This is a genomic window from Streptomyces sp. CoH27, from assembly GCF_020181035.1.
GTDB classification, from domain to species: domain Bacteria; phylum Actinomycetota; class Actinomycetes; order Streptomycetales; family Streptomycetaceae; genus Streptomyces; species Streptomyces camelliae.
Map to the genome: position 1 here is coordinate 138,633 of NZ_JAIQYY010000005.1, position 54,879 is coordinate 193,511.

The following is a 54,879-nucleotide window of genomic DNA, read 5'->3' on the forward strand; positions in this document are numbered from 1 at the left end:
CGCCCACGCGCGCAAGGACCATCCCGACGAGGCGTGCGGCGTGGTCGCCGGCCCGGTGGGCGCCGGTCGCCCCGAGCGGTTCATCCCGATGCTCAACGCGGCCCGCTCGCCCACCTTCTACGAGTTCGACTCGCAGGACCTGCTCAAGCTCTACCGCGAGCTGGACGACCGCGACGAGGAGCCGGTGATCATCTACCACTCCCACACCGCGACCGAGGCCCACCCCTCGCGCACGGACATCTCCTACGCCAACGAGCCCGGCGCGCACTACGTCCTCGTCTCCACCGCCGACACCGACGGCCTCGGCGAGTTCCAGTTCCGTTCGTTCCGGATCCTGGACGGAGAGGTCACGGAAGAGGAGGTCAAGGTCGTGGAGGCGTACTGATCTCACTTCGTGGTCGGAATCCATCCGGCATGTGGGATCACATTCCGGTCCCCGGACCGGGAATCGATACGATGAGCCCATGGTTCTGACTGTGGTGCGCGCTGACAGCTGACGTACCGCGCCCGCTGCCCCGACGACACCTTCCGACAGGAGCCCGCAACCATGGCCATCGAGGTCCGCATCCCGACCATCCTCCGCACGTACACCGACGGTGAGAAGGCGGTGGAGGGCAAGGGGAACACCCTCGCCGAGCTGTTCGCCGACCTGGAGACCCGGCATGCGGGCATCCAGGCCCGCATTGTGGACAACGGCCAGCTGCGCCGCTTCGTCAACGTGTACCTGAACGACGAGGACGTCCGCTTCGTCAAGGGCATCGACACCGAGCTGTCCGACGGCGACACCGTGACGATCCTGCCGGCGGTCGCCGGTGGTATGGCCTGACAGGCCGCTGAGCAGTCATGCGCTACGACTCCCCGCTGGCCGCGGTGGGCAACACCCCTCTGGTGCGCCTGCCGCGGCTGTCGCCGTCCGCCGACGTCCGGATCTGGGCCAAGCTGGAGGACCGCAACCCCACCGGCTCGGTCAAGGACCGCCCGGCCCTGCACATGATCGAGCAGGCGGAGAAGGACGGCCGGCTCACCCCGGGCTGCACGATCCTGGAGCCGACCTCCGGCAACACCGGTATCTCCCTCGCCATGGCGGCCAAGCTCAAGGGCTACCGCATGGTCTGCGTGATGCCCGAGAACACCTCGCAGGAGCGCCGGGACCTGCTCGGCATGTGGGGCGCCGAGATCATCTCCTCGCCGGCCGCGGGCGGCTCCAACACCGCCGTACGCGTGGCCAAGGAACTGGCCGCCGAGCACCCCGACTGGGTGATGCTCTATCAGTACGGCAACCCGGACAACGCCGGCGCCCACTACGCCACGACCGGCCCGGAGATCCTCGCCGACCTCCCCTCGATCACCCACTTCGTCGCGGGCCTCGGCACCACCGGCACCCTGATGGGCGTCGGCCGCTACCTGCGCGAGCACAAGCCGGACGTGAAGATCGTCGCCGCCGAACCGCGCTACGACGACCTGGTCTACGGCCTGCGCAACCTCGACGAGGGCTTCGTACCGGAGCTGTACGACGCCTCGGTCCTCACCACCCGCTTCTCGGTCGGCTCGGCCGACGCGGTCACCCGCACCCGGGAGCTCCTGCAGCAGGAGGGCATCTTCGCGGGCGTCTCCACCGGCGCCGCCCTGCACGCGGCGATCGGGGTCGGAAAGAAGGCGGTCACGGCGGGGGAGTCCGCCGACATCGTCTTCATCGTGGCCGACGGCGGCTGGAAGTACCTGTCCACCGGTGTCTACACGGCGGCCACCACCGAGGAGGCCATCGAGACACTCCAGGGCCAGCTCTGGGCGTGACTCAATAGCACGTCACGCGTAACACCGCATTAACGCGCATCAAGCGGTCACCAGCCCCCTCTTATGAGGGGGCTAAGCCATTCCTATGGCGAGGCAAAGAAATTCTTTCACCACTGCCCGTGGTGTCGGGGCCAGAGCTACGGTCCTCCCGCACCCTGTCATGTCACGCTCACCGGGCGTCATGACAGGTGCCTGAGAGTGTCATGCTCATGACTGCGCGGTTCTGCCGCCGCTACGCGCGTCACGGGCCTGCCAATCCAGTGCGAATCCCCACTTCAACCGGAGGCAGCACCCCATGCGTGAGTCACGCCCGAGCAGCCGGAGACGCAGTCTGCGAAGACTCGTCGCCGTCGCCTTCCCCGCCCTCGCCCTCACCGTCGCCGGCTTCAGCGCCGCACCGACGGCCGGGGCGGCCCAGGCGGCCACCGCTCCAGCGCCCCACACCTCCAAGGTGACGCAGAACAGCAAGGCCCTGACCGACCCGAAGCGGCAGACGTTCCACACCACCGGCAAGGCCGGCCAGAAGGTGCCGACCCAGCACCTGTGCGCCACCGCCCAGCCCGGCCACGCGTCCTGCTTCGCCCAGCGCCGCACCGACATCAAGCAGCGCCTGGCCGCGGCCGTCGCCGCCGCCACGCCCTCCGGCCTCTCCCCGGCCAACCTGCACAGCGCCTACAACCTGCCCACGGCGGCCGGTTCCGGCATGACCGTCGCCATCGTCGACGCCTTCAACGACCCCAACGCCGAGTCGGACCTGGCCACTTACCGCTCCACCTACGGCCTCTCCGCCTGCACCAAGGCCAACGGCTGTTTCAAGCAGGTCAGCCAGACCGGCTCCACCACCTCGCTGCCGACCAACGACACCGGCTGGGCCGGTGAAGAGATGCTCGACATCGACATGGTCAGCGCGGTCTGCCCGAACTGCAACATCGACCTGGTCGAGGCCAACTCCGCCACCGACGCCGACCTCGGCACCGCCGAGAACGAGGCCGTGGCACTCGGCGCCAAGTTCATCTCCAACAGCTGGGGCGGCTCCGAGTCCTCCGCCCAGACCAGCGAGGACTCCCAGTACTTCAAGCACCCGGGCGTCGCGATCACCGTCTCCGCGGGCGACTCCGCCTACGGCGCCGAGTACCCGGCGACCTCCCAGTACGTGACCGCCGTCGGCGGCACCGCGCTCACCACCGCCTCCAACTCCCGTGGCTGGAGCGAGTCGGTGTGGAACACCAGCTCCACCGAGGGCACCGGCTCCGGCTGCTCGGCGTACGACCCGAAGCCGAGCTGGCAGACCGACACCGGCTGCTCCAAGCGCATGGAGGCCGACGTCTCCGCGGTCGCCGACCCGGCCACCGGCGTGGCGGTCTACGACACCTTCGGCGGCTCCGGCTGGGCGGTCTACGGCGGCACCAGCGCCTCCTCGCCGATCATCGCGAGCGTCTACGCCCTCGCGGGCACCCCGGGCTCCAGCGACTACCCGGCGAAGTACCCGTACCAGCACACCGGCAACCTGTACGACGTGACCAGCGGCTCCAACGGCTCCTGCTCCCCGTCGTACTTCTGCACCGCGGGCACCGGCTACGACGGCCCGACCGGCTGGGGCACCCCGAACGGCACCGCCGCCTTCACCTCCGGTGGCAGCACCGGTGGCAACACGGTGACCGTCACCAACCCCGGCAGCCAGTCCACCACCACCGGCAGCTCGGCCAGCCTCCAGATCAAGGCCTCGGACAGCGGCAGCGCCTCGCTCACCTACAGCGCCTCCGGCCTGCCCACCGGCCTGTCGATCAACAGCTCCACCGGCCTGATCTCCGGCACCGCGTCCACCGCGGGCACCTACCAGGTCACCGTCACCGCGACCGACTCCACCGGCGCGACCGGCTCGACCTCCTTCACCTGGACCGTCTCCTCCTCCGGCGGCGGCACCTGCACCTCCGCCCAGCTGCTGTCGAACCCGGGCTTCGAGTCCGGCAACACGGCCTGGACCGCGTCCAGCGGGGTCATCACCAACGACACCGGTGAGGCGGCCCACAGCGGCTCGTACTACGCCTGGCTCGACGGCTACGGCTCCAGCCACACCGACACGCTGTCCCAGTCGGTGACCATCCCGGCCGGCTGCAAGGCGAGCTTCACCTTCTACCTGCACATCGACACCGCCGAGACCGGCAGCACCGCCTACGACAAGCTGACGGTGAGCGCGGGCTCCACGACCCTGGCGACGTACTCGAACGTCAACGCGGCCTCGGGCTACGTGCAGAAGACCTTCGACCTGTCCTCGTTCGCGGGCCAGACGGTCACCCTGAAGTTCACCGGGGTGGAGGACTCCTCCCAGCAGACCAGCTTCGTCGTGGACGACACGGCCGTGACGACCAGCTGATCCCTTGCAGTGAACCCTGTGATCCCGCACGCGGAAGGAAACACTCCGCGTGCGGGATCCGTTCGTCGTGCTGGTACGTCTCATCTGCACCAGGCGGCCGACTCCCCACGGCCACGGCAGAAAGGCGAACCCCCATGCGTCGTAGCACGACGTCCCTCGCGGCCCTCGCGGGCGCGGTGCTGCTGCTCGCCGGTTGCGGCTCCAAGAGCGGCTCGGGCACACACCCCGGAAGCGCCGGCCAGGTCTCACCGCCGGCACCCTCGGCCTCGGCCTCGGCCCCGGGAGGCTGTCCCGCCACGGTGGAGCTGAAGGCCGCCGACACCGGCCGCACGGTCTGTGTGGCCAAGGGCGGCGAGGTCCGGCTGACCCTGGACGGCACCAAGTCCCGCCCCTGGAAGCCGGTCATGGCCAGCGGCACCGCTCTGAAGGGCATCAACGCGGGCTTCGTCGTCCAGCCCGGCAACGCGACGGCCGCCTACCAGGCGGTGGCCACCGGCACCGAGAAGCTGACGTCCTCACGCCCCCTGTGCGCGAAGCCGGCGAAACCGGGCGGCGTGTCGTGCATGGGCATCCAGGAGTGGACGGTGACGGTGACCGTGAAGTAGGTGACCGCGAAGTAGGTTTTTCAGCCCGCCAGGTGCCGTACCTGGTCCCACAGAACCGGGTCCACCACACCCACCCGGCGCCGGAAGTCGCCGAACGGCACCTCGCGCAGCTCGTCCGTCTCCAGGAAGCTGGGCCTCCCCCGGGCGTCGCCGACCGCGCCCGGGGGCAGGGGGATCACCCCGGCCCGCTCGTCGTGGTACTTGCTGGTGATCTTCGCGACCGTGGCCCGGTTCCCGCGCACGGCCAGCACCAGACACGGCCGGTCCTTCGCATCGGCGCGGTCCTCGTACGGCACGTCGGCCCACCAGATGTCTCCGGGGGCCGGCCGTTCGGCACGCGCGCGCGTACCCGCCCGGCCCGGCGGCCGCAGACGTCGCCCACCGGGCCGGCGACCGCGCCCCCAGCCGTCGATGAGCGTGGCGACGAGCGCGAGCAGGACCACGGCCGCGAGCGCCAGCCACCATGACGTGTCCATACGACGACGTTACCGGCGCGCGCCGTTCATCGCGCGCCCTCTGCGAAGACTCGTACGCCCCCGGTCCAGCCGAACCGGTGACAGCACAGGTGAGTTCGCCCACAACGGCCCTTTGCAGAGGAGCGACCCGCCCTTTCGCGCCTTACGCTCGACAAACCGCACGACCCCCGTTTCCTGCCCTTTTGATCTTTCCGCTTTGATCTTCACCGCCAACGGAGGTTTCTGCTTCATGAAGCTCACCGTCGTCGGCTGCTCGGGGTCGTTCCCGTCCGCGGAATCGGCCTGTTCGAGCTACCTCGTCGAGGCCGACGGCTTCCGGCTGCTCCTTGACATGGGCAACGGCGCCCTGGGCGAGTTGCAGCGCCACTGCGGTCTCTACGACCTTGACGCGATCTTCCTCAGCCATCTGCACGCCGATCACTGCATCGACATGCTCGCGTACTTCGTCGCGCGTTACTACCGCCACGACGGCGGCCGCTGCGACCCCATCCCGGTCTACGGCCCCGAGGGCACCGAGCAGCGCCTGACCACGGCCTACGACGACGTCCCGTCCGCCTCCTCGATGAGCGAGGTCTTCGACTTCCACACGGTCAAGCCCTCCACGTTCGAGATCGGCCCGTTCACGGTGCACACCGAGCGGGTCCGCCACCCCGTGGAGGCGTACGGCATCCGGATCGAGCACGCCGGGAAGTCCCTGACGTACTCCGGGGACACGGGCGTCACCGAGACCCTGGACGAGCTGGCCCGGGACACCGACCTGTTCCTGTGCGAGGCCGCGTTCACGCACGGCAAGGAGAACATCCCGGACCTGCACCTCAACGGCCGTGAGGCGGGCGAGACGGCGGCCCGGGCCGGGGCCCGGCGCCTGATCCTCACCCACATCCCCCCGTGGACGAACCCCGAGGCCAACCTCCGTGACGCGCGCGAGGTGTTCGCGGGGCCGGTGGACCTGGCCGCACCGCGGGTGACGTACGAGATCTGAGGCCGCCACGCACGCGTTACGTACGGGGAAGGCCCCGGAGCCTCAATGGCTCCGGGGCCTTCCTCATGCCGTCGCGGCCGTCACGCCTTCGTGAGGTCCTCGATCTCCTCCTCGGGCTCGCGGCCCGGGGTGGGGAGGTTGAACCTGGTGATCGCGAAGCGGAAGACCACGTAGTAGACCGCCGCGAACACCAGGCCGATCGGGATGATCAGCCAGGGCTTGGTCGCGAGGTTCCAGTTGAGCGCGTAGTCGATGAAGCCCGCGGAGAAGGTGAAGCCCGCGTGCACCCCGAGCGCCCAGGTGACCGCCATGGACAGGGCCGTCAGCACCGCGTGGATGGCGTACAGCACCGGGGCGATGAACATGAAGGAGAACTCGATGGGCTCGGTGACACCGGTGACGAACGAGGTCAGCGCGAGGGAGATCATCATGCCGAGGACGGCCTTGCGGCGCTCGGGGCGGGCGGAGTGCGCGATGGCGATCGCGGCGGCCGGCAGACCGAACATCATGATCGGGAAGAAGCCGGACATGAACATACCGGCGTGCGGGTCACCGGCGAAGAAGCGGTTGAGGTCACCGTGGACGATCTGGCCGGCGGAGTTCTTGTAGTCGCCGATCTGGAACCAGGAGACGGTGTTCACGAACTGGTGCATGCCGACCGGGATCAGCGCACGGTTGACCAGACCGAACAGACCCGCGCCCACCGCGCCGAGGCCGGTGATCCACTCACCGGCGTGCGAGATGCCCTCACCGATGGGCTTCCAGACCAGACCGAAGAAGACGCCCATGAGGGTGCCGACGAAGGCCATGATGATCGGCACCAGCCGGCGGCCGTTGAAGAAGCCGAGCCAGTCCACCAGCTTCTTGCGGTGGTAGCGCTGCCACAGCACCGCGGCCAGCAGACCCATGAGGATGCCGCCGAGGACACCGGGGTTGTTGTAGGTCGCGGGTATGTCCGCGCCCGTGGTGATCTTGGCCTCGGTGACCGGGAACGCCTTCAGCACGTTGCTGTAGACCAGGAAGCCGACCAGGGCGGCGAGCGCCGTCGAGCCGTCGGCCTTCTTGGCGAAGCCGATCGCGACGCCGATGCAGAACAGCATCGGCAGGTTGTCGAAGATGGCGCCACCAGCCGTGGCGAACACTGCCGTGACCTTGTCGGGCAGGTGCAGCTTGTCGTGGACGTCCTGCTGGCCCAGGCGCAGGAGGATGCCCGCCGCCGGCAGTACGGCGATGGGGAGCTGCAGGCTGCGGCCGACCTTCTGCAGGCCCTGGAACAGGCCGGATCCCCGCTTCTTTGCGGGAGCCGCCGTGGCGGTGGCGGTGCTCATGGTTGGTTCCTCCATCGGTGGTGGTCTACACCACTCAGTGGTGTAGACCTGTTGTAGCACGATGAAGGCGGGATAAGGAACCACGAAATCCGCTACCGAAACGCTACGCGCCGTGCCGGTGTGCTAAGGGGGCCACAGGGCTCACGCCTTGGTGATGTCCTCGACCTCGTCCTCCGGCTCCCGGCCCGGCGTCTTCAGGTCGAACCGCGTGATGGCGAACCGGAAGACGACGTAATAGACCAGTGCGAAGCACAGGCCGATCGGGATGATCGCCCACGGCCGGGTCGCCAGGTCCCAGTTGATCACGTAGTCGATCAGGCCGGCCGAGAAGCTGAACCCGTCGTGCACCCCGAGCGCCCAGGTCACCGCCATCGAGACACCCGTGAGCACGGCGTGCACGGCGTACAGGACCGGTGCGATGAAGAGGAAGGAGTACTCGATCGGCTCGGTGATGCCCGTCACGAACGACGTCAGCGCCACCGAGAGCATCAGACCGCCGACCTCCTTGCGGCGGCCCGGCTTCGCGCAGTGCGTGATGGCCAGCGCGGCGGCCGGCAGCGCGAACATCATGATCGGGAAGAAGCCCGAGGTGAACTGGCCCGCGTGCGGATCGCCGGCCAGGAACATGTTGATGTCGCCGTGCACCACCGTGCCGTCCGGCTTGGTGTAGCTGCCGAACTGGAACCACATGGGCACGTTCAGGAACTGGTGCAGGCCGACCACCAGCAGCGCGCGGTTCGCCACCCCGAAGACACCCGCGCCCCAGGATCCGATGGACCGCAGCCAGTGGCTGAAGCTCTCCAGCGCGTGCCCGACCGGCGGCCAGATCCACAGGCACAGAGCGGCGAAGACGATGGCGACGAACGCCATGATGATCGGCACCAGCCGCCGCCCGTTGAAGAAGCCCAGCCAGTCCACCAGCCTGGTGCGATGGAACCGCGCCCAGAAGAACGCGGCCAGCAGACCCATGACGATGCCGCCGAAGACACCCGGGTTCTGAAAGGTGAACGGTGTCACCGCGCCCACCCCCGCGCCGGTGCTGACCTGGCAGCCGACCTGCGGGATCGCCGTGGAGCCGCCCGGGCAGGTCTCGGGGAACTGGTGGAGTACGCCGTAGTAGACGAGGAAACCGGCCACCGCCGCGAGCGCCGTCGAGCCGTCCGCCTTCTTCGCCATGCCGATCGCCACGCCCACGCAGAACAGCAGCGGCAGGCCGAGGGAGCCGTCGAGCAGGGCGCCGCCCGCGCCCGTCATCACCTTGGAGACGTCGGTCCAGCCCAGCCCGTCCTTGCCGAACACGTCCGGCTGGCCCAGCCGGTTCAGGATGCCCGCCGCCGGCAGCACCGCGATCGGCAGCTGGAGGCTGCGACCCATCTTCTGCAGGCCCTGGAAGGCCGTCTGCCACCGTCGACGTGCGGCAGAGGTCTCGGTGTCGGCACTCATGAGTTGGCGACCGCCTGTCAGGTGGTGTAGACCAGTTACGGACGATTGGGATGCTGTGACGTCATCTTTCGGTACGTACGGCGCCATCGCTCGCGAAACTGGGCCAACTGTGCGTGAGGAGACCGAAATGGCCAGCAAGGCTGAGAAGATCGTCGCCGGCCTCGGCGGTATCGACAACATCGACGAGATCGAGGGCTGCATCACCCGGCTGCGCACCGAGGTGCACGACGCCTCCCTGGTCGACGACGCCGCCCTGAAGGCCGCCGGCGCCCACGGCGTCGTCAAGATGGGCACCGCGATCCAGGTCGTCATCGGCACCGACGCCGACCCGATCGCCGCGGAGATCGAAGACATGATGTGAGCCGCCGTGCCGGTTCACCTATCAGGCGTGCCGGTTCACCTATAAGGGGCTCTTCCCGAGGCGGGAGGAGCCCCTTCCCCACGTGCGGCTAGGCTCGTCGCCATGTCTCGCATCGACGGCCGTACCCCCGAACAGCTCCGCCCGGTCACCATCCAGCGCGGCTGGAGCAAGCACGCCGAGGGCTCCGTCCTCGTCTCCTTCGGCGACACCAAGGTGTTCTGCACCGCCTCCGTGACCGAAGGAGTCCCGCGCTGGCGCAAGGGCAGCGGCGAGGGCTGGGTCACCGCGGAGTACGCCATGCTGCCCCGCGCCACCAACACCCGCGGCGACCGCGAGTCCGTCAAGGGCAAGATCGGCGGCCGTACCCATGAGATCTCCCGCCTCATCGGCCGCTCCCTGCGCGCCGTCATCGACTACAAGGCGCTCGGCGAGAACACCATCGTCCTCGACTGCGACGTCCTCCAGGCCGACGGCGGCACGCGTACAGCCGCCATCACCGGCGCATACGTGGCGCTCGCCGACGCCATCTCCTGGGCCCAGGGCAAGAAGCTGATCAAGCACGGCCGCCAGCCGCTCACCGGCACCGTCAGCGCCGTCTCGGTCGGCATCGTCGGCGGCGTCCCGCTGCTCGACCTCTGCTACGAGGAGGACGTGCGCGCCGAGACCGACATGAACGTCGTCTGCACCGGCGACGGCCGCTTCGTCGAGGTCCAGGGCACCGCCGAGGCCGAGCCCTTCGCCCGCGACGAACTGAACGCCCTGCTCGACCTCGCCGTCACCGGCTGCACCGAGCTGGCCGCGATCCAGCGGGCGGCTCTGGAAGCCACCCTGAGCAAGTAGCGCGGAACGTAAAGGGCAGACCAACAGGGCGGGCGCACGCGGGCAACCCGTGCGCCCGCACCCGCGTCCTAGGGGTACGGCAGCCTAACCAGGCCTTATCAGGGGAGGGACCACCATCATGGCCGTCAGCCGACGCCGCCATCTCATCGCCGTCGCCGCCGTCGTGGCCACCGCCGCGCTCACCTCCGGGTGCGACAGCGTCAGCAAGGCCCTGGACTGCGTACACACCGCCGACGCCATCGCCGACAGCGTCACCGGCCTCCAACAGGCCGTGGAGAACGCCGCGAACGATCCGACGCAGGCCGACGAGTCCCTCGACTCCATCGAGAAGAACCTGGACAAGATCGGCGACAAGACCGGCCACGCGGACGTGAACAAGGCGGTCGACGACGTGAAGAAGGCCGTCGGGAACGTGCGTACGGCGATCAAGAACGGGGACAGGACGCCGGACGTGAGCCCGGTGACGGACGCCGCCGGCGAACTGACCAAGGTCTGCACAAAGTGACCTAGGGGCGCGGGGCTGTATCGATATGCGGCTCCGCCGCGTGGGCGCGACCAGCCACGACGAACCCGCAGCCGCCAACGGTGCTCAGCGCCTCCGGTCCCGGCGTTCTTCCCGCCGAGCCCGATGCAACTCGTGCCGCTCCTCCCGTCGCTGCTCGCGCAGCATCCTGCGCTCCTCCTTGAGCCGCTTCTGCTCGGCCCGGGTGACCTTGCGCTCCACCGCGACCCCGCCCCAGAAGGCGAACCCCCCGATGACCACCCGCGGAGCGCCGGGCTCGGGCGGCTCGTCGTCGTGGGGATGGTCGAAGCCACCCATGACACCGATGCCCCGGACGACGACCTCGACCCCCGGCGGCACGGTCACCTGCACCCCGCCCATGATCGCCACGCAGTTGATCTCGACCTCGTGGTCCGCGAAGTTCGCCTCGCGCAGGTCGATCTCGCCGCCGCCCATGAACGCGAGGCAGGTGAACCGCTTCGGCACCGTCCAGCGGCCCTTGCGCTGGAACCCCGACATGATCGCGACCCCGCCCGTCGACGACCCCTCACCGCCGACGATCCGGGACGCCCAACTCCCCTTCTCCACCGGCTCCTTGGTGAACGAAACCGGCGCAGGGGCGGTGGCCGCCGGCAGATCGCGGGTGATCGGGGTCAACTCGCCGTACGTGCGCGCCTTGTAGGCCGCTTCCAGCCGCTCCTCGAACTCCGCCATGTCGAGCCGGCCCTCGGCCAGCGCGTCCCGCAGCACCTCGGCCACTCGCTCACGGTCGGCGTCGGAGGCGCGGAGGTCCGGGGCGGGAGCGGCGGCCCGGTGGTGGTCCGGGACTGCCGGGACTGCGTCGTCGGTCATGACAGCAGCCTACGAGACGGCCTTCTCCGCGTACATCTTGGCGATGACAGCCTCGATGTCCGGTTCCCGCACCGACAGGTCGACCAGCGGATACTCCGCCGCGAGATGCGCCACGACCGGCGCCGCCGACTGCCCCGCCGGGAACGCCAGCCACTGCCGCGGCCCCTCGACCCTCACCACCCGCGCCGACGGCACCTCGACCGGCGGCAGCTCCCGCTCCAGGTCCACCACCAGCGTCCGCTCGCTCTCCCCGGCCTCGTGCAGCCCCGCGAGCGGACCGTCGTACATCAGCCGGCCATGGTCGATCACCATCACCCGCGAACACAACTGCTCGATGTCCTGCAGATCGTGCGTGGTCAGCAGCACCGTCGTACCGCGCTCGGTGTTCAACTCCCGCAAGAATCCCCGTACCTTGGCCTTCGACACGACATCCAGGCCGATCGTCGGCTCGTCCAGGTACAGCACCTCCGGATCGTGCAGCAGCGCCGCCGCGATGTCCCCGCGCATCCGCTGACCCAGCGACAGCTGCCGCACCGGCACGTCCAACAGGGTGCCCAGTTCCAGGAGTTCGACGCAGCGGTCCAGGTTCTCCCGGTACCGGGCGTCGGGGATGCGGTACATGCGGTGCGCCAGCCGGTACGAGTCGATCAGCGGCAGGTCCCACCACAGCGTCGTACGCTGCCCGAACACCACCCCGATCCGGTGCGCGAGCCGCGTCCGCTCCCGCGAGGGATCGATCCCCGCCACCCGCAGCCGCCCGGCGCTCGGCGTCAGGATGCCGGTCAGCATCTTGATCGTGGTCGACTTCCCCGCGCCGTTCGGCCCGATGTAGCCCACCATCTCCCCACGCGCCACGGTGAACGACAGCGAGTCCACCGCCCGCACCGCACGCCGCTCCCGCTTGAGGAACCCGGTCTTCTTGCGCACCTCGAAGACCTTCTCGACGTTTTCGAGCACGATGAAGTCACTCACCCTGGCTCCCTAACTCCCTGTGCTCCGATACGAACGAAGTCCCGCCCGCCAGGCCAGCCCGGCCAGCGCACAGCAGCCCGCCGCGACCAGCGGAGGCGTGAACGCCACCCACTCCGGCAGGTCCAGCGGATACGGCCGCCCCAGCACGTAGGTCGCGGGCAGCCAGTTGACGAAGGCCAGCGGCAGCACGAAGGTCACCCCGCGCACCAGCTCCTTCGCGAACACCGTCGGCGGATACTGCAACAGCGTCACCCCGCCGTAGGTGAAGGCGTTCTGCACCTCGGAGGCGTCCTGCGCCACGAACTGGAACGCCGCCCCCGCCACGAACACCGCACTGAAGATCGCGAAGCCGCTCAGCACCATCACCGGCATCAGCAGCAGCTTCAGCGGCGTCCAGGCGATGCCGACCCCGGTCAGCGACCAGCCAAGGATCAGCGAGCCCTGCACCACCCGGCCCAGGCGCCGCAGCGCGAACCGGTCGGCCGCCACCTGCGCCAGCACCGGCACCGGCCGCACCAGCAGCGTGTCCAGCGTGCCGTCCCGCACCCGCCGCCCCAGCCGGTCCATCGAGCCGATCGCCAGATCGGCCAGCCCGAAGGCCAGGGCCGACAGCCCGTACAGGAACGCCACCTCCGGCAGCGAGTAACCGCCGAGCGCGCGCACCCGCGAGAACATCAGCATGATCGCCACGAAGTCGAAGGAGGTCGCCGCGAAGTTCCCGAACGTGGTCATGACGAACGACGCCCGGTAGGCCATCGTGGACCGCATCCACATCCCGGCGATCATCCCGTAGGCCCGCACCCCGGTCACCAGGCGAGCCTCCGTGGGAGTCTCTGTGGGGGTCTCCGTGGGGGGCTCCGTGGGGTTGTCACCCACCCTGGACCACCACCCGCCGCGTCGCCGCCGACTGCATCAGCCGGCCCAGACCCAGCAGCACCACCGCCCACGCCCCCTGAAAGAGATACGTCCGCACCGGATCCGCGTGCCCCAGCAGCACATCGGCCGGCCCCTGGAGCAGCGAGGACCACGGCAGCGCCCGTACGACCTCGCCGAGCGCGCCCGGAAAGACGTTCAGCGGCAGCAGCATCCCGCTGCAGAAGAACCCGGCCAACCACATCATCTGGCTCACCCCCGTGCCGTCCAGCAGCCAGAACGCGCTCAGCGCCACCAGATACCGGATCCCGAAGCCGACCACCATCGCCAGCAGCACCGCGACCAGGAAGGCCAGCCAGGTGCCGGCGTCGGTGGGCAGATAGACCGGAAAACACAGCGCACCGAAGACGAACGGCACGACACCCCGCCCGAGCAGCTGGAAACAGGCCCGCCCGAGATCGGCGGCGAGCCACCACAGCTGGAGATCGGCGGGCCGGTACAGATCGATCGCCACGTCCCCCGAACGGATGCGATCCATCAGCTCCTCCTCGACGCCCCCGCCCCCGATCGCGAGCGTCGACAAGAACGCCTGCCCCAGCCACACATAGGTCACGACCTGCGCCTCGTCATACCCCCCGAGGTGCGGCTTCGCGTCCCACAGCGCCCGGTAGGTATAGACGAGGATCAGTCCGAAGACCGTGTTCGTGAACACCCCTGCCGCAGTGGCGGCCCGATACGTCGCGTACCGTCTGAATCCCCCCGCCGCGACGGCCACGTACAACCGTCCCGCGCCCACGTCAGTCCACCTCCAGGGACCGCTCGACACCGAAGCGCAGGAGCCTAGTCCGGAGGCCCGGCGACCGGCCACGCATTTTCGTGCCGAACCGTGCCGGAATCCGGGAACGGAACGCCAGGTGCGAGAGTCTTCAGACTGGGGGCAGAAGGCGTACGAGGCGTACGGCAACGTACGACGCGAAACAGGAGTCCGTGCACGACATGAGCGACGAGCCGCAGCCGCAGCAGCCGAACGACGGCGTGGCGCCGGAAAAGCCGCTGCCGGCTGAAGGGCCCGGCACCCCGGGACCCCGACCGGGCGAGGGAACGAAGGCCGAGGGTCCCGCACGGGCGGAGAGCCCTGCCGAGGCCGGGCAGCCTGGGCAGACAGGAGTAGGCCGAACGGGTGAGCCGACGGCCCCCCAGGACCGAACCACCTCGATCGCCCGAGCCCGCCAGGCGGCCCGCGGAGGCCGCGCCGAACAGGAGGGGACGAAGGGGACGAACAGGTCCGGGTCCGGCGGGGCTGCGGGGGCCGGTACGGCTTCCGGGTCTGGCGGGGCTTCCGGGTCCGGCGGGGTTGCGGGTGCCGGTACGGCTTCCGGGTCTGGCGGGGCTTCGGGGTCCGATGGGGTTGTGGGTGCCGGTACGGCTTCTGGGTCCCGTGGGGCTGGGTCTGGGGCTTTGGCGTCCGGCGGGGCTTCCGGGGTTGGTGGGGCTGCGGCGGCCCGTGGTGCCGACGCTGCGGCGGCACGCGAGACTTCCGCCGCCGACGACGCCTCGACCTCCGCTTCCGGCCCGGCTCCGGCGCGCGGCGACAGCGGTTCCCGCGCTGCTTCGGCGCCCGGCAGGGCGTCGGCCTCCGGCGGCTCCGTCTCCTCCGGCTCCGGCTCCTCCGGCTCCGTCTCCTCCGGCTCCGGCTCCGACAATGCTTCGGCTGCCGGGCAGGCCGCGTCCCGTGGTGGCGTCGGTTCCGGCGGTGATGCCGGGCGGTCCGGTGGGGCTTCCGGTCGCGAGGGTGCTTCGGCTGCGGGACAGGCCGGGGCCCGCGAGGGCTCCGGTGCTGACGCGGCTCGTGGTGCTTCCGGGCCCGCCGCGTCCGGTGCCGAGAAGCCCCAGTCGCCCGAGAGCACGCAGGTGCTGCGGCGGGTCAACGCGCCCCGACGCGCCCAGGACGAGCAGCCGGGTACGTCGGGTACGTCGGCCCGGGCAGGTCAGGGCCCCGATGAGACGCGGGCGCCCGAGACCACCCAGGTCCTTCGGCGGATCGGTGCACCCCGCGCGGCCGAGCCCGGCGACCCCGCCAGGAACGCAGCCACCGAGCCGGACGCCGACGGGCGTACTCCTCGTACCAACACGCCGGACACCGCACCCCGAGCCGGACGGCCCGGCGGTGCGAACCGGGCTGCCCGCACGGCCGGAGCGCTCGGCGCCGCCGGCACGGCCGCAGCCGCCGGCGCCGGTGCCGCGAACGCCGCCGGCCAGGCATCCCAGGCGGGCGCAGCGGGCACGGCGGCAGCGGGCGCCGCAGGCGCGGCAGCCGCACGCACCCGACGCCCCGGCACCGCAAACGGCCCCCACCCCGGCAACGGCACCGCAAACACCCCCGGCCCCCGCCCCGGCAACGAAAACGGCACCGGCCATCGCACCGCCCCCACCGCCTCCCGCCAGATCCCCGGCCAGGCCCCCGCCCCCTCCTCCGAGGCAGCCACACCCCTCCTCGCCGGAGGCGACGGCACCGGCGGTGGCAAGGGCAAGAAGCCGAAGCGGCCCAAGCGGACCGGATGGCGGCGGATCATCCCCACCTGGCGCATGGTGCTCGGCACCTTCCTCTTCGGCGTGCTGCTGATCATCGGCCTGTTCTTCCTCGGCTACTCGATGGTCAACATCCCGCCCGCCAACGCCCTCGCCACCAAGCAGGCCAACGTCTACCTCTACGCCGACGGCTCCCAGATCGCCCGCGACGGACAGATCAACCGCGAGAACGTCACCCTCGCCCAGGTCTCCAAGGACGCCCAGCACGCCGTACTGGCCGCCGAGGACCGCGACTTCTACACCGAGTCCGCCGTCGACCCCAAGGCCATGCTCCGCGCCGCCTGGAACACCGCGACCGGCAAGGGCACACAGTCCGGCTCGACGATCACCCAGCAGTACGTGAAGAACTACTACCTGGCCCAGGAACAGACGGTCACCCGCAAGGCCAAGGAGTTCTTCATCGCGATCAAGCTGGACCAGCAGAAGTCCAAGGACGAGATCCTGGAGGGCTACCTCAACACCAGCTACTTCGGCCGCAACGCCTACGGCATCCAGTCCGCCGCCCAGGCCTACTACGGCGTGGACGCCCAGAACCTCGACCCGGCCCGCGCCGCCTACCTCGCCGCGCTCGTCAACGCGCCCAGCGAGTACGACGTCGTGGCCCACCCCGAGAACAAGACCGCGGCCGTCGCCCGCTGGAACTACGTCCTGGACGGCATGGTCAAGAAGGGCTGGCTCAGCCAGTCCACGCGCGCCGGGATGAAGTTCCCCATGCCGAAGGAGCAGACGGTCTCCACGGGCATGTCCGGCCAGCGCGGCTACCTCGTCGAGGCGGTCAAGCACTACCTGACCACCAACAACATCCTCACCGACGACCAGCTCGCGGCCGGCGGCTACCGCATCACCACCACCATCCAGAAGAACAGGCAGGACGCCTTCGTCAAGGCGGTCGACGACCAGCTGATCTCCAAGCTGGACAAGAAGAACAACAAGGCCGACAGCTACGTCCGCGCCGGCGGCGCCTCCGTCGACCCGAAGACCGGCAAGGTCGTCGCCATCTACGGCGGCATCGACTACGTCAAGCAGTACACCAACGGCGCCACCCGCGGTGACTTCCAGGTCGGCTCCACCTTCAAGCCCTTCGTCTTCACCTCGGCGGTGCAGAACGGCTCGACCACCCAGGACGGCCGCACCATCACCCCCAACACCATGTACGACGGCACCAACGAGCGCCCCGTACAGGGCTGGAGCGGCGGCGCCTACGCCCCGCAGAACGAGGACCAGAAGTCGTACGGCCAGATCACCGTCACCAAGGCGACCGACCTGTCCGTGAACGCCGTCTACGCGCAGATGGCCGTCGACGTCGGCCCGTCCAAGGTCAAGCAGACCGCGGTCGACCTCGGCCTCAAGCCCGACACCCCGGACATGCAGCCGTACCCGTCCATCGCCCTCGGCACCGCCAACGCCAGCGTTCTGAACATGGCGGAGGCCTACGCCACGCTCGCCAACCACGGCAAGCACGGCACGTACACCCTGATCGAGAAGATCACCAAGGATGGCACCGAGGACGTCAAGCTGCCCGACCAGCAGGCCAAGCAGGCCGTCAGCCGCGAGGCCGCCGACACCACCACCTCCATGCTCCAGAGCGTGGTCGACAACGGCACCGCCACCGCCGCCCAGGCCGCCGGCCGCCCGGCGGCCGGCAAGACCGGTACCGCCGAGAACGACACCGCCGCCTGGTTCGCGGGCTACACCCCCGACCTGGCCACCGTGGTCTCGGTCATGGGCCAGGACCCGGTGACGGCCAAGCACATGCCGCTGTACGGCGCCCTCGGCCTGCCCCGCATCAACGGCGGCGGCGCGCCCACCCAGATCTGGGCCCAGTACACGCACGACGCGCTGACCGGCACCCCGGCCTCCGACTTCGACCTCCAGCTCCAGCAGGGCGCCGACCAGCCGCAGCCCCCCAGCGCCAGTTCCTCGGCCCAGCCGGGCACGACCGGTGACCAGACCACCGGCGCCACCACCGCGACCCCGACCACCGGCGGCACGAGCACCACCCCGACCACCGGCGGCACCAACGGCACCCCGACCAACGGCGGCACCACCACCGGCGGCACGACCACCAACGGCGGCACGACCACCAACGGCGGTCCGACCACCACCGGCGGAGGCACGACGACCGGCGGGGGTACGACGACCGGAGGCGGAACCACCACCGGCGGCGGCACGACCGGAGGCACGACCACCGGCACCACCACCGGAGGCGGCGACACGACCGGCGGCGGTACGACCGGCACACCGGCCGGCGCGGGCGGCGGAGGCCCCGGCGCCTGAGACCCCATGGACCGGTCTCAGTGACCGCTGGTCGCCTTCAGCCCGACGACGGCGACCAGCAGCAGACAGACGAAGAAGATCCGGGCGGCGGTGACCGGCTCACCCAGCACCACCATGCCGAGCACCGCCGCCCCGGCCGCCCCGATGCCCACCCACACGCCGTAGGCGGTACCGATGGGCAGGGACTTCGCGGCGTACGACAGCAGAACCATGCTCGCGACGATCCCGGCACCCGTGAGCACGCTCGGAACCAGCCGCGTGAAGCCCTCGCTGTACTTCATCCCGACCGACCAGCCGACTTCCAGCAGACCGGCGACGACCAGCAGAACCCAGGCCACGACAAGCACCTCCGAGACTTCGTACGGACGGGGGTGCGTCGTCTTTGCCTCCGTCCCGGTACGGCGCGTCTCGTCGGGCTCCCCTCGAACATAGCAAAGGAACGACAAAGGGGCTGGTGACCACGGTCACCAGCCCCTCTCACGAGACGGACTCAGAGATACAGGCCGGTGGAGTCCTCCGACCCCTCGAACCGGTCCGCGGCCACGGCATGCAGATCACGCTCCCGCATGAGCACGTACGCCACGCCCCGCACCTCGACCTCGGCCCGGTCCTCCGGGTCGTACAGCACCCGGTCACCGGTCTCCACGGTCCGTACGTTCTGCCCGACCGCGACGACCTCGGCCCAGGCCAGGCGTCGGCCCACCGCCGCCGTGGCGGGAATGAGAATGCCGCCCCCCGACCGCCGCTCACCCTCACCGGCGTCCTGCTTGACCAGAACCCGGTCGTGCAGCATCCGGATGGGCAGCTTGTCGTGATGCGGGGTGCCCTGCTCGTTTCTGTTGGCGCTCACGCTTCGAACCTACCTGTCCTCGCCCCGTACGTCCGCGCCCGGGTCAGCGCTTGCGCCGCTTACGGCCCACAGCGAGCAGCCCGACCACCCCGACGGCGAGCAGCGCGACAGGCACCACCCGCTCCAGCCGAGGCGCCCCCTCGTCATCGACGAACTTCGCCCGCACCTCACTGACCACCCGGTTGACCTGCACATACGCCCGCCCGACCGTGTGATCGAGATTGGCGACGACCTTGGCCTTCGCATCCCCGATGATCGTCTGCGGATGCACCCGCACCCCGATCTCGTCGAGCGTCTCGGCCAGCACTTCACGGCGGCGCTTGATGTCCGCCTCGATCTGCGCCGGGGTTCTGGTGTCCGACGTGTCCGCCACCGTACGGCCTCCGAAGTCTCTGATGCTGTCCCGGACAGTCTGTCAGCTCTTGCTCTCACCGCACCGCAAGGCCCCCCGGTTACCCTGGCCCGATGAGCGAGCGACTCCAGCCCGGGGACGTGGCCCCCGCCTTCACCCTCCCGGACGCCGACGGCACCGAGATCTCCCTGTCCGCCCACAAGGGCCGCAAGGTCATCATCTACTTCTACCCGGCCGCCCTGACCCCCGGCTGCACCAAGCAGGCCTGCGACTTCACCGACAACCTGTCGCTCCTGGCCGACGCCGGCTACGACGTCATCGGCATCAGCCCCGACAAGCCGGAGAAGCTGGCCAAGTTCCGCGAGAAGGAATCCCTGAAGGTCACGCTGCTGGCCGACCCGGACAAGAAGGTCCTGGAGGCCTACGGCGCCTTCGGCGAGAAGAAGCTCTACGGCAAGACGGTCGTCGGCGTCATCCGCTCCACGGTGATCGTGGACGAACAGGGCAAGGTCGAACGAGCCCTGTACAACGTGAAGGCCACCGGCCACGTGGCCAAGATCATCAAGGATCTGGGCATCTGAGGGGTTCATATCCGCTGCTGGCGGCTCGCACCGGGGTGACCTGGTGCGGGCCCCTTTCTCTTTTCCGGGCGTGACTGTCCGATAACCGGTTCGTTACTCCGTACGGGCTGCGAACGCGCGGCCGGAAACGGAGGGGGCTCGCATGGGGGCCAGTGCGTACACCAGGGAGCGGCTGGAGGAGGCGGCTCGTGGGGCGCGGACGTTGTCGGAGGCGTTGGAGAGGTTGGGGGTGGATCCGAGGAGTTCGACGCGGCGGTATGTCCTGGGGCGGATGAAGAAGCTCGGGGTGGATGTCTCGCACTTCGAACAGGAGGGGGTGAAGTGGACGAGGGAGGTGCTTGAGGGGGCCGTGGCTGCTTCCACGAACATGTGCGAGGTGCTGCGCCATCTCGGCCTGGAGGTCGTCGGCGGCCACCACACGCACATCAGCCGCAGGATCAAGGCGTATGGGATCGACACGTCGCACTTCCAGCTGCCAACACAGCGAGGAAAACCCTGGCGCGCCCGAACGCCGGAGGCCTTGCTCGTCGAGCAGCCGGTCGGCCAGGCCCGGCGCATCCCCAGCGACCGGCTCAAGTGGGCGATGGCGTCCGTCGGCATGTCGGAGCGCTGTGCCCGATGCGGCACAGAGCCGGTGTGGCGGGGCCGTCCGCTCCCGCTGGAGGTCGATCACATCGACGGGAACTGGCGCGACAACCGGGTCGAGAACCTTCGGTTCCTCTGCCCCAACTGCCATTCGGTCACGGACAATTACCGGGGTCGCGGGAAGCGCCGTGCTCGTGGTGGTGCTGTATGAGCAGCGGCGTGCAGTACACGCGCGACCGGTTGGCTGAGGCCGCCGAGCAGTGTGCGAGTCTGGACGAGGTCATCGCCTACTTCGGGACTCGCCCCTACGGCCGGCTGCGCCAATACCTTGTGCGGCGATTCGCGCACTTCGGGATCGACGTCTCGCACTTCTCCAGCTCCGGCAGGTCTGGCCGCCCCGCACCCGAGGAGTTGCGCGCAGCGGTCGCCGAGTCAATCTCCATCGCAGAGACGCTACGCCGCCTTGGGTGCCCGGACACTGGCACGCAGCGCGCGCTGCTGCGTCAGTGGGTCGCCGAGGAAGGCCTGTCGACGGCGCACTTTCTCGGTCAAGCGCACCAACGTGGCAAGACACACACCGCGCGCCGCAAGCGTCCCGAGGACGTCCTGGTCAAGCACGATGGTGGCGGCCGGACGAGAACCCATCTCCTGCGCCGTGCGCTCCACGAGCTGGGCGTACCGGAGGAGTGCGCCGAGTGCGGCGTCGGACCGGAGTGGTTCGGGTGCCCGATGACGCTGGAAGTCGACCACGTCAACGGCGACTGGGGCGACGACCGGCGCGAGAATCTCCGGCTGCTGTGCCCCAACTGCCACGCGACTACGAGTACCTGGTGCCGAGGCGGCGGACGGCGAAACGCGCAGCCCCGTACACTGGGCGAGGCAAAACGGCCTGCAAGGAAATAGTCCGTTTTGGGGCGGTCGTGGCGAAATAGGCGATACGCGCGGGTTTTAGGTGCCCGTGGGAGAAATCCCGTGTGGGTTCGAGTCCCACCGGCCGCACAGGTGAGGGGCCGTCCGTCTGGGCGGCCCCTCTTTCGCTCTCAGCCCAACAACTCCCGAACCACCGGCACCAACGCCCGGAACGCCTTCCCCCGATGGCTGATCGCGTTCTTCTCCTCCGGGCTCAGCTCGGCGCACGTCCGGGTCTCACGCTCCGGCTGGAGGATCGGGTCGTAGCCGAAGCCGTTCGTGCCGGCGGGGGCGTGGCGGAGTACGCCCCTCAGCTGGCCCTCGACCACTCGCTCGCGACCGTCCGGCAACGCCAGGGCCGCCGCGCAGGCGAAGTGGGCGCCCCGGTGCTCCTCCGCGATGTCGGACAGCTGGGCCAGGAGCAGGTCCAGGTTGGCGCGGTCGTCGCCGTGCTTGCCGGCCCAGCGGGCGGAGAAGATGCCGGGGGCGCCGTTCAGGACGTCGACGCAGAGGCCGGAGTCGTCGGCGACGGCGGGCAGGCCGGTGGCCTGGGCGAGGGCGTGGGCCTTGAGGAGGGCGTTCTCGGCGAAGGTGATGCCCGTCTCCTTGACGTCGGGGACGTCGGGGTAGGCGTCCGCGCCGACGAGTTCGTGGGCGAGTCCGGCGTCGGCCAGGATGGCCCTCAGCTCGGTGATCTTTCCGGTGTTGCGGGTGGCGAGGATCAAGCGGGTCATGCTCGCCAGTATTCCTTCCCGCCGGGCCTACAGTTCCGTCTGCCCCGCGCCCTTGAGCGCGTTGAGGTCGAAGGCCTCGGCCATCCTCGCGTAGCCCCGGTCGCTGGGGTGGAGGTGGTCGCCGGAGTCGTAGTCGGGGCGCAGATGGCGGGGGTCGTACGGGTCGCGGAGGGCCTTGTCGAAGTCGACGACGGCGTCGTACACCGTGCCGGAGCGGATCTGCGCGTTCACCTGCTGCCGTATGGCCTCCCGTGCCGGGGTGTAGCCGTGGCGGCCGCGGAAGGGCAGCAGGGTGGCGCCGATGGTCTTCAGGCCGTGGGCGTGGGCTTCGCCGACCAGGGTGCGCAGGCCGGCGACGACGCGGTCCGGGTCGGCGGGCCCTGGGTTGCGCAGGATGTCGTTGATGCCGAGGTCGATGATGACGACTTTGGCGTTCGTGCGGGTGAGGGCGTCGCGGGCGAAGCGGTCGAGGCCGCTCTGGTTCTCGGCGATGGGGGTGCTTCCGCGTGAGGGCATTCGAGTGTGGGGGAGGTCGAGGCCGTCGGTGAGGAGCTGGTTGCCGCTGATGCCCTCGTTCACGACGCTGTAGCGCGGGAGTCGGCTTCCGCTTTCCAGTGCGGTGCGCAGTCGGTTGGCGAGGAGGTCCGGCCAGCGGTGGTTGGTGCCGGTGGTGGAGGTGATGCCGTCGGTGAGGGAGTCGCCGAAGGCGACGATGGCGCCATCGGTCTCGTCGCTGAGCAGGTCCAGGGCTGTCACGTACCGCCAGTGCGGCGTCTGTCGGGTGTACGGGGTGCCGGTCGTGTCCTCGGTGCGGTCGCCGTCGGCGACGTAGGAGAGCTGCCGGGCGTGCGGGTGGTAGGTGACCGGGCCCGAGGGTGTGGGGGAGTAGGTGGTGACCAAGACGTCGCTGTCGTGCGGGACGGTGAGGTGTACGGCGTCGCTGACGGTCTCCTGGCCGGCCGGGATGACTACGCCGGTGGAGCCGCCGAAGGTGAGGCGTCGCATGGAGGCGGGGTCGGCCGTGGCGGTGCCGTCGCCCGTGGACAGGGCGATGGAGGCGTGGGTGAGGGTGAGGGGCGCCTGGCCGTAGAGGTTGGACAGGGTGATCCGGGCGCTGGTACCGCTGGTGTTCGCGTGGATGACGTTGCGTACGGAGTGGCCGGCGAGGCCTTCGGTCTCGGTGCCTGGTTCGCCGCCGACCGGGGCGGTGGCCCAGGCACCTGTCCAGGTGCCGGTGGAGGCGGGGGCGGCGGAGGAGTGGTGGCGGCCGGGGCGGTTGTCGGTGGGGGTGCCGCGGGGGGTGCCGGGGTCGGCGGCGACGGTGACGTAGATGACGGCGGACAGGGCCACGACCAGCGCGGTCAGCGCGGTCAGGATCCCGTAACCACGACGCTTGGTCACGTGTGCGCTGGTCTCCTCGGGAGGGGAGCCTGGGCTCCGGTCTTGGTGTGCCCATGATGCGGTATCCGTTGTGAGCAGACGCCGGGAACTCTTGTTCCGTTCCGGGAGTCGGTCAGGAAGGGACAATTGTGTGCGGGCTCACCGCACGGGTGGACCGGAACGGGTGGAGCTGATGGAAGCGACCGAGACCGAGACGGAGACAGCGCAGGCGTCGGCGCGGGGTGTGTCGTACAAGACGATGACGGCCTTCACTCCGGCCGACGAGGAGCGTCGGCGTGGGGTGCGCCGGATGAAGCTGACGGCGACCGGCATGCTGCTGTTCGTGGCGCTGGTCTATGTCCTTGCCAAGCTCGCCACGCACGAGGGCGCCGGAGCGTGGGCGGCGTATGTCGCCGCGGCGGCGGAGGCGGGCATGGTGGGTGCGCTGGCCGACTGGTTCGCGGTCACGGCGCTGTTCCGGCATCCTCTCGGCCTGCCCATTCCGCACACCGCGATCATCCCCACGAAGAAGGATCAGCTGGGCATCTCCCTGGGCGAGTTCGTCGGGGAGAACTTCCTCTCTCAGGACGTCGTACGGCAGCGGCTGCGCGCGGTCGGCATCGGCGGCCGGCTCGGGGCCTGGCTGGCGGAGCCGGAGCATGCGGACCGGGTGACGGCGGAGTTGGCGACGGCGCTGCGCGGTGCGCTGACCGTGCTGCGGGACTCCGATGTGCAGGCGGTCGTCGGGGAGGCGATCACCCGGCGGGCGGGGGCGCAGGAGATCGCGCCGGGCATCGGCAAGATGCTGGAGAAGGTCGTCGCCGACGGTGGGCACCGGCGGGTGGTGGATCTGGTGGTGGCCCGTGCGCACGACTGGCTGGTGCTGCACCGGGACGATGTGATGGTGGCTGTGGAGGGCGGCGCGCCCGGCTGGACCCCGAGATTCGTGGACCGCAAGGTCGGCGAGCGTGTCTACAAGGAGCTGCTCCGCTTCGTCACCGAGATGCGGGACATGCCCGGCCATCCGGCGCGTGGCGCTCTCGACCGCTTCCTCACCGACTTCGCCTCCGACCTGCAGTCCGATACGGAGACCCGGGCGCGGGTGGAGCGGCTCAAGGGTGAGGTGCTGGGCCGTGGCGAGGTGCAGGACCTGATCGCGTCCGCTTGGACGGCCGTACGGTCCATGATTGTGGCGGCGGCCGAGGACGAGCGCAGCGAGCTGCGGTTGCGGGTGCGGGCCGCGCTGTTGTCGCTGGGCCGGCGGATGGCGACCGAGGCGAAGGTGCAAGGGAAGGTCGACAGCTGGGTGGAGGGCGTGGCGGTGCATGTCGTGACGACGTACCGCGCGGAGATCACCTCGTTGATCACCGACACCGTGGCCGGCTGGGACGCCGAGCACACCACCCGGAAGATCGAGGCGCACATCGGCCGCGACCTGCAGTTCATCCGGATCAATGGCACGGTGGTGGGGTCACTGGCGGGACTGCTGATCTATGCGGTGACGCGGACGCTCGGCGCGTGACGGTGCGGACGCTCAGTGCGTGACGGCGGGGACGCTCGGCGTGTGACGGTGTGGACGCTCGGCGCCTGACGGGGCAGACGCTCGTGCGTACGCTCGGCGCCTGACGGCGGGGGCGCTCGGTGCCTGATCGCGTGGAACACGGGCACCCGTCCTGCCGTCCCCTTCCTGAGGAGGGTCCCATGGCCGCAGCCGAGAGCCCGGCGCCGCCGCCCCGGACCGCCGGCCGGACGATCATCACGGACATCCCTGCCCGGCTGGACCGCCTGCCCTGGTCCCGCTGGCACTGGACGATCGTGATCGGGCTGGGCACGGTATGGATCCTGGACGGCCTGGAGGTGACGGTCGTCGGTAACATCGCGGGGCGCCTGGCGGAGCCCGGCAGTGGTGTGCCGATCACCTCGGGCCAGATCACGGGCGTGGCGGCGGCGCTGTATGTGGCGGGCGCCTGTTCGGGGGCCCTCTTCTGGGGCCGCCTGACGGACCGCTACGGCCGCAAGAAGCTGTTCATGATCACCTTGGCGGTGTATCTGGCGGCCACGGCGCTGACGGCGGTCTCCTGGGAGGCCTGGTGGTTCTTCCTGTTCCGCTTCCTGACCGGCTTCGGTATCGGCGGCGAGTATGCGGCGATCAATTCCGCGATCGACGAGCTGATCCCGGCGGACCACCGCGGCCGGGTGGACCTGATCATCAACGGCAGCTTCTGGCTGGGCGCGGTAGGGGGTTCGCTTCTTTCGATCGTCGCGCTGAACACGGCCCTGTTGCCGAAGGACCTGGGCTGGCGCCTGACCTTCGCGCTGGGCGCGGTCCTGGCCCTGGTGATCCTTCTGGTACGCCGGCACGTCCCGGAGAGCCCGAGGTGGCTGCTGATCCACGGCAGGGACCGGGAGGCGGAGGAGATCGTCTCGGGCATCGAGCGCCGGGTGGAGCGGGAGAAGGGTGTACGGCTGCCCGCGCCGGCGCAGGAGCTGCGCATCCGCCAGCGTGGGAGCGTGACGTTCGCGGAGATCGCGAGCACGGTCTTCGGCCGGTACCCGAGGCGGGCGGTGCTGGGTTTCTCTCTGTTCGTGGGCCAGGCGTTCCTGTACAACGCGATCACGTTCGGCTTCGGCGCGATCCTGACGAGGTTCTTCGCCGTTCCGGCCGACCGTACGGGCTACTACTTCGCGGTGATCGCGGTGGGGAACTTCTGCGGCCCGCTCCTGCTGGGGAAGCTGTTCGACACGGTGGGCAGGAGGGTGATGATCTCTTCGACGTACCTGCTGTCGGGTCTGCTGCTGTTCGGCACGGCGTGGCTGTTCGACCGGGGCGTGCTGAGCGCGGGCACGCTGACGCTCTGCTGGTGTGCGGTGCTGTTCTTCGCGTCGGCGGGCGCCTCCAGCGCCTACCTGACGGTGTCGGAGGTTTTCCCGATGGAGACGCGCGCGATGTCGATCGCCTTCTTCTACGCCCTCGGCACGGCGGCCGGCGGCATCAGCGGCCCTCTGCTCTTCGCCGACCTCACGGGCACGGGCAGGGTCGGCGACACGGTCCTGGCGTTCTCGATCGGCGCGACGCTGATGTGCGCGGCGGGCGTGGTGGCGGCGGCCCTGGCGGTACGGGCGGAACGCCGTTCCCTGGAGGACATCGCGCGTCCGCTGACGGCGGTGGGGAGCGGGCCGTGAGGGTGGTCAGGCACCGGTGCGGTGGCTGACCGGTGCTGGGTACGGCGTGGCCAGCACCTGCTGGAAGCAACGCCGTACCCGGTGGAGCGCATCGCGGCCCGGACGGGCTCTTTCCCGGACGGGCTCTTCGAGGAGCCCGTGCCGGCTCAGGCCTTACGGTCGGCGACGGCCCAGGAGGCGAGGGCGACGGCGCCGGCGACACCGAAGACGGACGGCCAGGCGCCGACCTTCTTGGCCAGCGGGTGCGAGCCCGCGAAGGCGGCGACGTACGCGGCGCTCAGCGCCCCCGCGGCCTTCACTCCGGCTTGCTTGCGCCACTGCTGAGCGGCAGCAACCCCCGCAACAGTCAGCACGGCCCCCCCGAGCTGCCGCTTCTTGGTCCACCGGGCCACGCCGTACCCCCCGACAAGCCCGGCACTGGCGATCACCGCGCTGGGAACCTTGGCCATGACTGCCTCCTCTGTATGTCTTTGTATGTGACATCGAGGCTAACGAGGGACCGCGGGCCGGGGCGCACCAGCCCCACCGAAAGCGCAGGCCGGGGCTGTGGCATCCTGCCTCCCGTCTGCCCCTGTCCTGCTCTCTGTCCTGTCTCTGTTCCTGACTTGCCGGGCGGTGAACCTGATGGCGAACGACCTGGACTCGATCCTCGACCAGGCGCTGACGATCGCGACGGAGCTGGCCGCGTGGGCATCGGAGACGATCCGCCGCCCGCGCGTGGGCGGTGTCCGGGAGAAGGCGGGCCCGGCGGACATCGTGACGCGGACGGACGAGGCGATCGAGGCACACGTCCGCTCGGTCCTGCGGTCTGCATTCCCGACGCACGGCGTCGAGGGCGAGGAGTACGGCGTGACCGAGCCGGCCTGCCCGAACGCCCCGTACTGGGTGGTGGACCCGTTGGACGGCACCACGAACTACGCCCACGGCATCGGTTGGTGTTCCTTCTCCCTGGGCCTGGTGGCCCCCGACGGCACCCCCGTGCTGGGCGTGGTGGCCGACCCCTGGCGAGGCGAGACTTTCACGGCGATCCGGGGAAGAGGGGCGCAGCTGAACGGCACTCTGATCCAAGCAGCCCCGCACACCACCCTCACCGGCCACCTCTTCCTGACGGAATGGGCAGCCCACTCCCACTGGCCGGGCCTGGACCCCCTGCTGTCGGCCCTGTCCCACCGCCACTGCACGACCAGGGTGATGGGCTCCACGGCCCTCTCCCTGTCCCAGGTGGCGGCCGGCCGGGCCACGGCGGCAGCGATCGGCGAGTTCCACGCGGTGGACGGTTTGCCGGCGTACCTGATCGCGACGGAGGCGGGGGCGGTGGCGCTGCCACGGGTCCCCGTGTACGACGAACCGTTGCTGCTGGCGGCGCCGGGGGTGGCGGGGGAGATGGCGGAGGTGTGGGAGGCGAGCCGGGGGAGCGAGGCGGATTAGGGCGCGTAGGGCGCGTATCGGGTCGTGATCGATGAGCATCGCAGCTTGCGGGGCGAGTGCCCGGCTGGGACACGGGACCCGGCGGTCTGTGGCTGCGCCGTGTGGACGCGAGTGACCGGAAGCGTTGCCGGAGGCACGCAGCCGGGGCCCGAGCGTCCCGGCTGCGTGCCCGCCGGGACGGTGTGTCAGACCATGGCGAGGCGGTCCACCAGCAGTTCCACCCTCTGCTCGGTGTACTCCGGCGGCAGCCGTCCCTCCCGGGTCAGGGTCGCGATCCCGTGCAGGGACGCCCAGAACACCTCGGTGAACAGCCCCGGTTCGATGCCGTCCCCGGCGACCTTACCCAGGCACTCCAGCAGCGCGGCGAAGGCGTCCTTCAGCGGCTCCGGGGTGTCCTCCTGCGCGTACGCCAGGCCGCCGTCGAGCTGGAAGATGGCGTCGTAGACGGCCGGGTTGCGCTCGGCGAAGTCGAGGTAGGCGTGGGCCAGGGCGGCGACCCGGGCGCGCGGGCCGTCCGCGGCGCTGGTCGCGGCCCGCACCGCCACGGCCAGCTCGGTGGCGCCATCGAGGGCGACGGCGCCGATGATCTCGCGTTTGCCGCGGAAGTGGCTGTAGAGGACGGGCTGGCTGTATTCGATGCGCTCGGCGAGCCGGCGGGTGGTGACCGCGTCCCAGCCCTGCTGCTCGGCGAGTTCGCGGGCTGTCGCCACGATGAGGCGTTCGCGCTCCGCTCGTTCGCGCTGCTTGCGTTCCTGTACCGACATGCTTCGATCCTAGCATCGCTAGACAAGAGAGCGGCAGCAGTACTAGCGTTGCTTCATCAGCTAGCAACACTAGATGTCGGGGGGGCATCATGCTCAGCGCACTCCAGGTCGTCACCACCGTGGTCCTCGGCCTGATGGTGGGGGTGGAGTTCTCCGTCCTCTTCGTCCTCAACCCGATCCTCAACGCCCTCCCCGAGGACAGCGGCCAACTCGGCCACGCCCACGGAGGCCGGATGCTCGGCGCCGTGATGCCGGTCTGGTACATCGGCTCGCTCGTCCTCATCGTGGTCTGGGCCATCGCCGGCTGGCACCACCACGGCACCGGCCTCGTCGTCGCCGCCGGGGCGCTGCTGATCCTCAGCGTGATCATGTCGATCCTGCTGCTCGTCCCGATCAACAACCGCAACAAGACGTGGACCCCCGAGGACCGACCCGAGGACTGGAAGGAGCAGCTGAACCGCTGGGTCCGCTTCCACTACGTCCGCGTCGCCGTCATCATCGCCGCCTTCACCCTGCTCGTCGCCGCCCTCGCCTGAGCCCGCGGGCTCATCTGCCCGGTCGTCAGCCGCAACCGCTCGGCCATGCGCCCGCAGTGCGGCACCGCCACCTCCCTCTACATCCCCTCTACATCCAGGACCCGGACACCAACACCCTCGAACTCCGCCGGCATCCCCAGGACGCGGGCGCCGGCGACACCCACTGACCGACAGCGAGAGGAAGTACCGAAAATGGCCAAGCTGCAGACCCTGGACCCGAACACGCCGTTGTTCGCGCAGTTCAAGGAGAAGACCGGGCCCATCGTCCTGGCCAACACCTTCGTCGTTCCGAAGGAGAGGACCGAAGCGTTCCTGGCCCTCTTTCACCGGCAGGCGGAGTTCATGAAGGCTCAGCCGGGATTCGTCTCCCTGCAGATGCACAAGGGAACGGCGGACAGCCAACTACTGATGAACGTCGCCGTCTGGGAGTCGACCGAGGCTCTCGCCACGGCGTTCGCCAGCCCGGAGTTCCAGCGCATGGCTGCCGCGTCCCCCGACGACATCGTGTCGTACCCGCACATCTTCGAGCAGATCGACGTATGACACGGCAGCCGCAGCCGGGGGAGGGCAGCCGGAGAAGCCCTGCCTTCCCCCGGGCGGTCACGCATCCCTGCACCGTGCCGGGCCGCCAGGGCCGCCGAGCGAAAGGGAGTGGAGGCCGCTGCCGATTCAGACCGAGAGCGCGCCGACGCTGTCCCCTGGAAGCCTCAACCATCCTTCACGGCGGGCTGGTTGAGGCATCTGTCCGAGAAGGGCGCGATCGGCCCTGATCGTCCTCAGTACTGGCGCCTGCCCCGGAAGACCCGGCGGACGAGGTGGATGATCAGCCAGACGACCAGGGCGATGAAGAGGATCACGAGGATCACGACGACCAGAAGGAAGATGCCGAGCTTCTTGAGGAAGCTCTTCTTCTTGGTCCTCGTCTTGCGGAGATGGACCGCAGACGCGCGATGTGCGGACGTGGCCTGCCTGAAGCGGGTGCCGGCGACAGCGCCCGGAACCGCGGTGACGGCGCGTACGGTACCGGTGGTCGCCGCTGCCGTCCTTGTCACCGAGGCGTGCCGAGCGGCGGCCGCTGCGGTGGACGATGCGGCGGCGGCCGGTGTCACCGCCAGGCCGAGGCCCAGCAGCAGCGTGAGAAATACGGTTGCCGCGCGGCCGTTACGGCCCGGTCGGCGTGTGATGGTCATTCATGTCCTCCCCGTGTCGGATGCGGATGCGGTTGCCGCCTTGCGTAATGCCGCAACTATTGTCTGCGAGACAGTGCTTCCCCTCTCTGGAACCGGACGGTGTACTGATGCGATACCTGGTGCGCGACCGCATGCTGGCCTTCCACGAGGAGGCCTGGGTCGAGACGGAACACCGGGAGAAGTTGTTCAAGGTCAACCGCAAACTCCTGCGGCTGCGCACCACGTTCGACTTCGTCGGCACCGACGGCAATCAGGTGGCGAGCATCGTCAAGAAGGCGCTCACCCTCCACCACACCATCCTCGTCAAGCAGAACGGCGAGACCGTGGGCCGCATCAGCAAGCGCACGTTCCGGATCTTCGGAGACCGCTTCAAGGTGACCCTGCGCGGCGGGCGCCGACTGCGGATAGCGGGCAACCTCTGGGACCGCGAGTTCGACATCGCGGACGACAGCGGCACCCTGGCACACATCTCGCGCCGCTGGTTCACCATCCGCGACGCCTACGCGGTCGACGTGATGAGCGAACCGGACTGGCTGCTCCTGATCATCCTCGCGGTGTGCGTGGACCACATCATCGAGGACCGCGAGGGGGAGCAGCTCACCAACCTCTGACGTTCGCACCTCGGTGACCGCACGGACATCCTGTGATCCATGCACATCCTGTGACCCACGCACATCTTTGACGCTCGTACGACGACGCGCCGTTGACACGGCGCCGGACCGGGGGAGAACCACCTCGCCATGATGGGCCATTCGCACGCCGTGAGCGGCGCCCTGCTGTTCGCCGGCACCGCTCCCTATCTGCCACCCGCGCTGCTGCACACGCATCTGTCGCCCCAGGAGATCCTCATGGGCACGGTGCTGTGCGCGGGCGCCGCACTGCTTCCGGACCTGGACCACCACGACGGCACGATCGCGAACTTCCTCGGTCCGGTCTCCCGGTGGCTGTGCCGGTTCGTCGCGTTCGTCTCCGGTGGCCATCGCCATGCCACCCACTCCCTGCTCTTCGTCGCCTTCATGACGGCCGGTACCTGGGCCGGAATCGCCTATCTCGGCAGGCCGTTCACCCTCGGCATGTGCTTCTTCCTGCTGGCGCTGGCCGTGCGGGCACTCAATCTCTGCCCGCCCGGACACGGCTTCCATGCCTGGGGCACCATCGTGGCACTGGCCGCCCTCGGCACCGCCGCCATCGACAAGTTCATCCCGTCCACGCCGGGCTGGCTGCCCTACCTGGTCGGCCTCGGCTGCCTGGCCCATCTTCTCGGCGACTCCCTCACCAAGCAGGGCGCGCCCTGGCTGTGGCCGCTGAAGACGCGCTACGAGCTCGTGCTGATCAAGAGCAGCGGCAACAAGCTGGAGACCGAGATACTGACGCCCCTGATGGGCGCCGGCACCATCGCCCTGCTCTGGCTGACCGTACTGTCACCGCATGCCCTGCACTGAGGCGGGCGGCCGAGCACAAGCCGGGTCATCGGTGTCGGGTCGGCCGACGGCCCTGGCCGTCGGCGCGGCGACCCGCATGCTGGGCGCGCTCGGTCCCCTTCGACAGGGTTCGCTGTTCGGCGGCTCCGCCTTCGGCACCCAGGTTGCCGTTGATTACTGGTTGGTGGGTTCGCTGCTCCGATAAGGCTGTTGCTTCTCAGGAGCGTCGCCGCCAGCAACGACGATGGCCGGTCAAGTGGTCGGCTGGGTACGAATCACGAGCACGTCTTGACGGAGTTCGTCGTCCGGCCCGGGCAATCCGGCCCAGGTGGCGATCGCGGCAAGGAGGTTGAACGAGCGGCGGGGTGCACAGGTGACCTGCGGGAAGCTCTCTGGTCCGCGGGTGAGATAGGCGAGTGTCGCGCGGGCGGCGGCTTCGGCGTCGGCAGCGTGCTGTCCGGCCGCCACCGGCACAGGCTTACCGGTGGCGGAGACGAAGGCCTCGGTCAGCAGGAGATAGGCCTGCCCGGCGGTGAAGCGCTCTGGCTGGGTGGTCACGGCCGTTTGCGGAGCGAGCGCATGCAGGCGGGAGAGCATCCATGCAGTCTGCGCGATGCCGGTGGCCAGTGCTCCGGCGCCGGCTCCGGCCGACCAAGCCCGGTTGCCTTCTCCCGTGCGGGCGCGGCCCAGCCACTGCCACTCATCACCATGTGGAGCTGGGACGGGGATGGCCATGGGCGCTTCCACGGCCAGGACCGCCCGCCCATCCTCATTCAGAGACCGGACCAGAGCCTGAACAGCGCCCTCTGGGTCGTTCCCGCAGGAGACCACGGGGCGCTCCGGCGAGTCGACGGCTGCCCAGGCGAAGTTGGACTGCTTCACCGACCCGATGTCCACGCCCACGACGCGCATGGGATCTGCTCCCCCTTCGACACCATCGGCGTGCCGGACGCCTGCCTTGTGGCGCCGGTTTCCAGCGCGCGGGCAGGATCATCTCACGCTGCTTCCTCTGAAACAGGCCTACGAAGAACTCCAGCCGGGCTCGCGGCGCCAGAAAAGGGCGGGGTTCATACTCCACACCGAATGTGGCTGTACAGGCGAGCCGGACCTCGCGCAGACGTTGACCGAGAGCCCTACGGGCTTCGTGAACGCTGGAGGAAGGGGACGACATGGCGTTGCGTTGGACTCTTCCCCACCCGATCAGGCGAGTTGATAGTCAGCGTGCGGAATGCCCAGTGCCCACACCGACTCGAAGGCATCGGCACACAGTCTGAGTTCCTGGGGGTCGGTGCTGACGGACGGCTCCAGCCACTCACCCTCGTCGTCGAAGTGATTCACGAGCAGCAGGGACGAGTCGAACAGCCAGAAGTCGTTGCCGGGCAGGGCAATACCGGTGGCTTTCCTGCGCGACAGCCAGCGCACTTCCTCGCCTGCGGCTATGTTCAGGCCTTCGGTCACCTCGTGCTCGAACCGGATGTACGTGCTCACCGGCTCGGACACGATCCGGGCACGGCGGACCTTCACTCCGCGGCTCGTGGCCTCGGAGACCAGGGCGAGCCAGTCGGCCCACCTTTCGGCGGGGTCGATCGCCGCGCCGGCATTCCAGTCGATGTACGCCGGATCCGACTTCATGTAGGAGTCCCGCATCTCCAGATGGACTGCCGATTCGCGGCAGCTGCGGAACAGTTCCTCAAATGTCGGAACCGTGGTCACGCTGTACCTCCAAGAAGAACTGGACCATGCGCCGCGGGATCTCCACCACGGACTCATGGCCGGGGATGTCCATCTGGCCGTGCCGCTCATCGTCCAGCACTTTCCATCCCTGCACGAGGTAGGTGTCCTTCTCCTCGTCCAGATAGACCGTCGGGGAGCCGCCGCTCGGGCTCTGCATGGGTCCACCTCCGTCGAAGGTGACGATCCGTGCCAAAGCGTGCCCGGCGAAGCGCCTCGCGGGACAGCAGCTTGCCAGAACTTGCCACGATCACGTGACTACCCGGACGCCGAGGAGGACTGCGCCCAGTCGTCGAGCAACTGCCTTGCAGCGTCGTCCGTATACGCGTGCCCCGCGAATGCTTCGAAGAGTCGGCTGTAGTGCTCAACATCCTTCGCTTCGCGCAGTACGACCCGCCCCGTGAAGACTTCCAACGTCGCCAGAGTTGTGTCGTAGACGGTGAAGGTGTTGAACGGGACCTCGGACACCCGGGCCGACAGTGGAAGCACCTTGACATCCACGTTCGGACGACGCGACAGCGACACGAGATGCTCGATCTGCTGTGCCATGACGGCTGCCTCACACAGCTGCCACCGGATCGCCGACTCGGTGAGCAGGAACTCGAACCGCTTCTCGGGATCGTTGAGTACGGCCTGCCGTTCCAGCTTCAGGGCGATGACTCGGTCGACGTCCCCTGTTGCCGAGGCCGACGTTCGCGTCATGACGTGCCGCATGTACTCGGGCGTCTGAATCAGTCCCGTGGGAATCGAGGGAAGGAAGTACCGCAGGTGTACAGCGCTCTTTTCCAGGGCGGCGAGCTCAAGCTGGACGCCACTCGCAGCGCTGGACTCCGGTTCCAGGTTCATCTGACTCCCAGGCCAACTCGACAGCTCCCCTGTTCCAGCGGTCTCCACCACCCGGCAGGGGATGGCGAGGTGCTGCTGGACATAGGGCCGACCGTAGCAGCGCAGCGCACGCGCGGGGCTCTGCGCGATGAGCCGAGGCAAGACCGCAAGGGCTTCGGAGTGGTCTCCCGTACCGGCGTGCCGGTACGGTCGGGGAACTCATCCCAGCAGGTGCTCCGCCTTGCTTGCCTTGGTGTCCGAAATCATGGATCGCAGGGCGGATGTGAACGCGTTCCAGGCCGGGCCAGGGATCTCAATCCTGGGACCACTGCTGTTCTTCGAGTCACGCACGAGCACGCCAGATGCGACGAAGGCTGTCTCCACACACTCGGTCGCATTGCCGCCGCTGTAGGACGATTTGAACCACATGGGCTCATCAACAGGCTGAGGGCCGACAGACATTCACAGCTCCTTCAAGGCGCGGTGGATCACGGCGGAGGAGGCCTCCATGTCCAACGCTTGTGCCTGGAGGTACTCGAACGCAAGTCTGTATCGCTCCAGTTCCTCGTCCTTCTCAAGGAAGAGGGACCCCGTGTGGAAGTCGACGTACACCACGTCAAGGGCCGGCTCGGGCCCGCCGATGATGACGAAGCTTCCCAGTGCTGCGGCGTGCGCTCCCTTGGAGAACGGCAGTATCTGGAGCGTGATGTGGGGGGACTCGTTCGCTTCGAGCAGTCGGCCAAGCTGCTCCTTCATGGTCTGAGGTGACCCGACGACGCGGCGGATCACAGACTCATCCAAGATCGCCCAGAGCCGCGGCGGCCTCGGACGGGTGAGGATCTCCTGCCGCTTCATGCGGATGTCGACCAGGCGCTCGATTTCCGTCTGTTCAAGGGGTACTTCGTTGGCTTGCTGCAACGCAGTGCTGTATGACCGGGTTTGGAGGAGGCCAGGGACGTAGACGCAGGAGAAGTGGCTTTCGCGTACCGCCTCATCCTCAAGAGTGAGCAGCAGGTTCATGCTCTCGGGGATGGAGTCTGCGAAGGAGTTCCACCAGCCTTGCTGCTTGGCGTCTTTGGCCAGGCCAACAACGGCCCTTCGCTCGGCCTCAGTTGCGCCATATTCGCGGCACAGCGCCTCAACGACGATCCACTTGACCGGCCCCGCCTGGGTCTCGTACCGGCTGACTGTCGCCTTCGAGACGCCGACGAGCCGCCCGGCTTCCTCAAGGGTCAACCCCTTGCGGGCGCGCAACTTGCGCATCATCGCGCCCAGTTGGCGCCGACGTGTTGTGGTCCGCTCGGACATTCGGCTCCTTCGCCGTGCGTCGGGGTGATGGCCCGGAAATCCCCAACAGGCTAGGTATCGCTGAACCGGGCTCACCACCGGATTCACTCGATCGATTCTCGTGAGAAGTTACACGACAAGACTTCTCGTATGCCATGCTCGTGCTCGGATCGCTACGCAGTGCAGCCGTGCGGATACGGCAGGCGCAGGCATGTGCGTGGCCCGGGAGGGAGGAGGGGCCATGCCCGTCTCCGAAACGATCGACCCTCGACTCCGTTGCGTCCTGCCCTTCAAGGCAGTGCCCGTAGAGGTAGGGCGGCTGCGAAGCGCAGCCGCGAGGCAACTGGCCAAATGGGGAATGCCGGTATCTGTCGAGGAAGCCGAAGTCATCGTCACCGAGCTGGCGACGAACGTCGTCAAGCACGTGGGGGAGGGCGCCTCGGCGACGCTGGTATTGGAATGGAGGGGCGACCGCCTGCGGTTGGAGGTGCACGACAGGAGCCCTGCTCTCCCCGCTGCACGGGTGGCGGACTGCTACGAGGAATGCGGTCGAGGCCTGCACCTCGTCGCAGGGCTGGCTATCGACTGGGGTGCCGTTCTTACCGCCGCTGGTAAGGCGGTCTGGTGTGAGGTGCCCCTCAGCGTTGGGAAGGGACGCGAGAGAATCGCGCGGGCCGTCGAAGCGCTGGAGAGGTACCAGAGCGCCAAGACCGGTGCGGGCCGACGAGTGAGGAGCCGGGATGCCGGCCTTGAGGAGTCGGCGGTCGAGCTGATCGCTGATCTCCTCCACTGGACTGCCGCCCGCGGCCACGACCCGGACGACATCCTTGACCGGGCTCAGATGCACTACGAAGCCGAAGCGGACGCTGCCTAGTGGAGGGAGCGGACTTCCGTCGTCCACCCAAGAAGGCGTCCGAGTGATCAATATCGTAGGAGTGTGTAGGCGTGGCGGAGGGTGCGTTCAGCGAACCGCGGAGTGTGGGGCACACTTGGTGAGGTCTCGTTGTCAGTGGGGTCTGTCACCCTCAGTGATGGTGGATTGCAAGATGCGTCTGCCGCTGCACGGCTGTAAGGAGGGGGCATGACCCACACGAAGGAATCGGGGCGCGCGAGCGCAGAGCCGGCCGAGCCCGAGTTCATCTCGATCGAGATCTGCGCTGGTGCTGGTGGACAGGCTGTCGGCCTGCACCAGGCGGGCTTTGGGCATCTGGCCCTGGTCGAGATCGACCAGCATGCTGTTGAGACTCTCGAACTCAACATCAACGACCACGAGGTGTGGGCGTGGGAGAGGGAGCACTGCGACATCCTGTCGGCCGATGTCAAGAAGTTCGACCCTCACAGTGACCTGACCAAGGGTGCTGATCTGCTGAGGAAGAGCGATCTGGACCTCTTGGCCGGCGGTGTTCCCTGCCCTCCGTTCTCGCACGCAGGAAAGCAGCTCGGCAAGGACGATGAGCGAGATCTCTTCCCGCGCATGCTGGAGTTGGTCGAGACTCTGAAGCCCCGGGCCGTGATGATTGAAAACGTCCGAGGGATCATGGACCCCAAGTTCTCGGACTACCGCGACTGGATCAAGGCACGGCTCCAGGGCGGCAAGTACCGAGGCGACGATGGGCAGCTTGCCTATGAAAAAGGTCTTGGCTACACGGTCGCCAAGTGGGGTGTCTTGGAGGCCAGTGATTTCGGGGTGCCACAGCTTAGGCCACGGGCCATCCTCGTCGCGTTCCGGAACGACGTCATCAAGGACCTCAAATACGAGTGGCCCTCGCCTACGCATGAGGATCCGGTCAGTGTCGCAGACAGCCTTGAGCCGTCCATGCGGGAGCGTTTCGAACCGTACTTCGAGGGTGTGCACGCCGAGAAGGCCCGCGATGCCTTTGATCGGTGGCTGAGGAAGGCTCGCGATCGAGATGCCGAACTCAAGGGCAAGGGCGGCGGCATCGCACCCACGCTCGTCGGCGGGTCGAAGAAGCATGGTGGGGCCGATCTCGGACCTAGTCGTGCGAAGGCGGCCTGGAAACAACTTGGCGTCTCGGGCATGGGCGTGGCCAATGATATCGAGACGTCTGCAACGAAACAGACCGAAGACCGTGACCTCTTCGGCCCTGACGGACCGATGCTTACCGTGCGACAGGCAGCCATCATTCAGGGCTTCCCGCCTGAGTGGGACTTCTCGGGCGGGAAGACCGCTCAGTACCGGCAGGTGGGTAACGCTTTTCCGCCGCCGGTGGCCAGGGCTGTCGGCAGGTCGATCATCGACGTACTGAAGGCAGCCAAGGAGCGCGACCAGAAGAAGAGCTGATCAGTCGTTCGCCTTCCCCTTGCGGGCTGCGCTGCGACGCCTCTCGACCTCGGCCGCGATGCGGGCAGCGCAGTCCTCTGAGGGCTCATGTTCCCAGAACCGGAGTACTGTCCAGCCGGCTTCTTCTAGACGTCGGTCGGTGTCCCGGTCGCGGGCGATGTTCCGGGCAACCTTGTCTGACCAGTAGGAGGGGTTGGTCTTCGGTGAAACGTAGTGTTGCGGGCACCCGTGCCAGTAGCAGCCGTCGATGAAAACAGCGAGCTTCGTCGGTCGGAATACAATGTCCGCAGTTCTGTGGAGTCCGGGCAGTGGTTTCGCAGCAACACGGTATCGGAAACCTCGGGCGTGGAGGAGGCTCCGTACCAATCTTTCAGGCTTGGTGTCGCGGCTGCGGATCGCTTGCATGTTTCTGCGTCGAGCTGCAGACGAGGCCCAGGAACCCTCTGGCGCCTGCCAAGGCTGGTCGTCCATTTGTTTCTTCTTGGAATCTTGCATAGAATCCGTCACCATTTAGCCAATGTCATGACCAGCTGCTCATAAGGCAGTACGCGACGTTGTTTCGTGCACTCCTCCCAGTCTCCCTGCTGGCCAATGTTGCCAACATCCCGCACCGCACGATCGAGAGCGTCATAGGCGATATGATAGACAGCGTCGATCTCGCCCGTACCACGGGCGATTGCCACAATTCTTGACGGAAGAGGCTCGGCGGTCACCACGACCAAATGTGGTTGCCTACCTCTACGATGACGAATGAGCCCGTTGAATTCATGACGCGTGTTTTGCACTCGATCGGACCGGATTGTCCACTTGCAAGAGATTGCCGCATGCAGCACGGGGAAACCATCGGTAAGTGGCGAGTCACACGGAATCCCAACGGTGACATCCGGCTTCACCAGGTAGTCAGTTCCGATAGTGATACGCAATTCAGGGTTCGATTTAACCAAGTCATCAAGTGCGTTCAGATGACGGTACTGAGCGAACTGACGCGCCTTAACACCACGTTGGACAATCCACTGGCGATCAGGTTTGGCTTGTAGTAGCTGTGTCTCCAAGTCATTTCGAACGGCCATCTCAAGCAGCTTGCCCGCCTCCCCCTCACCGGGTGCCTGTGCAGTTGGCACAGCAAGGTGACGAAGCATTGCCCTGGCCAGAACTTTCGATTGCTCACTGTCTGAGTCAGCGACGTTGGGAACGCCGGAGGCTCGCCAGCCGAGAAGGAGGGAAGCGAAGGGAGCAGTCATGGACAAAGGCTACTGCAGGGGCGTTCTGCGCTGCAGCCCAGCAGAACATCCCCGCAGTAGCAAACAGGGCCAGTGTATGCAGCAGATGCTGACGCTAGGGTACTCCGTCAACCGCCGAGTACCGTAAGGGCGGCTTCTCTTACGCTGCTGGGGGCCTTCTTGCTGCGAAGGTTGTTTTTGATGATGGAGGGGATAATGCCTATGTCTAGGGTGAGCGACTTAAGCATGTAGACGTCCACACCGTTGGCCTTGCGTGTTTCAATATCTAGCCCAAGCTCCCGCAGTTCACGGGTTCGGCGTTCGGCATGAACTGAGTCCTTCGTCACTACTCGCAGCAGTGAAGCAGTCACCGGATTTCCGAGATGCTGAAGCAGCAGAGTGAAAAGTTCTTCATGTGTGCGGCTGCCGTATGGGACGCTTAGGTACTCCTCGGGAATTTGGTCACCATACTGCGATAGCATGACTTCGCTAAGCTCCTTGCGAAGATCCTGGAATGTTGTAATTCCGCTCGGAAGACTCGTGCGGATGAGGGCCTGCATCGATTCGGCAAGCAAACGCTTTGCATAGAGATATGTATCCAGAAGGTCCTGTGCGGAAGAGTCCTGCTGGATCTGCTTGAGCAATTCCCCAACTGCATGTTCGGTGGACGGCTTGAGCCGATTCCAGTCAGCCAGCGGGGTGGACTCAGAGTCGGGCATTAGACGGACTCCTATCTCTTCATGGCGTCGATGACACTGCTGTCAGGAGGGTATCGGAGTATGTGGCTGTCTTCACCGGCATTTTCTACAGCTTCCAGATCACCTAGCCACTCGCGGAGGAACTGAGCGCCGGCCACATCAGGGCTGTTGGCTCGAAGGAAGGTAACTTGGCTGCCAATCTTTACGCGTGAATCACGCGTAGTTGTGTCGGGCGAACGGAGCGAGTCGCGCAGGCTCAGGCCTGCCGCGAAACGACGGATATCAGAGACGAAGTCCAGAACAACCACTTTGTCCTTTCCTGGTGCTAGGCGCAGGCCACGCCCCAGTTGCTGGACAAAGATTCGCCGACTATGTGTGACACGCTGGAAGACCACGATGTTGACATCAGGAACGTCGATGCCTTCGTTAAGCACATCAACAGCACACAGGACACCAATGCGGGCGTCAGAAAAATCCCAAAGAATGCGATTGCGTGTTGGAATATCTACAGTCTTGCCACCTGAAGTCCGTGAGGCGATGACGTCGGCGTTGGTAAAGCCCAATGCATTGATGCGACCAGCCATGCGTTCAGCGTGGTCGATCGTGCCGCAGAAAACAATGGCTCGTGGGTTAGGCTGCTCTAGCCACACCTCAGCAAGCCGATTTACTACAGCGTCATCCCACTCATCTATGAACAACGTGCGATTTATTCCCCGTGGAGTCAAGGGCGGGAAGGGCTTGGAAAGTCCACGAACCAAACCATCCCAATCAATGTTGTCTGTGAACATCCGGTAGTCAACGTTGGCCAGGTACCCTTCCCGGAGGCCGCGAACCATGTCTATGTCTACGATGGGGTAGTCGAACCACTGGGCCAAACTCTTCCCATCCGGCCTCCACGGTGTGGCAGTCATACCAAGAAGGAAGGCCCCGCCATTCCCAGCTGAAACCTCACTCAAAATTGTGTTGTAAGCCAAAGTGCCGAGATGGTGGCACTCATCGACGATCACAAGACCGAACTCTGGAAGAGTACGTCCTGCTGCCGCTGCGGAGGCAACACTGTCTACACATGCAAAAACAATATCCGTATCAGCCAGCGCATCGGCATCCGGGCGCTCATAGCCGTTCCACACCACGGTTGAGACAGAGGATGGCAGCATAGGCCAAAAGGACTTCTCAAGCTGGTATACAAGTTCGTTACGGTGCGCCAGGACCAGAGTTTTGGCGCTTGGCCGAGAAGCGTGGAAACGCCGATAAAACTCGGCAGCGACAAACGTCTTCCCAAGCCCTGTCGCAAGCACGACCAAGGCGCTGCGAGATCCGTTGACCAACTCTCCCATCGACTGATTCACCGCTCGCTCTTGGTAGGAGCGCAACTGGTAATGCTCGGGCAGCCGTTGAGACAAGGAATTAATTGGGATGCGTTCAGCTTGCCTCATCAAGGCACGCCGATCCCACAATTGCAGAGGAACTCCGTTGGCTGCCAAATGCTCTCGCTGGGCACGTACCGAGGTCTCGAAGCCGTTCAAGCTCACCACAACAGGAATATCGGCATCGTAGCGCCTACACGCGGAGATGGTCTGCGCAATAACCTCTGGTCCCACGGGGGTTTTCCAGCGTTTAACTTGGAACAGCCATCTACGTCCATTGAGTGTGCCGATTACATCGGCCCCTCCGTCGCCGGAGGCGCCCACGAGTTGAACACCGGTGTATCCGCGAGCGATGAGGAGACGCTGCACTGTGCGCTCAAAGGCTTGCCATCCTGTTCCCGCCAGGTGCAGATCTGAGACAATGCGTTGAGTCATGAGAGCTTGTCAGCCAGGAACTCGACGGCTGCGCGGGCGCGAACGACGATGAGCCGCTCTGGTTGTTCGTAACGCATGTAAGAGGCGCAGTCCTCCAAGCAGCGTAGATATTTGAGTCTCAGATCCTCTCGCAATCTCCCTGCGATGACCTGGCCGACTTCGGCTTCACTCGGCCATGGATCTTGCCAAACAAGTCCGTTGAACCAGCCCTCGGCGTGATGAGCGAAGAAAGCCGTGACGGTGTCACGGTCACAGTAACGCAGATAACCACCTGTGCTTTTTAGCCGACCGAGTTCGGCCAGATCGACGCCAGCCTTGACCATCGACTCAGCCAGCGCCAGCTGCTGGGCCTCGTCAAGCTCGCCGTAAAAGTCGTCAGCATGTGGCGCAGTCAGGATTTTCTCGGTGATCTGACTGAACAGAGTCTTGATGTCATCGCGTACGGTGTCAGCACTATCAGTGACTGCGTCCCCCCAAGCTGCCTTGAGGATGTCCGCAGTCAATCCGCTAATTGTGTGTGCGGGCTGCGTTTGCAGGTTTCGGTGAAGGGAATGGATGAACTGTGCTGCTTCTGATGCAATGAGATACTCAGGGCGAAGGCCCATTGCAGTGAAGGCAGAATGAGTTGGGTCCAGATATACCGTGATCTGCCCCATTTTCGCCTCCGTGACCATTGGAACTGAATCACGGCCGAATGAGGGAATGATCGGACGGTGTACCGTTCTCACCTTTATGTCAAGCGGACTGCTCTTGGTGCCATCTGCGAGATCGATTGACAGCTGAAGTGCTTCTAGAGCTGGATCTTCGATTGAGTTTGGGGTGAGAGACTCAGGGCTGGCTGGATGAAGCGCACCCTTGATGCTGTCGCACTTTTCGCAGTATTCAGCATCGGCTTTATTATCTTCTGAGCAGAAAGTGCATTTCCAGGGAGATTTAACCTTGGGGATCTGTGATGTGCCGCAGTGCGCGCACGATGACGCGGAGCGTGGAATTTGCGCTCGACAATCCGAGTTGAGGCACGCTTTCCCGTTCAGGACTTGGCCGCATCCGCCGCATTCCTCAGCTGCCGCCGTATTCTGAAAGCCACATTCCTCGCATTCGGGGAGATCCTGAATTGGTGGCTCGCCTGCCGTTTCTACCAGTTCCCACCACTTTTCGTCGGTGTAATAGCCTGGCTCATGGCTGAGGAATTTTTGATAGTAGGCCCGTTCGGTCTCACGTGAGATGCGGTCGGCCTTTCCTTTCGCGGGATTGTATTGCCCCATATACATGTCGCCGCGGCCGAAGTTACGGACCTTTCGGTAGCCCTGAAAGAGCCGCGATACATACGAGTCGTTGCCCTCGCCGTCACTCCACTTAGTGGGAAGCAGAGAGCCGCCGCGTAGGTACCGCATTGCAGCCTGCCACTCGTCCGTTGCCTGCTGGAAGTTCTGCTTTTGGAAGTCCACTGGAACCTGATCGAGGTGGACCTCGCCAACGATTCTTCCGTACTGCTGATCGATGGGGTATTCACGTTCTGATCTGCCCGTAGATTCATCCGTGAATTCGAAGAAGGCGGTCTTTTCCGCTACGCGGATGGCTCGCCCATTTCGGATCAAGTCAATGCCGAAATCATTTTGATCATCGAAGCGCTGGACCCCCACCCAGCCGCGGACCCGGTGTACGATCTCCCGGCTCTCGGTCCCTTGGCATCGGGGGCATTTTTCCGAGTCCCCGAAGTCAGTACCGTCGTGGAGGCACCGGCGTGCCCGATCGATTTCGTCGTCAAACCTAATTAGTGCCGGGATTTTCCCATGCCCCTGACGCTCAACAAAACGCTTCTCTGACCACACGCAATGCTCGTATGGCTGGCATCGTTCGTTGTTGACGCTAATAACTACTGGAGTCGTAGTGCTATCTCCACGCAGGAGAGAGGCATAGCGACGCCCCAGCCGCTCTCGAAGTGTCTTCTTAGGCATCTTGACCAGGCTTCGGATGAACCCCCCATTCGGGTCCCCGTCTGGCCACCACTCGCGAATTTCTACGACGGTTCCGTGTTCCAAGCCGTGCGGTTTTTCGATCTGCTCAGATTGTGCGGTGAACTTCTGTTCCTGGATCAGCTTCGGGAGATCGAGAGTGACCTGGATTGCGTAGTCATCTTCAGTGCGAGCTGAAATCACTCTAGTGATGCGCCCCATTTTGCCGGTGGCGATATTAAAGCCCATGCCAAAGAGGCCGAGGGTGTCGAAGTGGTTCTTCGACGAATATCCAGCCCGCATTGAGTCGGCGATCTGATTTTCCGAGAGCCCTGGTCCCGTATCTCGAACTCTTATGATCCCCTCATTGCGGCTTACCTCAGTGGCACTGGGGATGTCGATCAATACTTGCCGAATTGGTGATGGCTTGCCGGAAATGGCGGCCGATCGAAATGAATCGATCGCGTTGTCGATGAGCTCACTCAGTGCATCGAGAGGACTGATGGGGGTGCGGGTCAGCGCCATCAGTACTTGTGGCGTCGGAGCGATATCCACCGGCTTGGGTGCCATTTAGGGTCTATCCGTCCTCAGATTTAGAGTGGTTTCGCGGGTAGCTAAGGACCACTTAACGCGATCGATATTCAATCGCTGAGTGTTGTTTTGTCAGCTTGTCGAGCAGCGAGTCGCTGCATGAGGAGCCGGTCTGCTTCGCTCGCTGAATTGACGGCTTGCACAAACCACGGAGAAATCCAGGAGTGCACGCGGTAGGGCCATTCGCCCTGCTTGAGTACATCACCAGGTAGCCACTCGGGCCCGGGGCGTCGACTAGATCGCACTGCGGCAAGCACTTCCACCGGAGGCTCGCCATTCTCGGTCTGACGTTGGCCGAGTTCTGCAGTCACTCCAATCAGCCACCATTGGAAGGGTCTATGATCTGCGGATTCCACAAGGCGGCGTATCGACCCCGTCGTGAGGCCGGCAGCTCTGTAAGCGGCTAGTGCAAGCCCGTCCGGAGGATCGATGAATGCACAGGTGCTCTGGGTCACGGGTTCGGGTGTCTGAGACTTGTCTGCTGCTATGGCTTCTGCCGCACGGTCGATCTCTTCGTAGGTAGTCTGGGTCAGCTGCACTTCTGGCTTCAGGAACTGGTTGATACCTTCGAAGAACGTTCGCGGTTCTTCCAGGCGGAATTCTGCCTGTGAACGGAGCCTCAGTTCATCAAATAGAGTTGGCCAAGGACGTTTCGCCCGCCCCTGTTCCGCCTTCTGGTACCAGTCTTCTTTGCTCTCAGAGAGCCCGTCTGACGTTACAAGGAGGACGCGTCGTGACGCGCCGAGCGTGGCTGCCTTCTCAAGGATTTCGGCCCAGATGAGATAATCGCCGGCTGCTTCGAGTGGCGTTCCCTTTCCCCAGTCGGAAAATCCGGGTGGAATTCGATTGGGGAATCGATACGCGGATGCCTCGTTGACTCGCTGCTGAACTACGTCCGGTGGAGTCGGTTTTGCGACGCGATCTCCATAGAGAGCGGCAATGCGAGGTAGTATTGGATCGTTGGTTTCGATCGAGTTCAGGCGAACGTCTTGTTCGTCCTTTAGATGTTGGACGTGTTGCTTTAGCAGTGTGCGCCATTCTTCAAGCCGTTCATCGATGGCTTGATTGTTGATTTGTTTATCGAGAGCGGCGCTTGCTTCCTCGTCCTGGGCGTATTTTTCAAGGAGGTCTTTTACGAAGCTGCTGGCCTCGATAACTGCTTGTCGGGCCCTTTGGAGTTTTTTATTGAGAGCGTCGGGAGCTTCCCCGAGTGCCTTCACGCGGTTGGCGATTACGCGGTGTCTCCCACGGGTGAACTCAAGTGCTACTTGGTGGGGGAGCCAGAGTCGGGGGGCTATCTGTTCGAGTGAAGCAAACACCTGTTCTCGTGCTGCGGGTGTGTACTCGTACAGGCTAAGCAAAATGTTCGTGTCGAGAACTACGAGGCCGTCGGTGAAGAATGTCTCCCGCTCATCCTCATCCATGCCCCCGTTAGGCATGAGCCAGGCTCGGTATTGCTTCACCAAGGGTAGATCCCCGTGGTTCACAGCGCCCCCACGTTTCTGATGTACGTCTGCTCATTCTCAAGAGGGGATGTGGCGCTGGTCAAGGCGGGCCTCGTGATTGGCCCTGCTTAACGTGCTACCCGTACACCCCCTGCTGCGGTTGTTGTGCCTATTGGGCATCGACTCCGTGGCACTCGCTATATCCCTGGCCTGCCCCACACCAACACCCCGCCCCCCTCTCCGGCGGCCAAGCCACCGCCCGTCCCCGCGCAGCCAGCGTCGTAGCGTACTGCGGCAGCAGCGTCACGTCCCCCGGCGACGACCCCTCCGACGCTGCGAAGGCCTCGTACGACGGGACCGTGCCCGTGACGATGCCCAGGTTCCCCGTGCCCGAGGCGGACAGCTCGCGCAGCGAGGACTCTATGGTCGACAGGTGGTCCTCGTGGGAGGGGTACTCCGCGGACAGGGTCGGGTACGCCGACGTCAGTTCTGTCAGTTCCGCAGCCGGCCAGTGCAGGACCGCTACCGGGAAGGGGCGGGAGAGGGCCTCCCTGTAGGCACCCAGTTCGGCTTGGAGGCGGGAGATTTCGGCGGCCAGTTCGGCGGGGTTGTCGGAGCCGAGGGACCAGACGCGTTTGGGGTCGTGGAGTTCGTCCAGGGAGACCGAGGAGGAGTGGAGGGTGTCCGCCAGGTCGTCCCAGGTGTCGTGGGGGAGGCCGCGCATGCGGCGGACGCGGTGGCGGCCGTAGAGGAGGGGGTGGACGGCAGAAGGGGGCTCTGAATCGGTCGGCAGGAGCAGGCTTGCTGCCTGCGTGAACGTCTCTTCCGCCGTCTCCAGCTCGTCGTGCGACTCCAGGGACTCCGCGATGATCAGCCAGGGGGCCGGGTCGCGGGGGGATGCTGTGCGGAGGCCGTCGATGATCGCCCTTGCCTCCGCCTCGTGGCCGTACTCCCAGAGGTTCGAGGCCTTCAGGGCGCGGATCAGGGCGGGGTTGTCCAGCTCTTGCGCGGAGGTCAGCAGGCGGTCGTAGAGGGCCGTCGCGGCGGGGCGGTCGCCGGACAGTTCCAGGTGGGCCGCTGCGCGCAGGAGCAGGGCCTCGGCGTCCTCCGGGTACAGGCCGGCGGTTCGCTCCAGGCGTGCCGCTTCGGCGGTGTGGTCGACGTTCTCGGCAGGCGTGTCGGGGCGCATGGGGGACACCGTACTGCCGCGCGCTGACAAAAGTGAGGCGCGGAGGGGGCGTACAGGAAGGCCCGCTATCGTCGTGCGGGAACTCAGATGTGTGCATCCGGTGGGGGTGGCGTGCAGAACGCTGATGTGCTGGTCCATGACGACAGTGATCAGCAGGGTGCCGGGGGGCGGGGGGAGCAGAGTGCCGCGCCGCCTCCGTACTGGCCCTTGCTGCTCGTCTGTGCTGCCGTTGTGCCCGGTGCCCTGCTGTATATCGCCGGGCGGTGGGGGGATGCTCCTGCCGTGCAGGCCTGGCGGACCGTCTGTCTCGCCGTGACCGTGCAGGCCCTGCCCTTTCTGCTGCTCGGGACCGCTCTGTCCGGGGCGATCAATGCGTTTGTGCCTGAGCGGGTGTTCCAGCGGTTCCTGCCGCGCAGGCCGCTGCTCGCTGTTCCGGTGGCCGGGGTCGCCGGGGTCGTGCTGCCGGGGTGTGAGTGTGCGTCCGTGCCCGTCGCCAGCAGTCTCATCGGGCGAGGGGTTCCGCCGGCCGCCGCGTTCGCTTTCCTGTTGTCCGCGCCCGCCATCAATCCCGTTGTTCTGACCGCCACCGCGATCGCGTTTCCCGGGCAGCCCGCCATGGTGCTGGCCCGGCTGGTCGCCTCGCTCGCCACCGCCGTCGTCATGGGCTGGCTGTGGCTGCGGTTCGGGCGGGCGGAGTGGCTCAGGCCCGCGGTACGGCAGCACACCGGGCATCAGGACGGCCGTAGCCGGTGGGACGAGTTCCGGCGCGGCTTCCAGCACGACTTTCTGCACGCCGGCGGGTTTCTCGTGCTCGGGGCCATGGCGGCGGCCACCTTCAATGTGGCCGTTCCGCGCTCCGTGCTCGACGCCTTCGCCGGGTCGCCCTGGCTGTCCGTGCTGTTCCTGGCCGGGCTCGCCGTGGTGCTGGCCGTGTGTTCCGAGGCCGATGCGTTTCTCGCCGCCTCCCTCACCGGGTCCCCGGCGGTGGCGCGGCTGGCGTTCATGGTCGTCGGGCCCATGGTCGACCTGAAGCTCATCGCGCTTCAGGCGGGGACCTTCGGGCGGGCCTTCGCCGTGCGGTTCTCCGCCGCCACCGTTGTCGTCGCCGTCGCGTGCAGCGCGCTGATCGGGGGGTTCCTGCTGTGAAACGGTCCGCTGCAAAAAGGTGGCTTCAGGCGGGGCTGCTCCTGCTCTGCGGGCTCGGGCTGCTCCACGTCTCCCTCGTCACCGACATCTGCCTGCGGTACGTCAAGGAGAGCATGCGGCCCCTGCTCATCGCCTCCGGAGTCGTCCTCGTCGTCCTGGGGATCGCCAGTGCCCTCCTCGATCGGCAGAGGGGGCACGAGGAGCACAAAAGCCACGACCACGGGCACGATCACTCCGCCCTCCCCCGCGTCTCCTGGCTGCTCCTCCTCCCCGCGCTCAGCCTGCTCGTCTACGCCCCGCCCGCCCTCGGCGCCTACACCGCCGCCCGGCAGCCGGCCAAGGTCATCACCCAGCGCAGCTCCTTCGATCCGCTGCCGAGTACCTCCCCGCTGCCCATGACCCTCTCCGACTTCACCAGCCGGGTGCAGCAGGACCGCGGGCAGGCCATCGAGGGGCGGACCGTCCTGATGACCGGGATTGTCACCCCCCGTGGGGACGGCAGTTGGGATCTGACGCGGATCATCATCAGCTGCTGCGCGGCGGACGCCCAGTCCGTGAAGGTGCGGATCTACGGCGGCGGTCCGGTGCCGTCCGCGAACACCTGGGTGTCGGTCACCGGGGCCTGGCACCCGGGCGGCACGCTCGGCACCGGGTCCGCGGCCGTCGCGCTGGACGCCCGCACGGTCGAGAAGATCCCCCGGCCCCTCAACGGCTACCAGGACGCCCTGCCGCCGCCCTCGACCATCACACGGTGACCCCGTCCACCTGGAGGGTCTGCACCGACTTCGCCGCGAAGGGGACCGAGATCGACTTGCCGGACAGGTACGTGTCCGAGTGGGCCGTGTAGAGGTCCGAGCCGCCGGTCGTGACCGTGTTCCAGCGGGGGACCAGGCCGCCCGAGCCGCCCGTCACCGAGGAGAAGGACGACAGGTCGAACGTCAGGGTCGTAGCGGAAGTGGATGTGTTCGCGGCCACGATCACCAGGCGGTTCGCCGACCTGTCCAGCGCCGCGACCGCGTAGCTGACTCCCGTGTCCAGGATCGTCATGCCCGGCCGGATGTGGCGGGTGAACTGGGCCAGCGTGTAGTACTTCGTCTGCACCGCGCCCGGCTGGAGGGTGGAGGCGTCGTAGGCGATCGTCGCCCAGCCCGAGCTGGGGTCCATGACCTGCCAGTACACCCAGGCCGTGGGGTGCAGCCAGCGGAAGTCGTACAGGAGGTTGCTCGCCAGGGTCAGGCCCGTCGAGTCGCCGTCGCCGTACTCCGAGTTCCACAGGCCCTTGCCGGACGTCGTCACCACGTCCGAGTAGAGCAGGTCGCGGCGGCCGCCGGAGCCCTGGTAGCCGTGGACGTTGACCCGGTCGACGTAGCCCTTCGTCGTCGAGGAGAAGGAGCCCCAGGTGGTGCGGGCGAGGTCGTAGGTGTTCTCGTCCGACGCCGAGATCTTCGTGCCCGTCAGGCCGCGTGTGTTCAACTCGCTGCGCAGGTACGGCAGTACGGCCGCCTGGACGGTGGAGTCGATGTGGCAGCCCTCCTGCGTGCCCGTCGCCGTCCACCAGGACGAGGACGGCTCGTTGAAGGCCTCGACCGTCGTGAAGGTCACGCCCCAGTTCTGCTTCGCGTACAGCGCCACCGCGGCCAGGTGGGAGGCGTGCTGGCGGTAGTTCCAGGACTGGAGGTTGTTGCCGCCGTCCGAGGCACCGGACGGGTTGTGGTTGTAGCACATCCACCACATGGGCGAGTTGGCGAACAGCTCGCTGATCGCGCCGCGCTGGGTCGCCTTCACCAGCATCGCGCGCTGGGTCGCGTCCGCCGTCCACTTGAAGGACGAGGAGGTGGGGTCCTCGCTCGTCCAGTCCTGCCAGTACCCCTCGATCTGCTTGAACTTCGGGATGTTGGGGGAGGCGGCCATCGTCGTGCCGTTGACGCTGTTCCAGCTGCACGCGCCCAGGTTGTAGCGGGCGATGTTCAGGCCCAGGCCGGGCAGTGACGTGCCGTTGTACGTCGTCGACTTGGTGGTGAAGAAGATGTCGGCGAAGTCGTCCCGCGTCCCGAAGACGTTCGCCCACCAGGCCAGGGAGGTGCCCCAGCCCTCCCAAGAGCCGTAGGCGGCCGATGGGTTGAGCGGGATCGTCGCGTCCGCTCGCGCGGTGCCCGTGGCCAGGGCGCTGCCCAGCAGGCCGCCGCCCGCAGCGGCCAGCAGTGTTCTCCGTCGGATCATGGTGGCTACTCCGCCTCTTCCCTCGCGGCTCCGTTGCGGCTCCGGCAGCAGGAAGCATCGGGGGTGACGGGTGAGGTTGTCGAGGGTTGTGACAGCCCTTTCTAAAACCGGTGGAGGAAGCCGAGGGGAGGCTGTTCGGCATCCCGAACCCCTTGTCGCTATGGCCAGTTGTGCGCCCTGCACCTATCCTCCGGGCGGCTCCGGGCAGTTCCGGGCGGCTCCGGCGGCTTTCGTGGAGGTGGGTACGGATGACGGCATTGTCCGGCGTGCGCGTCGTACGGCACAGCGACCGTCGTCGGCGTGCCCGGCGGCGGAGGGTGCTGTGGGGCGGGGGCGAGGCGCTCGTCACCGTCGGGGTGCTGCTCATGCTGCTGGTGGTGCACCAGTTGTGGTGGACCAACCTGGAGGCGCGGCGCGGTGCCGAACGGCAGGTGGCGGACCTGGAGCGGGAGTGGGGCGCCCCGGGTGCCCTAGGCACCCCGGGGTCCGGTACCGCCGGAGGGGTCCCCTCGGTCGCCCCCTCCGGCACTCCCTCCGGCTCACCCACGGCCGTCCCGTCGCGCGCACCCCGGTCGTCGTACGTCCCCGTCGCAGCCGTCCCCCAAAGCTCCCAGGCGTACGCCGTCCTCGACATCCCCCGGCTCGGGCTGCGGGTGCCCATCGCCGAGGGGGTGAGCAAGGCCGATGTCCTCAACAAGGGGTACGTCGGCCATTACCCAGGGACCGGTCAGCCGGGCCAGGCCGGGAACTTCGCGCTCGCCGGGCATCGGAACACGCACGGCGAGCCCTTCCGGTATCTGCCCCGGCTGCGGCGCGGGGACGACATCGAGGTGGAGACGCGGACGGCGACGTACACCTACGACGTCGACCAGATCCTGCCGCAGACCTCGGCGTCGGACTCGGGGGTCGTCCGGCCCGTCCCGCGCTCTCTCGTGCGGCCGTCCTACGGGTACGACACCCCCGGCTACTACATCACCCTGACCACCTGCACCCCCGAGTTCACCTCCCGGTACCGGATGGTGGTCTGGGGGAAGCTGGTGTCCATGCGGCCCAGGTGAGCCACCCGCAGATTCAGCGGTGCTCCCGCAGCACCACCACACTCACCGCCCCCACCGCCGCCAGCCCCGCCGACACCGCCAGGGCGAGATTCGCGCCGTGGGCCAGATCGCCGGAGGAGGTGGCGAGGGCGATGGTCAGGGCGACGCCGGCGCAGGAGCCGATGTAGCGGAAGGTCTGCTGGGCGCCGGAGCCCATCGCGGCGCGTTCGCGCGGGACCGAGTCCACGGCGAGCAGCGGCAGCGCGCCGTTGAGCAGGCCGCTGCCCACTCCGCCGATGATCAGGCCGGGCAGCAGCCGCGTCCAGGAGCCGGAGCCGAGGGCGCCGAGCATGGTCAGTACGGCGATGGCGTGGAGCGTGAAGCCGACGGCCAGCTGGGTGCGCGGGGCGATGCGGCCGGCCAGGTGTTTGACCTGGAGGGCGACCGCGAAGCTCAGCCCGGCCCAGATCAGGAACAGCCAGGCGGTGTTCATGGGGGACAGGTGCACCGTCTGCTGGAGCAGGGTCGGCAGGAAGCTGAAGATGCTGATCACCGCGAGTCCGGTGAACAGGCCGCCGGCCGACGAGGCCAGGAAGGGGGTGTGGCGCAGCAGGCCCAGGTCGATCATCGGCGTGCGGGTCCGGCGTTCCACCGCCACGAAGAGCGCGATCAGGAGGACGGCCGCGGCGAAGAGGAGGCCGACGGGGGTGCGCAGCCAGCCGTCCCGGCCCAGGGTCAGGGCCGCGACCAGGGAGACGAGGGCCAGGCCGAAGGTCAGCGCGCCCAGCACGTCCGGGCGGCCGCCGCGCGGGGCGCGGGACTCGCTGAGCGTGCGGGTGCCGAGGGCGGCCACGACGAGGGCTGCGGCGCCGAGGACGCCGTACGCCATCCGCCAGCTCGGCATCGCGCCCGAGACCAGCGGGCCGGCCGCGATGCCGCCGCTGACGAAGGCGCCCCAGACGCCGGTCGCGTGCAGGCGGCCGCGCGGGGAGGGGAAGGCCGCCACCAGCAGGCCCAGGCTGCTCGCGAGGAGCGCCGCGCAGGCCGCGCCCTGGGCGATGCGGGCGAGGGTGAACTGCCAGGTCGACGTCGTGAAGGCGCCGAGGGCGGTGGTGAGGCCGAGGGCCAGGGTGCCGCTGAGGAAGAGCCGGCGGCGGCCGTAGTCGTCGGCGAGGCTGCCGGCCACCAGCAGGAGGGCGGCGAGGCCGAGCGGGGTGCCGTTCAGCAGCCAGGCCTGGCCGGACAGGGGGGTGTGCAGGGCCCTCGCGGTGTCCGGGAGCGTGACCATCGGGGCCGTGTACGTCATCAGCGCCACGGCGGTGGCCGCGCTGGTCAGGGCGAGGGTGGCCCGGGGGCGTGCCGGGGCGTCCCGGGTGGTCCCGGTGCCGGTGTCGGTACCGGTGGCTGCGGGGGTGGTGGCGGAGTCGAGCCCGGTCATGGCAGGTCCTGTCCCTCCGGGGCGTGAAGGCTCAGTTCGGTCATTGAACCTAGCTGTCCCGGCCACCGTAACACGGTAGGTTCGGTCACCGAACCAAGGAGTCGGAAAGTGGCTACAGTGGAGGGCATGGCACTGGGCAAGGACTACGCGACACAGGAGTGCTCGATCGCGCGCGCACTGGAGATCGTCGGCGAGCGCTGGACGCTGCTCGTCGTCCGGGACGCGCTGTACGGCGTGCGGCGCTACAACGACTTCCTGGCCCACCTCGGCATCCCGCGCGCCGTCCTGGCCGCCCGGCTGCAGACGCTGACCGCCGAGGGCATCCTCGAAAAGCGCCGGTACCAGCAGTCGCCGCCCCGCGACGAGTACGTCCTCACCGAGCGCGGCATCGCCCTGTGGCCCACCCTGCGCGCCCTCGGCCTGTGGGGCCGCGAGCACTTCACGGACGCCCAGCTGCGCGTCTTCCGGCACGTGGACTGCGGCACCGAACTCGGGCCGTACGGCGAATGTCCCGTGTGCCGGGCCGCCGTACCGGTCGGGGACGTGGTCATGCATCCCGGTCCGGGCCTCGACCGGGATCCGGCCGACCCGGTCAGCCGGGCCCTGCTGAAGCCGAAGCGGCTGCTGGAGCCCTTGGAGCCCCTGGACGTGCCGGGACAGGAGGCTCGGGTATAAAGGGCTGAAGGCCGGACGGATGCCGGTGGTTGCTCACGGGGAGGGAGGGGACCGGATGAGACGCGGATTCGTGTCGTCGCGTGCGGTCGCCTCGCTGCTGCTCGTACTGCTGCCCGTCCTGCTGCTCGACACCGGCAACCTCTCCGCGACCGTGGCGCTGGCCGCGACCGCCGCCGCCGGTTCCGCGCTCTCCGCCTGCGCCCTCCTCGCCGCCCGCAGCGCGCCGGCCGTTCCGCCCACGCGCGTGCGCACGGCGATCCGGGACCGGGCCAGACGTACGGCCTTCCTGCCCCAGCGTGATCCCGACGCGCCCGGCCGCCGCCGGCCCAGGGCACCCGGGCGCGCCCTTCCGGCGACCGCCGCGTAGGGCACGTACTCCTCTCCTGTATTCGTGACCCCGCGCGGGTCGTCATGCCGTTCTGATCATCTCCTTTCCGGCCATGTCCGGACTTCGGCACGACGAGACCCCCGGAGGGCTCACCCATGTCCGTCTTCGCTGTCTTCGCCCGCCTGGTCGAGCATCTCGCCGACCTGCTGACCCCGCTGTTCCAGGCCTCCGCGGCCGCCGCCGCGATCGTCCTGTTCACCGCGCTCGTACGACTCCTCGTCCACCCCCTGTCCCGCGCCGCAGCCCGTGGCCAGCGGGCGCGGGCCGCGCTCCAGCCGCGCATCGCCGAGCTGCGCGAGAAGCACGCCAAGGATCCGCAGCGGCTCCAGCGGGCGGTGCTGGAACTGCACGCCGAGGAGAAGGTCTCACCGCTCTCCGGCTGCCTGCCGAGCCTGCTCCAGATGCCCGCCTTCTTCCTCCTCTACCGCCTCTTCTCCACCTCCACGATCGGCGGCCGGGCCAACGGCCTGCTCGCGCACCGGCTGTTCGCGGCACCGCTCGGCGGACGCTGGGCCGACGCGCTCGCCGACGGCGGTCCGTTCGGCCCGGCCGGGCTGGTGTACCTCGGCCTCTTCGTGCTCGTCGCGGCCGTCGCCGCCTTCAACTACCGCCGCACCAAGCGGATGATGGCCACCGGCCCGGCCGCCGCGAGCGCGGGGGACGGCGCGCAGGTACCGGGCCTCGGCGCGGTCAACAAGGTCATGCCGTTCATGTCGTTCTTCACGCTCGTCACCGTGGCGGTCGTCCCG

58 protein-coding genes, 1 tRNA gene and 1 riboswitch (1 of these 60 cut by a window edge) are annotated in these 54,879 nt (G+C 67.5%); of the genes, 29 read left to right on the forward strand and 30 right to left on the reverse strand.

Translation table 11 applies throughout. The features are described from left to right. The 5 genes from LE548_RS09475 to LE548_RS09495 all read left to right on the forward strand — a co-directional run. Positions 1–385, forward strand: a 385-nt coding sequence (locus tag LE548_RS09475) for a Mov34/MPN/PAD-1 family protein (protein ID WP_225096225.1), incomplete at its 5' end; no start/stop codon positions are given. Between the two features lie 162 nt (positions 386–547). After that, positions 548–826, forward strand: coding sequence for a MoaD/ThiS family protein (locus LE548_RS09480; protein WP_225096226.1), 279 nt, complete (start codon positions 548–550; stop codon positions 824–826). 17 nt (positions 827–843) lie between these two features. Beyond that, a complete protein-coding gene (locus LE548_RS09485; RefSeq protein WP_225096227.1) occupies positions 844–1,794 on the forward strand; it encodes a PLP-dependent cysteine synthase family protein in 951 nt (316 codons plus the stop codon). Positions 1,795–2,089: 295 nt separating this feature from the next. Next, the gene (locus tag LE548_RS09490; RefSeq protein ID WP_225096228.1) at positions 2,090–4,168 is read left to right on the forward strand and encodes a putative Ig domain-containing protein; all 2,079 of its coding nucleotides are present in this window, start codon (positions 2,090–2,092) and stop codon (positions 4,166–4,168) included. A 134-nt stretch (positions 4,169–4,302) separates the two neighbouring features. Continuing rightward, a complete protein-coding gene (locus tag LE548_RS09495) occupies positions 4,303–4,773 on the forward strand; it encodes a hypothetical protein (protein WP_225096229.1) in 471 nt (156 codons plus the stop codon). 20 nt (positions 4,774–4,793) lie between these two features. Here the strand turns inward: LE548_RS09495 and LE548_RS09500 are convergent, their stop codons facing one another. Beyond that, positions 4,794–5,249 (reverse strand): type II toxin-antitoxin system PemK/MazF family toxin, encoded by a 456-nt coding sequence (locus LE548_RS09500; RefSeq protein WP_225096230.1) that lies wholly within the window; start codon positions 5,247–5,249, stop codon positions 4,794–4,796. A 229-nt stretch (positions 5,250–5,478) separates the two neighbouring features. Between LE548_RS09500 and LE548_RS09505 the strand changes: the two genes are divergently transcribed. Continuing rightward, positions 5,479–6,231: an MBL fold metallo-hydrolase gene (locus tag LE548_RS09505; RefSeq protein ID WP_225096231.1), complete on the forward strand. Its 753-nt coding sequence runs from the start codon at positions 5,479–5,481 to the stop codon at positions 6,229–6,231. A gap of 80 nt (positions 6,232–6,311) precedes the next feature. Here LE548_RS09505 and LE548_RS09510 read toward each other — a convergent pair whose 3' ends face one another. Both LE548_RS09510 and LE548_RS09515 read right to left on the reverse strand, forming a co-directional pair. After that, positions 6,312–7,559, reverse strand: coding sequence for a PTS transporter subunit EIIC (locus tag LE548_RS09510; RefSeq protein WP_225096232.1), 1,248 nt, complete (start codon positions 7,557–7,559; stop codon positions 6,312–6,314). A gap of 141 nt (positions 7,560–7,700) precedes the next feature. Beyond that, positions 7,701–9,002 carry a PTS transporter subunit EIIC gene (locus LE548_RS09515; RefSeq protein WP_225096233.1) on the reverse strand — a complete coding sequence of 434 codons (1,302 nt, stop codon included), beginning with the start codon at positions 9,000–9,002 and terminating at the stop codon, positions 7,701–7,703. A gap of 127 nt (positions 9,003–9,129) precedes the next feature. Here LE548_RS09515 and LE548_RS09520 point away from each other — a divergent pair, with 127 nt between their 5' ends. The 3 genes from LE548_RS09520 to LE548_RS09530 all read left to right on the forward strand — a co-directional run bounded on the left by LE548_RS09520 (position 9,130) and on the right by LE548_RS09530 (position 10,708). Then, the gene (locus tag LE548_RS09520) at positions 9,130–9,363 is read left to right on the forward strand and encodes a glucose PTS transporter subunit EIIB (RefSeq protein WP_046730543.1); all 234 of its coding nucleotides are present in this window, start codon (positions 9,130–9,132) and stop codon (positions 9,361–9,363) included. 102 nt (positions 9,364–9,465) lie between these two features. Then, complete coding sequence (rph, locus tag LE548_RS09525) at positions 9,466–10,203, forward strand: ribonuclease PH (RefSeq protein ID WP_225096234.1); 738 nt, start codon at positions 9,466–9,468, stop codon at positions 10,201–10,203. 118 nt (positions 10,204–10,321) lie between these two features. Then, complete coding sequence (locus LE548_RS09530) at positions 10,322–10,708, forward strand: hypothetical protein (RefSeq protein WP_225096235.1); 387 nt, start codon at positions 10,322–10,324, stop codon at positions 10,706–10,708. A gap of 84 nt (positions 10,709–10,792) precedes the next feature. Here LE548_RS09530 and LE548_RS09535 read toward each other — a convergent pair whose 3' ends face one another. From LE548_RS09535 to LE548_RS09550, 4 genes are read right to left on the reverse strand one after another with little or no spacing between them, the layout of a single operon-like run. Further along, positions 10,793–11,557 carry a DUF1707 domain-containing protein gene (locus LE548_RS09535; protein WP_225096236.1) on the reverse strand — a complete coding sequence of 255 codons (765 nt, stop codon included), beginning with the start codon at positions 11,555–11,557 and terminating at the stop codon, positions 10,793–10,795. 9 nt (positions 11,558–11,566) lie between these two features. Continuing rightward, positions 11,567–12,529: an ATP-binding cassette domain-containing protein gene (locus LE548_RS09540; RefSeq protein WP_225096237.1), complete on the reverse strand. Its 963-nt coding sequence runs from the start codon at positions 12,527–12,529 to the stop codon at positions 11,567–11,569. Positions 12,530–12,538: 9 nt separating this feature from the next. Continuing rightward, positions 12,539–13,405 (reverse strand): ABC transporter permease, encoded by an 867-nt coding sequence (locus LE548_RS09545; RefSeq protein ID WP_225096238.1) that lies wholly within the window; start codon positions 13,403–13,405, stop codon positions 12,539–12,541. Then, positions 13,398–14,198: an ABC-2 family transporter protein gene (locus tag LE548_RS09550; RefSeq protein ID WP_225096239.1), complete on the reverse strand. Its 801-nt coding sequence runs from the start codon at positions 14,196–14,198 to the stop codon at positions 13,398–13,400. Before LE548_RS09550 ends, LE548_RS09545 begins: the two co-directional genes overlap by 8 nt. Positions 14,199–15,847: 1,649 nt before the next feature. On the opposite strand from LE548_RS09550, the gene LE548_RS09555 reads away from it, so the two are divergent. Then, entirely contained in the window at positions 15,848–18,268 is a 2,421-nt protein-coding gene (locus LE548_RS09555; protein ID WP_374116054.1) for a transglycosylase domain-containing protein, read from the forward strand. Positions 18,269–18,285: 17 nt separating this feature from the next. Here LE548_RS09555 and LE548_RS09560 read toward each other — a convergent pair whose 3' ends face one another. The 3 genes from LE548_RS09560 to LE548_RS09570 form a co-directional block, all read right to left on the reverse strand. Further along, entirely contained in the window at positions 18,286–18,606 is a 321-nt protein-coding gene (locus tag LE548_RS09560; RefSeq protein WP_225096241.1) for a multidrug efflux SMR transporter, read from the reverse strand. Between the two features lie 32 nt (positions 18,607–18,638). Beyond that, positions 18,639–18,712: riboswitch (guanidine-III (ykkC-III) riboswitch) on the reverse strand. Between the two features lie 46 nt (positions 18,713–18,758). Next, positions 18,759–19,118 (reverse strand): co-chaperone GroES, encoded by a 360-nt coding sequence (locus tag LE548_RS09565; protein WP_225096242.1) that lies wholly within the window; start codon positions 19,116–19,118, stop codon positions 18,759–18,761. A gap of 43 nt (positions 19,119–19,161) precedes the next feature. Continuing rightward, entirely contained in the window at positions 19,162–19,491 is a 330-nt protein-coding gene (locus LE548_RS09570) for a DUF3618 domain-containing protein (protein ID WP_225096243.1), read from the reverse strand. A 92-nt stretch (positions 19,492–19,583) separates the two neighbouring features. On the opposite strand from LE548_RS09570, the gene bcp reads away from it, so the two are divergent. The 4 genes from bcp (at position 19,584) to LE548_RS09590 (ending at position 21,635) form a co-directional block, all read left to right on the forward strand. Then, positions 19,584–20,051: a thioredoxin-dependent thiol peroxidase gene (gene bcp / locus LE548_RS09575; RefSeq protein ID WP_225096244.1), complete on the forward strand. Its 468-nt coding sequence runs from the start codon at positions 19,584–19,586 to the stop codon at positions 20,049–20,051. A 142-nt stretch (positions 20,052–20,193) separates the two neighbouring features. Further along, positions 20,194–20,847 (forward strand): HNH endonuclease signature motif containing protein, encoded by a 654-nt coding sequence (locus tag LE548_RS09580; RefSeq protein ID WP_225096245.1) that lies wholly within the window; start codon positions 20,194–20,196, stop codon positions 20,845–20,847. Beyond that, positions 20,844–21,539: an HNH endonuclease gene (locus tag LE548_RS09585; RefSeq protein WP_225096246.1), complete on the forward strand. Its 696-nt coding sequence runs from the start codon at positions 20,844–20,846 to the stop codon at positions 21,537–21,539. The genes LE548_RS09580 and LE548_RS09585 overlap by 4 nt, the downstream gene beginning before the upstream one ends. Positions 21,540–21,550: 11 nt before the next feature. Beyond that, positions 21,551–21,635, forward strand: a tRNA-Leu gene (locus LE548_RS09590). A 41-nt stretch (positions 21,636–21,676) separates the two neighbouring features. Here the strand turns inward: LE548_RS09590 and rdgB are convergent. Beyond that, positions 21,677–22,279 (reverse strand): RdgB/HAM1 family non-canonical purine NTP pyrophosphatase, encoded by a 603-nt coding sequence (gene rdgB, locus LE548_RS09595; RefSeq protein WP_225096247.1) that lies wholly within the window; start codon positions 22,277–22,279, stop codon positions 21,677–21,679. Between the two features lie 27 nt (positions 22,280–22,306). After that, positions 22,307–23,680, reverse strand: coding sequence for an SGNH/GDSL hydrolase family protein (locus tag LE548_RS09600; protein ID WP_225096248.1), 1,374 nt, complete (start codon positions 23,678–23,680; stop codon positions 22,307–22,309). 238 nt (positions 23,681–23,918) lie between these two features. On the opposite strand from LE548_RS09600, the gene LE548_RS09605 reads away from it, so the two are divergent. Both LE548_RS09605 and LE548_RS09610 read left to right on the forward strand, forming a co-directional pair. Further along, positions 23,919–25,181 carry a DUF445 domain-containing protein gene (locus tag LE548_RS09605; protein ID WP_225096445.1) on the forward strand — a complete coding sequence of 421 codons (1,263 nt, stop codon included), beginning with the start codon at positions 23,919–23,921 and terminating at the stop codon, positions 25,179–25,181. 179 nt (positions 25,182–25,360) lie between these two features. Next, positions 25,361–26,842, forward strand: a complete 1,482-nt coding sequence (locus LE548_RS09610; RefSeq protein ID WP_225096249.1) for an MFS transporter — start codon at positions 25,361–25,363, stop codon at positions 26,840–26,842. Positions 26,843–26,988: 146 nt separating this feature from the next. Here the strand turns inward: LE548_RS09610 and LE548_RS09615 are convergent, their stop codons facing one another. Further along, positions 26,989–27,291, reverse strand: a complete 303-nt coding sequence (locus LE548_RS09615; protein WP_225096250.1) for a hypothetical protein — start codon at positions 27,289–27,291, stop codon at positions 26,989–26,991. 175 nt (positions 27,292–27,466) lie between these two features. Between LE548_RS09615 and LE548_RS09620 the strand changes: the two genes are divergently transcribed. Continuing rightward, complete coding sequence (locus LE548_RS09620; protein ID WP_225096251.1) at positions 27,467–28,270, forward strand: inositol monophosphatase family protein; 804 nt, start codon at positions 27,467–27,469, stop codon at positions 28,268–28,270. Between the two features lie 185 nt (positions 28,271–28,455). Here LE548_RS09620 and LE548_RS09625 read toward each other — a convergent pair whose 3' ends face one another. Continuing rightward, positions 28,456–29,034 carry a TetR/AcrR family transcriptional regulator gene (locus LE548_RS09625; RefSeq protein WP_225096252.1) on the reverse strand — a complete coding sequence of 193 codons (579 nt, stop codon included), beginning with the start codon at positions 29,032–29,034 and terminating at the stop codon, positions 28,456–28,458. A gap of 89 nt (positions 29,035–29,123) precedes the next feature. Between LE548_RS09625 and LE548_RS09630 the strand changes: the two genes are divergently transcribed. Together LE548_RS09630 and LE548_RS09635 are read left to right on the forward strand one after the other, a co-directional pair. Next, complete coding sequence (locus LE548_RS09630; protein WP_225096253.1) at positions 29,124–29,570, forward strand: DUF1772 domain-containing protein; 447 nt, start codon at positions 29,124–29,126, stop codon at positions 29,568–29,570. A 192-nt stretch (positions 29,571–29,762) separates the two neighbouring features. Continuing rightward, positions 29,763–30,113 (forward strand): antibiotic biosynthesis monooxygenase, encoded by a 351-nt coding sequence (locus LE548_RS09635; RefSeq protein ID WP_225096254.1) that lies wholly within the window; start codon positions 29,763–29,765, stop codon positions 30,111–30,113. Between the two features lie 233 nt (positions 30,114–30,346). Here the strand turns inward: LE548_RS09635 and LE548_RS09640 are convergent, their stop codons facing one another. Further along, positions 30,347–30,760 carry a hypothetical protein gene (locus LE548_RS09640; RefSeq protein WP_225096255.1) on the reverse strand — a complete coding sequence of 138 codons (414 nt, stop codon included), beginning with the start codon at positions 30,758–30,760 and terminating at the stop codon, positions 30,347–30,349. A 107-nt stretch (positions 30,761–30,867) separates the two neighbouring features. Here LE548_RS09640 and LE548_RS09645 point away from each other — a divergent pair, with 107 nt between their 5' ends. Both LE548_RS09645 and LE548_RS09650 read left to right on the forward strand, forming a co-directional pair. Further along, the gene (locus tag LE548_RS09645; protein ID WP_225096256.1) at positions 30,868–31,371 is read left to right on the forward strand and encodes an LURP-one-related/scramblase family protein; all 504 of its coding nucleotides are present in this window, start codon (positions 30,868–30,870) and stop codon (positions 31,369–31,371) included. A gap of 129 nt (positions 31,372–31,500) precedes the next feature. Beyond that, entirely contained in the window at positions 31,501–32,202 is a 702-nt protein-coding gene (locus LE548_RS09650; protein ID WP_225096257.1) for a metal-dependent hydrolase, read from the forward strand. A 231-nt stretch (positions 32,203–32,433) separates the two neighbouring features. Here LE548_RS09650 and LE548_RS09655 read toward each other — a convergent pair whose 3' ends face one another. The 6 genes from LE548_RS09655 to LE548_RS09680 all read right to left on the reverse strand — a co-directional run bounded on the left by LE548_RS09655 (position 32,434) and on the right by LE548_RS09680 (position 36,045). Next, a complete protein-coding gene (locus LE548_RS09655) occupies positions 32,434–33,093 on the reverse strand; it encodes a hypothetical protein (protein WP_225096258.1) in 660 nt (219 codons plus the stop codon). Between the two features lie 288 nt (positions 33,094–33,381). After that, positions 33,382–33,894 (reverse strand): DUF6879 family protein, encoded by a 513-nt coding sequence (locus LE548_RS09660; protein WP_225096259.1) that lies wholly within the window; start codon positions 33,892–33,894, stop codon positions 33,382–33,384. Then, positions 33,872–34,072, reverse strand: coding sequence for a hypothetical protein (locus LE548_RS09665; protein WP_225096260.1), 201 nt, complete (start codon positions 34,070–34,072; stop codon positions 33,872–33,874). Before LE548_RS09665 ends, LE548_RS09660 begins: the two co-directional genes overlap by 23 nt. Before the next feature lie 98 nt (positions 34,073–34,170). Beyond that, entirely contained in the window at positions 34,171–34,758 is a 588-nt protein-coding gene (locus LE548_RS09670) for a DUF5753 domain-containing protein (RefSeq protein WP_225096261.1), read from the reverse strand. A gap of 198 nt (positions 34,759–34,956) precedes the next feature. Continuing rightward, a complete protein-coding gene (locus LE548_RS09675) occupies positions 34,957–35,199 on the reverse strand; it encodes a DUF397 domain-containing protein (protein WP_225096262.1) in 243 nt (80 codons plus the stop codon). Further along, positions 35,200–36,045, reverse strand: a complete 846-nt coding sequence (locus LE548_RS09680) for a helix-turn-helix transcriptional regulator (protein ID WP_225096263.1) — start codon at positions 36,043–36,045, stop codon at positions 35,200–35,202. Between the two features lie 220 nt (positions 36,046–36,265). On the opposite strand from LE548_RS09680, the gene LE548_RS09685 reads away from it, so the two are divergent. Further along, entirely contained in the window at positions 36,266–36,898 is a 633-nt protein-coding gene (locus LE548_RS09685) for an ATP-binding protein (RefSeq protein WP_225096264.1), read from the forward strand. Positions 36,899–37,105: 207 nt separating this feature from the next. Further along, complete coding sequence (locus tag LE548_RS09690; RefSeq protein WP_225096265.1) at positions 37,106–38,326, forward strand: DNA cytosine methyltransferase; 1,221 nt, start codon at positions 37,106–37,108, stop codon at positions 38,324–38,326. Here the strand turns inward: LE548_RS09690 and LE548_RS09695 are convergent, their stop codons facing one another. From LE548_RS09695 to LE548_RS09725, 7 genes are all read right to left on the reverse strand, one after another. Further along, positions 38,327–38,821, reverse strand: coding sequence for a very short patch repair endonuclease (locus tag LE548_RS09695; protein ID WP_374116046.1), 495 nt, complete (start codon positions 38,819–38,821; stop codon positions 38,327–38,329). A gap of 8 nt (positions 38,822–38,829) precedes the next feature. Then, positions 38,830–39,567, reverse strand: a complete 738-nt coding sequence (locus LE548_RS09700) for an NgoMIV family type II restriction endonuclease (protein ID WP_225096267.1) — start codon at positions 39,565–39,567, stop codon at positions 38,830–38,832. Positions 39,568–39,674: 107 nt separating this feature from the next. Further along, positions 39,675–40,265 carry a hypothetical protein gene (locus tag LE548_RS09705; protein ID WP_225096268.1) on the reverse strand — a complete coding sequence of 197 codons (591 nt, stop codon included), beginning with the start codon at positions 40,263–40,265 and terminating at the stop codon, positions 39,675–39,677. A gap of 11 nt (positions 40,266–40,276) precedes the next feature. Beyond that, positions 40,277–42,046 carry a DEAD/DEAH box helicase family protein gene (locus LE548_RS09710; protein ID WP_225096269.1) on the reverse strand — a complete coding sequence of 590 codons (1,770 nt, stop codon included), beginning with the start codon at positions 42,044–42,046 and terminating at the stop codon, positions 40,277–40,279. Further along, positions 42,043–44,571, reverse strand: a complete 2,529-nt coding sequence (locus tag LE548_RS09715) for an ATP-binding protein (RefSeq protein WP_225096270.1) — start codon at positions 44,569–44,571, stop codon at positions 42,043–42,045. Before LE548_RS09715 ends, LE548_RS09710 begins: the two co-directional genes overlap by 4 nt. Positions 44,572–44,642: 71 nt before the next feature. After that, entirely contained in the window at positions 44,643–46,055 is a 1,413-nt protein-coding gene (locus LE548_RS09720) for a PIN-like domain-containing protein (protein WP_225096446.1), read from the reverse strand. A 151-nt stretch (positions 46,056–46,206) separates the two neighbouring features. After that, positions 46,207–47,226: a hypothetical protein gene (locus LE548_RS09725; protein ID WP_225096271.1), complete on the reverse strand. Its 1,020-nt coding sequence runs from the start codon at positions 47,224–47,226 to the stop codon at positions 46,207–46,209. Between the two features lie 126 nt (positions 47,227–47,352). Here LE548_RS09725 and LE548_RS09730 point away from each other — a divergent pair, with 126 nt between their 5' ends. Both LE548_RS09730 and LE548_RS09735 read left to right on the forward strand, forming a co-directional pair. After that, the gene (locus LE548_RS09730) at positions 47,353–48,372 is read left to right on the forward strand and encodes a permease (protein ID WP_374116055.1); all 1,020 of its coding nucleotides are present in this window, start codon (positions 47,353–47,355) and stop codon (positions 48,370–48,372) included. Beyond that, positions 48,369–49,127, forward strand: a complete 759-nt coding sequence (locus LE548_RS09735; RefSeq protein WP_225096272.1) for a TIGR03943 family protein — start codon at positions 48,369–48,371, stop codon at positions 49,125–49,127. The genes LE548_RS09730 and LE548_RS09735 overlap by 4 nt, the downstream gene beginning before the upstream one ends. Here LE548_RS09735 and LE548_RS09740 read toward each other — a convergent pair. Further along, the gene (locus LE548_RS09740; protein WP_225096273.1) at positions 49,117–50,592 is read right to left on the reverse strand and encodes a glycoside hydrolase; all 1,476 of its coding nucleotides are present in this window, start codon (positions 50,590–50,592) and stop codon (positions 49,117–49,119) included. The genes LE548_RS09735 and LE548_RS09740 overlap by 11 nt on opposite strands. Positions 50,593–50,840: 248 nt before the next feature. Here LE548_RS09740 and LE548_RS09745 point away from each other — a divergent pair, with 248 nt between their 5' ends. Next, entirely contained in the window at positions 50,841–51,650 is an 810-nt protein-coding gene (locus LE548_RS09745; protein ID WP_225096274.1) for a class E sortase, read from the forward strand. 13 nt (positions 51,651–51,663) lie between these two features. Here LE548_RS09745 and LE548_RS09750 read toward each other — a convergent pair whose 3' ends face one another. Then, a complete protein-coding gene (locus LE548_RS09750; RefSeq protein WP_225096275.1) occupies positions 51,664–53,067 on the reverse strand; it encodes an MFS transporter in 1,404 nt (467 codons plus the stop codon). 126 nt (positions 53,068–53,193) lie between these two features. Between LE548_RS09750 and LE548_RS09755 the strand changes: the two genes are divergently transcribed. The 3 genes from LE548_RS09755 to LE548_RS09765 all read left to right on the forward strand — a co-directional run. Continuing rightward, positions 53,194–53,742, forward strand: coding sequence for a helix-turn-helix domain-containing protein (locus LE548_RS09755; protein ID WP_263635929.1), 549 nt, complete (start codon positions 53,194–53,196; stop codon positions 53,740–53,742). A gap of 55 nt (positions 53,743–53,797) precedes the next feature. Next, positions 53,798–54,109, forward strand: a complete 312-nt coding sequence (locus tag LE548_RS09760) for a DUF6412 domain-containing protein (RefSeq protein ID WP_225096276.1) — start codon at positions 53,798–53,800, stop codon at positions 54,107–54,109. A 116-nt stretch (positions 54,110–54,225) separates the two neighbouring features. Beyond that, positions 54,226–54,879 carry the 5' portion of a YidC/Oxa1 family membrane protein insertase gene (locus LE548_RS09765; protein WP_225096277.1) on the forward strand. The gene runs 72 nt beyond the window's last position, so the window shows 654 of its 726 coding nt (coding positions 1–654); its start codon is at positions 54,226–54,228; its stop codon lies off the right edge, out of view.

Excerpts from the sequence above, each read along its gene's own strand:
- rdgB (WP_225096247.1), bottom strand. The coding sequence starts at position 22,279 with ATGACCCGCTTGATCCTCGCCACCCGCAACACCGGAAAGATCACCGAG.
- LE548_RS09510 (WP_225096232.1), bottom strand. The coding sequence starts at position 7,559 with ATGAGCACCGCCACCGCCACGGCGGCTCCCGCAAAGAAGCGGGGATCC.
- LE548_RS09505 (WP_225096231.1), top strand. The coding sequence starts at position 5,479 with ATGAAGCTCACCGTCGTCGGCTGCTCGGGGTCGTTCCCGTCCGCGGAA.
- LE548_RS09710 (WP_225096269.1), bottom strand. The coding sequence starts at position 42,046 with ATGACTCAACGCATTGTCTCAGATCTGCACCTGGCGGGAACAGGATGG.
- LE548_RS09515 (WP_225096233.1), bottom strand. The coding sequence starts at position 9,002 with ATGAGTGCCGACACCGAGACCTCTGCCGCACGTCGACGGTGGCAGACG.
- LE548_RS09640 (WP_225096255.1), bottom strand. The coding sequence starts at position 30,760 with ATGACCATCACACGCCGACCGGGCCGTAACGGCCGCGCGGCAACCGTA.
- LE548_RS09615 (WP_225096250.1), bottom strand. The coding sequence starts at position 27,291 with ATGGCCAAGGTTCCCAGCGCGGTGATCGCCAGTGCCGGGCTTGTCGGG.
- LE548_RS09645 (WP_225096256.1), top strand. The coding sequence starts at position 30,868 with ATGCGATACCTGGTGCGCGACCGCATGCTGGCCTTCCACGAGGAGGCC.
- LE548_RS09750 (WP_225096275.1), bottom strand. The coding sequence starts at position 53,067 with ATGACCGGGCTCGACTCCGCCACCACCCCCGCAGCCACCGGTACCGAC.
- LE548_RS09490 (WP_225096228.1), top strand. The coding sequence starts at position 2,090 with ATGCGTGAGTCACGCCCGAGCAGCCGGAGACGCAGTCTGCGAAGACTC.
- LE548_RS09670 (WP_225096261.1), bottom strand. The coding sequence starts at position 34,758 with ATGAACCTGGAACCGGAGTCCAGCGCTGCGAGTGGCGTCCAGCTTGAG.
- rph (WP_225096234.1), top strand. The coding sequence starts at position 9,466 with ATGTCTCGCATCGACGGCCGTACCCCCGAACAGCTCCGCCCGGTCACC.
- LE548_RS09740 (WP_225096273.1), bottom strand. The coding sequence starts at position 50,592 with ATGATCCGACGGAGAACACTGCTGGCCGCTGCGGGCGGCGGCCTGCTG.
- LE548_RS09715 (WP_225096270.1), bottom strand. The coding sequence starts at position 44,571 with ATGGCACCCAAGCCGGTGGATATCGCTCCGACGCCACAAGTACTGATG.
- LE548_RS09625 (WP_225096252.1), bottom strand. The coding sequence starts at position 29,034 with ATGTCGGTACAGGAACGCAAGCAGCGCGAACGAGCGGAGCGCGAACGC.
- LE548_RS09485 (WP_225096227.1), top strand. The coding sequence starts at position 844 with ATGCGCTACGACTCCCCGCTGGCCGCGGTGGGCAACACCCCTCTGGTG.
- LE548_RS09635 (WP_225096254.1), top strand. The coding sequence starts at position 29,763 with ATGGCCAAGCTGCAGACCCTGGACCCGAACACGCCGTTGTTCGCGCAG.
- LE548_RS09760 (WP_225096276.1), top strand. The coding sequence starts at position 53,798 with ATGAGACGCGGATTCGTGTCGTCGCGTGCGGTCGCCTCGCTGCTGCTC.
- LE548_RS09500 (WP_225096230.1), bottom strand. The coding sequence starts at position 5,249 with ATGGACACGTCATGGTGGCTGGCGCTCGCGGCCGTGGTCCTGCTCGCG.
- LE548_RS09695 (WP_374116046.1), bottom strand. The coding sequence starts at position 38,821 with ATGCAAGATTCCAAGAAGAAACAAATGGACGACCAGCCTTGGCAGGCG.
- LE548_RS09725 (WP_225096271.1), bottom strand. The coding sequence starts at position 47,226 with ATGCGCCCCGACACGCCTGCCGAGAACGTCGACCACACCGCCGAAGCG.
- LE548_RS09705 (WP_225096268.1), bottom strand. The coding sequence starts at position 40,265 with ATGCCCGACTCTGAGTCCACCCCGCTGGCTGACTGGAATCGGCTCAAG.
- LE548_RS09530 (WP_225096235.1), top strand. The coding sequence starts at position 10,322 with ATGGCCGTCAGCCGACGCCGCCATCTCATCGCCGTCGCCGCCGTCGTG.
- LE548_RS09580 (WP_225096245.1), top strand. The coding sequence starts at position 20,194 with ATGGGGGCCAGTGCGTACACCAGGGAGCGGCTGGAGGAGGCGGCTCGT.
- LE548_RS09535 (WP_225096236.1), bottom strand. The coding sequence starts at position 11,557 with ATGACCGACGACGCAGTCCCGGCAGTCCCGGACCACCACCGGGCCGCC.
- LE548_RS09685 (WP_225096264.1), top strand. The coding sequence starts at position 36,266 with ATGCCCGTCTCCGAAACGATCGACCCTCGACTCCGTTGCGTCCTGCCC.
- LE548_RS09690 (WP_225096265.1), top strand. The coding sequence starts at position 37,106 with ATGACCCACACGAAGGAATCGGGGCGCGCGAGCGCAGAGCCGGCCGAG.
- LE548_RS09745 (WP_225096274.1), top strand. The coding sequence starts at position 50,841 with ATGACGGCATTGTCCGGCGTGCGCGTCGTACGGCACAGCGACCGTCGT.
- LE548_RS09610 (WP_225096249.1), top strand. The coding sequence starts at position 25,361 with ATGGCCGCAGCCGAGAGCCCGGCGCCGCCGCCCCGGACCGCCGGCCGG.
- LE548_RS09700 (WP_225096267.1), bottom strand. The coding sequence starts at position 39,567 with ATGACTGCTCCCTTCGCTTCCCTCCTTCTCGGCTGGCGAGCCTCCGGC.
- LE548_RS09495 (WP_225096229.1), top strand. The coding sequence starts at position 4,303 with ATGCGTCGTAGCACGACGTCCCTCGCGGCCCTCGCGGGCGCGGTGCTG.
- LE548_RS09755 (WP_263635929.1), top strand. The coding sequence starts at position 53,194 with ATGGCACTGGGCAAGGACTACGCGACACAGGAGTGCTCGATCGCGCGC.
- LE548_RS09650 (WP_225096257.1), top strand. The coding sequence starts at position 31,501 with ATGATGGGCCATTCGCACGCCGTGAGCGGCGCCCTGCTGTTCGCCGGC.
- LE548_RS09605 (WP_225096445.1), top strand. The coding sequence starts at position 23,919 with ATGACGGCCTTCACTCCGGCCGACGAGGAGCGTCGGCGTGGGGTGCGC.
- LE548_RS09630 (WP_225096253.1), top strand. The coding sequence starts at position 29,124 with ATGCTCAGCGCACTCCAGGTCGTCACCACCGTGGTCCTCGGCCTGATG.
- LE548_RS09680 (WP_225096263.1), bottom strand. The coding sequence starts at position 36,045 with ATGTCCGAGCGGACCACAACACGTCGGCGCCAACTGGGCGCGATGATG.
- LE548_RS09520 (WP_046730543.1), top strand. The coding sequence starts at position 9,130 with ATGGCCAGCAAGGCTGAGAAGATCGTCGCCGGCCTCGGCGGTATCGAC.
- LE548_RS09585 (WP_225096246.1), top strand. The coding sequence starts at position 20,844 with ATGAGCAGCGGCGTGCAGTACACGCGCGACCGGTTGGCTGAGGCCGCC.
- LE548_RS09480 (WP_225096226.1), top strand. The coding sequence starts at position 548 with ATGGCCATCGAGGTCCGCATCCCGACCATCCTCCGCACGTACACCGAC.
- bcp (WP_225096244.1), top strand. The coding sequence starts at position 19,584 with ATGAGCGAGCGACTCCAGCCCGGGGACGTGGCCCCCGCCTTCACCCTC.
- LE548_RS09620 (WP_225096251.1), top strand. The coding sequence starts at position 27,467 with ATGGCGAACGACCTGGACTCGATCCTCGACCAGGCGCTGACGATCGCG.
- LE548_RS09665 (WP_225096260.1), bottom strand. The coding sequence starts at position 34,072 with ATGCAGAGCCCGAGCGGCGGCTCCCCGACGGTCTATCTGGACGAGGAG.
- LE548_RS09655 (WP_225096258.1), bottom strand. The coding sequence starts at position 33,093 with ATGCGCGTCGTGGGCGTGGACATCGGGTCGGTGAAGCAGTCCAACTTC.
- LE548_RS09675 (WP_225096262.1), bottom strand. The coding sequence starts at position 35,199 with ATGTCTGTCGGCCCTCAGCCTGTTGATGAGCCCATGTGGTTCAAATCG.